At 68.4% G+C, this 56112-nt stretch carries 53 protein-coding genes and 1 pseudogene (1 of these 54 only partly in view); 25 read left to right on the top strand and 29 right to left on the bottom strand.

All coding sequences use genetic code 11. The features are described 5' to 3' along the window. The 3 genes from lhpH to NQV17_RS12890 all read right to left on the bottom strand — a co-directional run. On the bottom strand, nt 1–173 hold the start of the coding sequence (gene lhpH, locus NQV17_RS12900; protein ID WP_124484865.1) for a trans-3-hydroxy-L-proline dehydratase. The gene continues 835 nt to the left of window position 1, outside the view; 173 of the gene's 1008 nt are visible here — the first part of the coding sequence; it begins with the start codon at nt 171–173; the stop codon falls past the left edge of the window. A gap of 60 nt (nt 174–233) precedes the next feature. Further along, a complete protein-coding gene (locus NQV17_RS12895) occupies nt 234–1355 on the bottom strand; it encodes a branched-chain amino acid ABC transporter substrate-binding protein (protein ID WP_257772573.1) in 1122 nt (373 codons plus the stop codon). Nucleotides 1356–1476: 121 nt separating this feature from the next. Beyond that, nucleotides 1477–2214, bottom strand: coding sequence for a FadR/GntR family transcriptional regulator (locus NQV17_RS12890; protein ID WP_044843075.1), 738 nt, complete (start codon nt 2212–2214; stop codon nt 1477–1479). A 262-nt stretch (nt 2215–2476) separates the two neighbouring features. Here NQV17_RS12890 and lhpI point away from each other — a divergent pair, with 262 nt between their 5' ends. From lhpI to NQV17_RS12875, 3 genes are all read left to right on the top strand, one after another. Beyond that, nucleotides 2477–3412, top strand: coding sequence for a bifunctional Delta(1)-pyrroline-2-carboxylate/Delta(1)-piperideine-2-carboxylate reductase (gene lhpI / locus NQV17_RS12885; protein ID WP_257772572.1), 936 nt, complete (start codon nt 2477–2479; stop codon nt 3410–3412). A gap of 186 nt (nt 3413–3598) precedes the next feature. Next, the gene (locus NQV17_RS12880; RefSeq protein ID WP_257772571.1) at nt 3599–4006 is read left to right on the top strand and encodes a response regulator transcription factor; all 408 of its coding nucleotides are present in this window, start codon (nt 3599–3601) and stop codon (nt 4004–4006) included. Between the two features lie 17 nt (nt 4007–4023). Beyond that, nucleotides 4024–4803 carry a helix-turn-helix domain-containing protein gene (locus tag NQV17_RS12875; RefSeq protein WP_257772570.1) on the top strand — a complete coding sequence of 260 codons (780 nt, stop codon included), beginning with the start codon at nt 4024–4026 and terminating at the stop codon, nt 4801–4803. 20 nt (nt 4804–4823) lie between these two features. On the opposite strand, the gene NQV17_RS12870 is transcribed toward NQV17_RS12875, so the two are convergent. From NQV17_RS12870 to NQV17_RS12845, 6 genes are all read right to left on the bottom strand, one after another. Continuing rightward, entirely contained in the window at nt 4824–5177 is a 354-nt protein-coding gene (locus NQV17_RS12870; RefSeq protein ID WP_257772569.1) for a metal ABC transporter ATPase, read from the bottom strand. Between the two features lie 168 nt (nt 5178–5345). Continuing rightward, complete coding sequence (locus tag NQV17_RS12865) at nt 5346–5585, bottom strand: UDP-glucose 4-epimerase (protein WP_124519488.1); 240 nt, start codon at nt 5583–5585, stop codon at nt 5346–5348. 16 nt (nt 5586–5601) lie between these two features. Beyond that, a complete protein-coding gene (locus NQV17_RS12860; protein WP_257772568.1) occupies nt 5602–5892 on the bottom strand; it encodes a DUF1488 domain-containing protein in 291 nt (96 codons plus the stop codon). 103 nt (nt 5893–5995) lie between these two features. Then, nucleotides 5996–6394 (bottom strand): DUF488 domain-containing protein, encoded by a 399-nt coding sequence (locus tag NQV17_RS12855; protein ID WP_257772567.1) that lies wholly within the window; start codon nt 6392–6394, stop codon nt 5996–5998. Between the two features lie 130 nt (nt 6395–6524). Beyond that, nucleotides 6525–7727, bottom strand: a complete 1203-nt coding sequence (locus NQV17_RS12850) for an amino acid aminotransferase (protein WP_257772566.1) — start codon at nt 7725–7727, stop codon at nt 6525–6527. A gap of 43 nt (nt 7728–7770) precedes the next feature. After that, nucleotides 7771–9156, bottom strand: a complete 1386-nt coding sequence (locus tag NQV17_RS12845) for an amino acid permease (RefSeq protein WP_124484873.1) — start codon at nt 9154–9156, stop codon at nt 7771–7773. 319 nt (nt 9157–9475) lie between these two features. Here NQV17_RS12845 and NQV17_RS12840 point away from each other — a divergent pair, with 319 nt between their 5' ends. After that, nucleotides 9476–9949, top strand: a complete 474-nt coding sequence (locus NQV17_RS12840) for an Lrp/AsnC family transcriptional regulator (protein ID WP_044843065.1) — start codon at nt 9476–9478, stop codon at nt 9947–9949. A 48-nt stretch (nt 9950–9997) separates the two neighbouring features. Here the strand turns inward: NQV17_RS12840 and NQV17_RS12835 are convergent. Beyond that, nucleotides 9998–10854, bottom strand: a pseudogene (locus tag NQV17_RS12835) (EamA family transporter). A 397-nt stretch (nt 10855–11251) separates the two neighbouring features. Here NQV17_RS12835 and NQV17_RS12830 point away from each other — a divergent pair. Together NQV17_RS12830 and NQV17_RS12825 are read left to right on the top strand one after the other, a co-directional pair. Beyond that, on the top strand, nt 11252–12925 hold the full coding sequence (locus NQV17_RS12830; RefSeq protein WP_257772565.1) for a phospholipase C: 1674 nt from the start codon (nt 11252–11254) through the stop codon (nt 12923–12925). 111 nt (nt 12926–13036) lie between these two features. After that, the gene (locus NQV17_RS12825; protein WP_257772564.1) at nt 13037–14455 is read left to right on the top strand and encodes a cytochrome-c peroxidase; all 1419 of its coding nucleotides are present in this window, start codon (nt 13037–13039) and stop codon (nt 14453–14455) included. A gap of 23 nt (nt 14456–14478) precedes the next feature. Here the strand turns inward: NQV17_RS12825 and NQV17_RS12820 are convergent, their stop codons facing one another. The 5 genes from NQV17_RS12820 to NQV17_RS12800 form a co-directional block, all read right to left on the bottom strand. Further along, nucleotides 14479–15210, bottom strand: a complete 732-nt coding sequence (locus NQV17_RS12820; RefSeq protein WP_257772563.1) for a class I SAM-dependent methyltransferase — start codon at nt 15208–15210, stop codon at nt 14479–14481. Between the two features lie 80 nt (nt 15211–15290). Further along, nucleotides 15291–16601 carry an FAD-binding oxidoreductase gene (locus NQV17_RS12815; protein ID WP_257772562.1) on the bottom strand — a complete coding sequence of 437 codons (1311 nt, stop codon included), beginning with the start codon at nt 16599–16601 and terminating at the stop codon, nt 15291–15293. Beyond that, the gene (locus tag NQV17_RS12810; protein ID WP_257772561.1) at nt 16598–17353 is read right to left on the bottom strand and encodes an amino acid ABC transporter ATP-binding protein; all 756 of its coding nucleotides are present in this window, start codon (nt 17351–17353) and stop codon (nt 16598–16600) included. The genes NQV17_RS12815 and NQV17_RS12810 overlap by 4 nt, the downstream gene beginning before the upstream one ends. Beyond that, nucleotides 17350–18006, bottom strand: coding sequence for an amino acid ABC transporter permease (locus NQV17_RS12805; protein WP_257772560.1), 657 nt, complete (start codon nt 18004–18006; stop codon nt 17350–17352). Before NQV17_RS12805 ends, NQV17_RS12810 begins: the two co-directional genes overlap by 4 nt. A gap of 88 nt (nt 18007–18094) precedes the next feature. Further along, a complete protein-coding gene (locus tag NQV17_RS12800) occupies nt 18095–18871 on the bottom strand; it encodes an ABC transporter substrate-binding protein (protein ID WP_257772559.1) in 777 nt (258 codons plus the stop codon). A 160-nt stretch (nt 18872–19031) separates the two neighbouring features. On the opposite strand from NQV17_RS12800, the gene NQV17_RS12795 reads away from it, so the two are divergent. After that, nucleotides 19032–19823 (top strand): IclR family transcriptional regulator, encoded by a 792-nt coding sequence (locus NQV17_RS12795; RefSeq protein WP_257772558.1) that lies wholly within the window; start codon nt 19032–19034, stop codon nt 19821–19823. 54 nt (nt 19824–19877) lie between these two features. On the opposite strand, the gene NQV17_RS12790 is transcribed toward NQV17_RS12795, so the two are convergent. Further along, nucleotides 19878–20330, bottom strand: coding sequence for a type VI secretion system amidase immunity protein Tai4 (locus tag NQV17_RS12790; RefSeq protein WP_257772557.1), 453 nt, complete (start codon nt 20328–20330; stop codon nt 19878–19880). A gap of 378 nt (nt 20331–20708) precedes the next feature. Here NQV17_RS12790 and NQV17_RS12785 point away from each other — a divergent pair, with 378 nt between their 5' ends. The 4 genes from NQV17_RS12785 to NQV17_RS12770 all read left to right on the top strand — a co-directional run bounded on the left by NQV17_RS12785 (nt 20709) and on the right by NQV17_RS12770 (nt 24827). Then, complete coding sequence (locus NQV17_RS12785) at nt 20709–21419, top strand: GntR family transcriptional regulator (RefSeq protein WP_257772627.1); 711 nt, start codon at nt 20709–20711, stop codon at nt 21417–21419. Between the two features lie 73 nt (nt 21420–21492). Beyond that, complete coding sequence (locus NQV17_RS12780; protein WP_257772556.1) at nt 21493–22299, top strand: SDR family oxidoreductase; 807 nt, start codon at nt 21493–21495, stop codon at nt 22297–22299. A 35-nt stretch (nt 22300–22334) separates the two neighbouring features. After that, nucleotides 22335–23267: a 3-keto-5-aminohexanoate cleavage protein gene (locus NQV17_RS12775; RefSeq protein WP_257772555.1), complete on the top strand. Its 933-nt coding sequence runs from the start codon at nt 22335–22337 to the stop codon at nt 23265–23267. Nucleotides 23268–23498: 231 nt separating this feature from the next. Then, nucleotides 23499–24827 carry an MFS transporter gene (locus NQV17_RS12770; RefSeq protein WP_257772554.1) on the top strand — a complete coding sequence of 443 codons (1329 nt, stop codon included), beginning with the start codon at nt 23499–23501 and terminating at the stop codon, nt 24825–24827. A gap of 136 nt (nt 24828–24963) precedes the next feature. Here NQV17_RS12770 and NQV17_RS12765 read toward each other — a convergent pair whose 3' ends face one another. From NQV17_RS12765 to NQV17_RS12755, 3 genes are all read right to left on the bottom strand, one after another. After that, nucleotides 24964–26298 carry a chloride channel protein gene (locus NQV17_RS12765; RefSeq protein WP_257772553.1) on the bottom strand — a complete coding sequence of 445 codons (1335 nt, stop codon included), beginning with the start codon at nt 26296–26298 and terminating at the stop codon, nt 24964–24966. 188 nt (nt 26299–26486) lie between these two features. Beyond that, nucleotides 26487–27728 (bottom strand): cytosine deaminase, encoded by a 1242-nt coding sequence (gene codA / locus NQV17_RS12760; RefSeq protein ID WP_257772552.1) that lies wholly within the window; start codon nt 27726–27728, stop codon nt 26487–26489. 75 nt (nt 27729–27803) lie between these two features. Further along, the gene (locus tag NQV17_RS12755) at nt 27804–28268 is read right to left on the bottom strand and encodes a VOC family protein (protein ID WP_257772551.1); all 465 of its coding nucleotides are present in this window, start codon (nt 28266–28268) and stop codon (nt 27804–27806) included. 308 nt (nt 28269–28576) lie between these two features. Here NQV17_RS12755 and NQV17_RS12750 point away from each other — a divergent pair, with 308 nt between their 5' ends. Both NQV17_RS12750 and NQV17_RS12745 read left to right on the top strand, forming a co-directional pair. Further along, a complete protein-coding gene (locus NQV17_RS12750) occupies nt 28577–29728 on the top strand; it encodes a porin (RefSeq protein ID WP_044843051.1) in 1152 nt (383 codons plus the stop codon). A 223-nt stretch (nt 29729–29951) separates the two neighbouring features. After that, nucleotides 29952–30254, top strand: a complete 303-nt coding sequence (locus NQV17_RS12745) for a DUF4148 domain-containing protein (protein WP_124484885.1) — start codon at nt 29952–29954, stop codon at nt 30252–30254. Between the two features lie 149 nt (nt 30255–30403). On the opposite strand, the gene NQV17_RS12740 is transcribed toward NQV17_RS12745, so the two are convergent. Beyond that, complete coding sequence (locus tag NQV17_RS12740) at nt 30404–31351, bottom strand: LysR family transcriptional regulator (protein WP_124484886.1); 948 nt, start codon at nt 31349–31351, stop codon at nt 30404–30406. 191 nt (nt 31352–31542) lie between these two features. Between NQV17_RS12740 and NQV17_RS12735 the strand changes: the two genes are divergently transcribed. Beyond that, a complete protein-coding gene (locus NQV17_RS12735; protein WP_257772550.1) occupies nt 31543–33726 on the top strand; it encodes an FUSC family protein in 2184 nt (727 codons plus the stop codon). 158 nt (nt 33727–33884) lie between these two features. Continuing rightward, nucleotides 33885–34097, top strand: coding sequence for a hypothetical protein (locus tag NQV17_RS12730; protein WP_044843047.1), 213 nt, complete (start codon nt 33885–33887; stop codon nt 34095–34097). A gap of 147 nt (nt 34098–34244) precedes the next feature. Here the strand turns inward: NQV17_RS12730 and NQV17_RS12725 are convergent, their stop codons facing one another. Then, nucleotides 34245–35354 (bottom strand): P1 family peptidase, encoded by a 1110-nt coding sequence (locus NQV17_RS12725; RefSeq protein WP_257772549.1) that lies wholly within the window; start codon nt 35352–35354, stop codon nt 34245–34247. Nucleotides 35355–35398: 44 nt separating this feature from the next. Further along, nucleotides 35399–36805, bottom strand: a complete 1407-nt coding sequence (locus NQV17_RS12720) for an APC family permease (protein ID WP_257772548.1) — start codon at nt 36803–36805, stop codon at nt 35399–35401. Nucleotides 36806–36937: 132 nt separating this feature from the next. Between NQV17_RS12720 and NQV17_RS12715 the strand changes: the two genes are divergently transcribed. Next, a complete protein-coding gene (locus NQV17_RS12715; protein WP_257772547.1) occupies nt 36938–37738 on the top strand; it encodes a helix-turn-helix transcriptional regulator in 801 nt (266 codons plus the stop codon). A gap of 18 nt (nt 37739–37756) precedes the next feature. Here the strand turns inward: NQV17_RS12715 and NQV17_RS12710 are convergent, their stop codons facing one another. Further along, nucleotides 37757–39196: a cytochrome P450 gene (locus NQV17_RS12710; protein WP_308236079.1), complete on the bottom strand. Its 1440-nt coding sequence runs from the start codon at nt 39194–39196 to the stop codon at nt 37757–37759. A gap of 87 nt (nt 39197–39283) precedes the next feature. Here NQV17_RS12710 and NQV17_RS12705 point away from each other — a divergent pair, with 87 nt between their 5' ends. Further along, nucleotides 39284–40222 carry an AraC family transcriptional regulator gene (locus tag NQV17_RS12705; protein WP_257772546.1) on the top strand — a complete coding sequence of 313 codons (939 nt, stop codon included), beginning with the start codon at nt 39284–39286 and terminating at the stop codon, nt 40220–40222. A gap of 21 nt (nt 40223–40243) precedes the next feature. Here NQV17_RS12705 and NQV17_RS12700 read toward each other — a convergent pair whose 3' ends face one another. Continuing rightward, entirely contained in the window at nt 40244–40621 is a 378-nt protein-coding gene (locus tag NQV17_RS12700) for a nuclear transport factor 2 family protein (protein WP_257772545.1), read from the bottom strand. Between the two features lie 414 nt (nt 40622–41035). On the opposite strand from NQV17_RS12700, the gene NQV17_RS12695 reads away from it, so the two are divergent. The 3 genes from NQV17_RS12695 (at nt 41036) to NQV17_RS12685 (ending at nt 43728) form a co-directional block, all read left to right on the top strand. Next, nucleotides 41036–41920 (top strand): LysR substrate-binding domain-containing protein, encoded by an 885-nt coding sequence (locus NQV17_RS12695; RefSeq protein WP_257772544.1) that lies wholly within the window; start codon nt 41036–41038, stop codon nt 41918–41920. 173 nt (nt 41921–42093) lie between these two features. Beyond that, a complete protein-coding gene (locus NQV17_RS12690) occupies nt 42094–43026 on the top strand; it encodes an AEC family transporter (protein WP_257772543.1) in 933 nt (310 codons plus the stop codon). 327 nt (nt 43027–43353) lie between these two features. Beyond that, nucleotides 43354–43728, top strand: a complete 375-nt coding sequence (locus tag NQV17_RS12685) for a hypothetical protein (RefSeq protein WP_257772542.1) — start codon at nt 43354–43356, stop codon at nt 43726–43728. A gap of 161 nt (nt 43729–43889) precedes the next feature. Here NQV17_RS12685 and NQV17_RS12680 read toward each other — a convergent pair whose 3' ends face one another. Together NQV17_RS12680 and NQV17_RS12675 are read right to left on the bottom strand one after the other, a co-directional pair. Continuing rightward, the gene (locus NQV17_RS12680) at nt 43890–45407 is read right to left on the bottom strand and encodes a CoA-acylating methylmalonate-semialdehyde dehydrogenase (RefSeq protein WP_257772541.1); all 1518 of its coding nucleotides are present in this window, start codon (nt 45405–45407) and stop codon (nt 43890–43892) included. A 49-nt stretch (nt 45408–45456) separates the two neighbouring features. Beyond that, nucleotides 45457–46815, bottom strand: coding sequence for an aspartate aminotransferase family protein (locus tag NQV17_RS12675; protein ID WP_044843038.1), 1359 nt, complete (start codon nt 46813–46815; stop codon nt 45457–45459). A gap of 105 nt (nt 46816–46920) precedes the next feature. Between NQV17_RS12675 and NQV17_RS12670 the strand changes: the two genes are divergently transcribed. After that, on the top strand, nt 46921–47886 hold the full coding sequence (locus NQV17_RS12670) for a LysR family transcriptional regulator (RefSeq protein ID WP_257772540.1): 966 nt from the start codon (nt 46921–46923) through the stop codon (nt 47884–47886). A gap of 105 nt (nt 47887–47991) precedes the next feature. Next, a complete protein-coding gene (locus NQV17_RS12665; protein ID WP_257772539.1) occupies nt 47992–48483 on the top strand; it encodes a 2,4'-dihydroxyacetophenone dioxygenase family protein in 492 nt (163 codons plus the stop codon). Between the two features lie 113 nt (nt 48484–48596). On the opposite strand, the gene NQV17_RS12660 is transcribed toward NQV17_RS12665, so the two are convergent. Both NQV17_RS12660 and NQV17_RS12655 read right to left on the bottom strand, forming a co-directional pair. Beyond that, a complete protein-coding gene (locus NQV17_RS12660; protein ID WP_257772538.1) occupies nt 48597–49745 on the bottom strand; it encodes an epoxide hydrolase family protein in 1149 nt (382 codons plus the stop codon). A 76-nt stretch (nt 49746–49821) separates the two neighbouring features. After that, a complete protein-coding gene (locus tag NQV17_RS12655; protein WP_257772537.1) occupies nt 49822–50781 on the bottom strand; it encodes a GlxA family transcriptional regulator in 960 nt (319 codons plus the stop codon). Nucleotides 50782–50916: 135 nt separating this feature from the next. On the opposite strand from NQV17_RS12655, the gene NQV17_RS12650 reads away from it, so the two are divergent. The 3 genes from NQV17_RS12650 to NQV17_RS12640 all read left to right on the top strand — a co-directional run bounded on the left by NQV17_RS12650 (nt 50917) and on the right by NQV17_RS12640 (nt 54615). Next, nucleotides 50917–51717, top strand: a complete 801-nt coding sequence (locus NQV17_RS12650) for an SDR family oxidoreductase (protein WP_257772536.1) — start codon at nt 50917–50919, stop codon at nt 51715–51717. 11 nt (nt 51718–51728) lie between these two features. Further along, nucleotides 51729–52490 carry an SDR family oxidoreductase gene (locus NQV17_RS12645; protein WP_257772535.1) on the top strand — a complete coding sequence of 254 codons (762 nt, stop codon included), beginning with the start codon at nt 51729–51731 and terminating at the stop codon, nt 52488–52490. A gap of 346 nt (nt 52491–52836) precedes the next feature. Then, entirely contained in the window at nt 52837–54615 is a 1779-nt protein-coding gene (locus NQV17_RS12640) for a diguanylate cyclase (protein ID WP_374692707.1), read from the top strand. Between the two features lie 83 nt (nt 54616–54698). Here the strand turns inward: NQV17_RS12640 and NQV17_RS12635 are convergent, their stop codons facing one another. Next, nucleotides 54699–56054 (bottom strand): MFS transporter, encoded by a 1356-nt coding sequence (locus NQV17_RS12635; RefSeq protein WP_257772533.1) that lies wholly within the window; start codon nt 56052–56054, stop codon nt 54699–54701. Between the last annotated feature and the right edge of the window lie 58 nt (nt 56055–56112).

Raw genomic sequence — 56112 nt, 5'->3', positions numbered from 1 at the left:
CCGCGCGGCTCGAACATCAGCGCGCGGCGGATCTCGTCCGCGTTCTCCTTGAGCCATGCGCGGCGCTGGACGATCGTGTCGCCGGGCAGGCGCGGCAGCCCGCTCGTGACGATGCGGAACGCTTCGCCGCCGGTGTGGACTTCGACGGTGGAAAGGGATCGGGAAATTTTCATGAAGATCGAAAGCGTGAAGACGAACGACGGCGCACCGGCGCCGTCGTTCCGGTAGCGGTTTTACTTCGCGTACGGTTCGGGCAGCCCGTTGCGGATCACGTAGACGCTGGTCGGCGCGCCCTTCAGGTCGCCGCGTTCGTCGAACGAATAGGTGCCCGCGACGCCCGCATAGTTCGACTTCGCCAGCTGCGCGATCAGCTTCGCCTTGTCGGTGGTCGTGCCGGCCTTGACCATCGCGTCGGCGAGCAGCTTCATGCCGTCGTAGTAGTTGACGCCGTAGACCTGCGTATCCGTGTGATAGGTGTCGTGGTACTTCTTCAGGAATTCGCGGCCGGCCGGCGTCTTCTCGAGCGCGACGCCGCCCTGCGCGCAATAGACGATCGACGCGGCCTCGCCCGCGACCTTGCCCATGTCGGCCGAGCAGATGCCGTCGCCGCCGAGCAGCTTCGCGCGCAAGCCGCGCTGCTTCATCTGCTTCGCCATCGGCGCGCCCTGCGCCGCATAGCCGCCGAGGAAGATCACGTCGGGATTGCTGGCCTTGATCTTGGTGAGAATGCCGAGGAAATCGGTGGCCGACGAGTTCGTGTACTCCTGGTCGACGATCTTGATCCCGTTGGCCTTCGCGACGTTCATGAACTGCTCGGCGACGCCCTGCCCGTACGCGGTGCGATCGTCGATGACCGCGGCGGTTTTCGCGTTCAGCGTCTTCGCGGCGAAGGTCGCCATCGTGCCGCCGAGCTGTTCGTCGCTCGCGCCGATCCGGAAGATGTTCTTGAAGCCCTGCCGCGTGAGTGCCGGGTTCGACGCGACCGGCAACATCGGGACGCCTGCGTTGCTGTACACACGCGATGCCGGGATGGCGACGCCCGAGTTGTACGGCCCGAGCACCGCGACCACGCCCTTGTCGACCAGGTTCTGCGCGACCTGCACGCCCGCTTTCGGGTCGGCCTGGTCGTCGTCCGACACCAGCTTGAACGTGACCGTCTTGCCGGCCACCTTCACGCCCGCCTTGTTGAGCTCGTCGACGGCGAGGCGCGCGCCGTTTTCATTGTCCTTGCCGTTCGCGGCCTGCGGGCCGGTGAGCGGCGCCGAATGGCCGATCATCACGACTTCCTGCGCGTGCGCGGCGCTCAGCGCGCCGGCGGCAACAGCCACCGAGAGCGCGGTAACGAAGTGTCGCATGGTGTCTCCTGATTGGTTTTGTGTGAAACCAATGTAGGACACATGTGGTCACCATGCAAGCAATTTCAAAAAGTTTTTTGCGATTCTGGTCATTTTTTAGACCAGAGTGATGTGGCGCGCATTACTTCGGCGTGATGTCGCGACGCACGCGAAGAATGTGCTGCTCGACATAGAACGCGGCCGCATCGGCGTCGCCGGACACGATCGCCTCGTAGATCAGCCGGTGCTCGGACACGTAGAGCCGGATGCGGCCCGCGTCGTAGATGCCGTCGTCCTTCAGCCGCTTCCACAGCGGCTGGTCCATCGTCTTCGCGACTTCGTCCGCGATCTTCACGATCAGCGCGTCGCCGGTCATCAGCGCGAGCTGCCGGTGGAACAGCCGGTCGCTCTCGTTCCACAGCGCGCGCTGCTGCGGATCGTCGATGTCGGAGACGGTTTCCATCTGTGCGAGATAGCCTTCGGCGACAGGATCGGCGCGACCGTGCGCGGCCGCGAGGCGCGCGATCGCGGGCTCGAGGATGAGCCGCACGTCGAGCGTCGACGTCGGGCTGAAGTCGGCATCGGGCGCGCCTTGCGGGTCGCCGCGCTGCGCGAGTACGTCGAGCGGCGCCGGCACGACGTAGGTGCCCGAATTGCGCTTCGTGAACACCAGCCCTTCGTTCTGCAACGCGCCCAGCGCCTCGCGCACGGCCGGCCGGCCAACCTGGAACAGCGCCGCGAGCTCGCGCTCCGACGGCAGCCTCGAATCGGCCGCGTAGCGCCCCGCGCGAATCTCGTCGCGAATCCTTTCGGCGACCTGTTCGTAGATCTGCAGCGGCCGGAAACCGGCTTCGAGCGATTCGGGACGTGCGGACATCATCTGGGGCTCCTGCCCGGTCGGGTGGGGGGATCGGGAATGGGCGCACTATACCGGAGCGGTACCGGCGCCGGTGCGCGCGACGCCTATCTGGACGGATATTAGAACCAAAATCGGCCGTCCGCTGGCTTTTCCGGCTTGCCGGGTGGCCGGAAACTGGTATAGATTTGATCCAGACCGCCTGCCATCGCGACAGCCGGCCGCCTCCGTGGCGAGCGCGCGATGCGCCCGTCTCCCACGCCCACCGCCCCAACCGACCGACACGATGACCGCCCTCTCCCGGATTCCCTCTTTCGACGCCGCCGAAACGGCCGCGCTGCTCGACTACCCCGCGCTGCTCGCGACGCTCAGGCACACCGTCGCCGAATACGCGGCGGGCGAGATCGTCAGTCCCGAACGCCTGGTCGTGCCGCTGCAGGCCGGCGGCGTGATGCTGTCGATGCCGTCGAGCGCGCGCGACCTCGCGAGCCACAAGCTCGTAAACGTGTGCCCCGGCAACGGCGCGCGCGGGCTGCCGACGATCCTCGGGCAGGTGAGCGCATACGATGCGACGACCGGCGAGCTGCGCTTCGTGCTCGACGGCCCGACGGTCACCGGGCGCCGCACGGCGGCCGTTACCGCGCTGGGCATCCAGGCGCTGCATGGCGCCGCGCCGCGTGACATCCTGCTGATCGGCACCGGCAAGCAGGCGGCCAATCACGCGGACGCGCTCGCGGCGATCTTTCCGGACGCGCGCCTGCACGTGCGCGGCTCGCGCGCCGACAGCGCGGCCGCGTTCTGCGCCGCGCACCGCGCGCAGGCGCCGCAGCTCGCGCCGCTCGACGGCGATGCGATTCCCGATGCGATCGATGTCGTCGTCACGCTGACGACGAGCCGCACGCCCGTCTATCGCGAAGCGGCACGCGAAGGCCGCCTCGTGGTCGGGGTCGGCGCGTTCACCGCGGATGCCGCCGAGATCGACGCCGATACCGTGCGCCACAGCCGGCTCGTCGTCGACGATCCGGCCGGCGCACGCCACGAGGCCGGCGACCTGATCGTCGCGCAGGTCGACTGGCAGCAGGTCGCGTCGCTCGCCGACGTGCTGCGCGGCGCCTTCGCGCGCAGCGGCCCGCTGCTGTTCAAGACCGTCGGCTGCGCCGCATGGGATCTGGCCGCGTGCCGCACGGCACGCGACGCGCTGGCCGCGCGCCGGCACGGCTGATTCGACCGCGGCGGCGACCGGCACAACCTGCCGGTTGCACCACGCACGCCAGCCCGCGCGGCTCGGGCGTCGCCGCCGCCTTCCCGTACGCGTTGTAGGAATCGCCCTACAACACGTCGAAGCGGCCTACACAAACTTCCAGTTCGGCCGATTTCATTTTTGGCGGCGCAACACGATACTGCCGGCATGAATGCCAGCCTGTCACCCGCCGTCGCGCTCAGGGTGTTTCTCGTCGATCACGCCATCGCCGTCCGGCAACGGATCGCGCTGCTCGTCGGCGCGATCCGCGGCGTCGCGGTCGTCGGCGAAGCGGAAGACGGCCATGACGCGTGGATGCACATCCGCAGCAGCCACGCGGACGTCGTGATCGTCGACCTGCGGCTCGCGGACGGCAGCGGTCTCGACCTGATCGGGATGCTGTCGAAGGCCACGCCGCGCGTCGTCACGATCGTGCTGACGAACCACTCGGCGGCGGCATTCAGAGAGGCATGCGCGGCGGCCGGCGCCGATTATTTCTTCGACAAGACCGCCGAATTCGACGCCGCATGCCGCGTCATCGAATCCCTGGTGCACGCTCGCGCGCACCACCCCTGATCGAGCCGGAGTGACTCATGTCTACCGCCATTGCCTGCGCCACCGCCCCGCCCGTCGCGCCTCGGCCAACGACTCCGCTTCGTGCGGTCGCGCGCACCGACGCCGTCAAAACCCCGGCCGCGCGCTGCTCGGGCTGCGCGATGCGCTCGATGTGCCTGCCGCCCGACCTGACTGCGGACGAGTACGGCCGCCTCGACGCGATCATCTGCTCGACCCGGCAGGTTCGCCAGGGCGACGCGCTGTTCCGCATCGACGACCCGTTCCACAGCATCTATGCAGTCCGTGCGGGCTCGTTCAAGACGGTGATGATGCATCGCGACGGCCGCGAGCACGTGACCGGCTTCCAGATCGCCGGTGAAACGCTCGGCATGGACGGCATCGGCAGCGGCCAGCACTGCTGCGACGCGATCGCGCTCGAGGACAGCGTCGTGTGCATCATCCCGTTCGGCGCGCTCGAGGCGGCGTGCCGCGAGATGAAGCCGATGCAGCATTTCCTCTACCAGATGCTGAGCAGCGAGATCGTCCGTGAATCGAGCCAGATGCTGCTGCTCGGCACGATGTCGGCCGAGCAGCGCGTCGCGCAGTTCCTGCTGAACCTGTCGGCGCGCTTCGAGGCGCGCGGCTATTCGGCATCGGAATTCAACCTGCGGATGACGCGCGAGGAAATCGGCTGCTATCTCGGCATGAAGCTCGAGACCGTCAGCCGGATGTTCTCGCGGTTCCATCGGGATTCGCTCGTCGAAACGCGCGGCAAGCGCGTGCGGATCCTCGACGCGCAGGCGCTCGCGCAGGTCTGACGCCCGACGCGCGGCCGGCGTCATTGCGCGGCCGCGCCCGTCGTGGCCGCATGCAGCGCGACCGCTTCGGGTTCGCCGGCCTGCCAGGCGGACAGCGCCTGTTCGGCTTGCGCGAACACGCGCCGGATCGTCTCGTTCACGTCGTCGCCGCTGCTGCCCGGCAGCACCGCCGGCGCGCGATCATGCATGAGCAGTTCGAGGCGCACGTCGTAGGTCCGGCCACCGTCGCCGGTCGTGCGCGACTCGATCGCCAGCAGGCAATCGTCGAGCCGCGCGCGGAAGCGTTCGAGCCGCACCAGCTGCGCCCCCGCTTCGCCTTCGAGCGCGGCGGAACCCGCGAATCCGACGCAGACGATCTGCATGCCCACGCCCATGTCGTTCCTCCTGACGCGGTCGCCGCTCGTCGACCGGATTGCCTGCCCCATGTTTCCCTGCCCTGCCCGCCGTGGAATCCGTCCGCACGCATGTCGCACGGCGCGACGACCGATGCGGCGATCACTGCCGTGCAGCATTGCCTCCGCGCGCCGTCGGCGCGAGGCGGTTCACATGCTGAACGTCTGCGACGCCTTCATTTCGATCCACGTCATCCCGGCCCGCAACCCTTCGATCGCGGCCTCGTGCTCCGTGGGATACGCATGACTGTGCTCGAACGTGTGGTGAAAGCGCGCCGGCCCCGTGCCGTGCTCGACCGACACACGGCAGCGGAACTCGCCGGATTCGCACTGTCGCGTCTCGATCTCGACCGACCAGTCGCGTTCATGAATCGTGCCTTGCAGTGTCATGCGTCCTCCTGCGGAATCAGCCGTCCATCCGGAAGTGACCACTGTGCAGCAACACCGGCCGGCCGCCGATTTCGTCGAGCATTTGTCGTGCCTTCGCCTCGATCGCCGACCGGTGCGCATCGAACGCATCCAGCAAATCCCGTTCCAGCAGCGACGGCGCACCGAAATGGTCTTCCAGTGCTTCGGCCGTGATCGCGCACTGCACGAAGCGGCCGTCGACCAGCGCCGAAAACGCGACGACCAGATCGCGCGCGCAATATTCGGGCGGTTCGGGTGGAAAGGCTATCTGCATCTGTCCGCCTGTCATCGTCGGGGCAATTCATGACATGAGCATAGCGGCCCGCGGCACCGCACGCTTGACCCACGTCAACCGGTTCGCTGCGCCGCACGAAGCGACGTCCGGCGGGCGCTCAGCCCGCTTCCGCGTCGATCGACGCGCCGCGCTCCGCCAGCAGTTCGCGCAGCACGCTGCGATGGCAGCGGCGCTCGTCCTCGCAGTAACAGCCGATCGAGAACGCGCTCGTCGCCGACAGCGCGGCGAGCAGGTCCAGCACCTTCGGTGCGTCGCCGTGCGCCATTTCCGCGCGGAAGTGGCGCGTGAACGCACGCCATTCGGCGTCGGTTTCGGCAGCCTGCGCCTGCGCGACCAGCTCGGGGCTCGGCGACAGCGTCGGCAGCCATACATCATAGTAGTTGCGCGATGCGAATTCCGCCTTGGGTACCCCGCGCGGCGGCCGCCGCACCGTGCCGATCCTCGGGCCCTCGCCGGCCGCGCGCGGCGTGCCGAGCCGTACGATTCGAATTGCCATGCCGCTCCTTCGTCTTGCGTTCGATCCGCCATCGTACCGCCGCGCCGCCGCCGCGCAAGAAAAAACCGGCTGCCTCCGCAGGGAGACAGCCGGTTCATGCGATGCGATCGGGCGCCCGGGAGCGCGCCGGTCAGACGCCGCTCTTCAGCACCTTGCCGACCGCATCCGCGACGATGCCGACGTTCGAATCGTTCAGCCCCGCGACGCACATGCGGCCCGAACGCAGGATGTACACGCCGTGCACTTCGCGCAGCGCATCGACCTGCGATTCGGTCAGGCCCGTGTACGTGAACATCCCGCGCTGCTTCACGTAGCGCGTGAGCGCTTCGCCGCTGACGTAGTCGCGCAGGCCGTCGTGGATCGACTGGCGCATCCGCGCGATGCGGCGGCACATCGCGGCGAGCTCCTCTTCCCACTGCTTGCGCAGCGCGGGCGTGTTCAGCACGGTCGCGACGACCTTCGCGCCGTAGGTTTGCGGGTTGCTGTAGTTCGAGCGCACCGCGCCGGCCAGCTGGCCCAGCACGCGCTCGGCCGCGGCCGCATCCTCGCAGACGACGCTCAGGCCGCCCACGCGCTCGCCGTACAGCGAGAAGTTCTTCGAGAACGAGTTCGCGACGAGCGCCGGCACGCCGCGGCGGGCCAGTTCGCGCACGGCGAACGCGTCCGCGTCGAGGCCCGCGCCGAAGCCCTGGTACGCCATGTCGACGAACGGCAGCAGCCCGCGCGCCTCGATCACGTCGATCAGCTTCTCCCACTGGCCTTCGTCGAGATCGACGCCGGTCGGGTTATGGCAGCACGCGTGCAGCAATACGATGCTGCGCGCCGGCAGCGCGTCGATCGCCGCGAGCATCGCGTCGAACTTCAGGCCGCCCGTCGCTTCGTCGTAGTACGGGTACGTGTTCACCGTGAAGCCCGCGCGCTCGAAGATGAAGCGGTGGTTTTCCCAGCTCGGGTCGCTGAGCCACACCTGCGCGTCCGGGAAGTAGCGCTTCAGGAAATCGGCGCCCACTTTCAGCGCGCCCGAGCCGCCCAGCGTCTGCACGGTCGCGATGCGGCCGGCCGCACGCGCCGGATGATCGGCGCCGAACACCAGCGCCTGCACGGCGTCGCGATACGCGGCGAGGCCGACCATCGGCAGGTAAGGCTTCGGGCCGAGGTCGCGCTGCAGCGCGGTTTCGGCTTCGCGCACGGCCCCCATCACGGGAATCCGGCCTTCGGCATCGAAATAGATGCCGATGCTCAGGTTGACCTTCTGATCGCGCGGATCTTTCTGGAAGTTCTCGTTGAGCGTCAGGATCGGATCGCCCGGGTACGCGTCGATGTGTTCGAACATGGCTATGTCGGTCTCGTTTGGAAGAATGGTCGGGATGCCCGTGTCAGCGCGCGGACGCGCCGTCGCGCATCACATAGTCCGCATTCTTCTGACGGAAGCGATACCCGACCGCGAGCACCGCGAGCCATACGGGAATCAGGTACACCGACAGGCGGAGATCCGGCGTCAGGTACATCACGACGAGAATGCCGGCCATGAACGCCAGGCACAGGTAATTCGTGAAAGGATAGCCCAGACTGCGGAACGAAGTCTGCTCTCCGGCGATGCGCTTGGCCTGGCGGAACTTCAGGTGGATCAGCGTGATCATCGCCCAGTTGATGATCAGCGCCGACACGACGAGGCCCATCAGCACCTCGAACGCCTTGCCCGGCATGAAGTAGTTGACCAGCACGCACGCGCCGGTGGCGAGCGCCGACGCGCCGAGCGCGGCGAGCGGAATGCCGCGCTTGTTCACCGAGCACAGCACCTTCGGCGCGTTGCCCTGCTTCGCGAGGCCGAACAGCATCCGGCTGTTGCTGTACACGCCGCTGTTGTAGACCGACAGCGCGGCCGTCAGCACGACCACGTTCAGCACGTTCGCGACCAGGTTGCTGCTCAGCGCGTGGAAGATCAGCACGAACGGGCTGCCGCCGGTGACGACCTTTTCCCACGGATACAGCGACAGCAGCACGGCGAGCGCGCCGATGTAGAAAATCAGGATCCGGTAGATCACCTGGTTGGTCGCGCGCGGAATGCTGTGCTTCGGATCGTCGGCCTCGGCCGCGGTGATGCCGATCAGCTCCAGCCCGCCGAACGAGAACATGATCGCCGCCATCGACATCACGAGCCCCGACACGCCGTTCGGGAAGAAGCCGCCGTGCTGCCACAGGTTCGCGACGCTCGCTTCCGGCCCCGCATGGCCGCTCGCGAGCAGCCAGCCGCCGAAGCCGATCATCCCGACGATCGCGGCGACCTTGATGATCGAGAACCAGAATTCCGTCTCGCCGTACGACTTCACGCTCGCCAGGTTCAGCAGGTTGATCGCGACGAAGAACACCAGCGCCGACACCCAGGTCGGCACGCCGGGCCACCAGTACTGCACGTAGATCCCGACGGCCGACAGCTCGGCCATGCTGACGAGGATGTACAGCACCCAGTAGTTCCAGCCGGACAGGAAGCCGGTGAAGTGGCCGACGTACTTGTCGGCGAAGTAGCTGAACGAGCCGGCGACCGGCTCGTCGACCACCATCTCGCCGAGCTGGCGCATGATGAAGAACGCGACGACGCCGGCCACCGCGTAGCCGAGCAGCACGGACGGGCCGGCCATCTTGATCGTCTGCGCGATGCCGAGGAACAACCCCGTGCCGAGCGCGCCGCCGAGCGCGATCAGCTGGATGTGCCGGTTCTTCAGCCCCCGCTTCAGGCCGTCCTTCTCGTTTCCAGAAACCATGTCTTCTCCATTTTGCCCGCCTCCGCCGGAAGCGGTGCGGCGCGCCTCGGTGTGCCGGGCGCTGTTTTGCTGTGCCGGCGGCCGTTCGTGGAGCCGCCGGGTTGGGGACTGCAATCTTCGCGTGGCGACCCCCGATTCCTGTCGGCTGGCCCGCGACACCGGCCACCAACCATCGCTCTCTCCCGCCTTGCTGCAGGCGCACACGAAAATCCGGCGTCAGTTTAGCGTCGCGACAGCGAAATCGGGTTGCGTAACCGGCTCATGCAAACCCTACATTATGAGATAAGATTGCACGCGGGAGACAGATGAGGAAACAAAAATGCCTGAACCGGTTCTCGATCGCATCGATCGCCACTTGCTGTCGGTGCTGCAGGAGAACGGCCGCGCGTCGAACCTCGACCTGGCGAAGGCCGTCGGCCTGTCGCCCGCGCAGACGCTGCGACGCCATCGCCGGCTGGAGGAGATCGGCGCGATCCGCCGTTACGAAACCCGTCTGTGCCCCGACACGCTGGGGTTCGGCGTCACCGCGTTCGTGCACGTGACGATGGAGCGCGGGCATATCCGCGACCTCTCGAAGTTCCAGAAACTCGTGTCGGATCTCGCGCAGATCCAGGAGTGTTTCTCGGTGACGGGCGATATCGACTACGTGCTGAAGGTCGTCGCGCGCGACCTGAAGGGGCTGTCCACGTTCCTGCTCGAAACGCTGATGCGGATTCCCGGCGTGAGCGGCGTGCATTCGAGCGTGTGCCTCGACGAGATCAAGTGCACGAGTGCGATGCCGGTGGAAGGCTGATGCGGCGCCGCGCGACCGGCGGGGCGATGCCCGGTTCGGCAGCCGCGCTCAGCGCACCGCTTCGGACGCGCTGATCAGCAACGCCCCGCACGCAATCACCAGACACCCGCCGGCGCGACGCGGCGTCAGCCGCTCGCCGAGATAGACGCGCGCGATCAGCGCCGCGAACACCACGCTCGTTTCGCGCAGCGCCGATACCGGGCCCATCGGCGCACGATCCATCGCCCAGATCACGATCCCGTATGCGAGCGCCGCGCACACGCCGCCGCATGCGGCCTTCGCCGTTTCACCGACATCCTGCGCGAGCCGCAGCGGCCCCGCCCGCAGCCGGTAGTACGCGGCCATCAGCAAGCCGGTCAGCACGAAATCCACGCCGTATAGCCGACCGTGCTGCCGCTTTCCCGCACGCCGATCCCGTCGACCACGCTGTACGCGGCAATCGATACGCCGGTGGCGAACGCAGTCGGCAGCACCTGCGTCATCCGGTGCCGCGCGCCGCGGCCGCGCTCCAACCCGATCGCCATGATGCCGGCGCAGATCAGCACGAGCCCGCCTTGCGCGCCCGCGTTCAGGCGCTCGCCCGCGAACGCCGCCGCGCCCAGCGTGACGAGCAGCGGCGCGGTGCCGCGTGCGACCGGATACGCGACGCTCAGGTCGCCGTGCTCGTAAGCGCGCACCAGCAGCAGCGTATAGACGACGTGGAGCACCGCCGATGCGACGACGCAGGCCCAGCTCGCCGGCGTGATCGGCGCGGCGGCCGGCAGGAACAGCAGCGCGAACAGCCCGATCGCGATCTGCAGCACCGTGGCCGAGCGCAACCGGTCGCCGCTGCTGCGCACGAGCGCATTCCACGACGCATGCAGGAAGGCGGCGCACAGGACGGCAAACAGAACGGGAATCGGCACGTTGATTACTCGCGGACGGCCGGCAACGCGAAAACGTCGCCGCGGGCCAACCATCGTATGAATGCGTCACACGATTGTCAAAAAAGAACGCGGCCCGGCACCCCGCGAACCGGCCCGCCGCGCGCTGCCGCCCGCCCCGCGCGGCATGCGCGGCCGTGACCGTGCGCGCCGCCGAATGTGTCGCCCAGGTTGCATCCGCGTGGCCCCTTTCCGCTTTCTTTCGCGCCGCGTCGCGCCGTAATGGAATCGATACCGAGGCGCAACCGTCGCGAAACCGGTCCGCCCCCATATCTTCATACCGAACTGCTTCAATGCCGGTGCTTTATCGCGTTCCGCGCCGGACCGACACGGCGACGGGGCCGATCTTCACCGTCGAAAGCCTACCTGGAGTTTCCCGATGTTCCGTCAAGCCTTGCTCGTCACCGCCTGCGCAGCCGCGGCGCTTGCGCTGTTCGCCTGCGGCGGCAGCGACGATCCCACGTCGACGCCCGCCGTGTCGTCGCAGGACGCGCTGCAGACCGCCACGCCGATCAAGCACGTCGTCGTGATCTACGGCGAAAACGTGTCGTTCGACCACTACTTCGGTACCTACCCGAACGCGTCGAACCCGTCCGGCGAACCGGCCTTCAACGCGAAGCCCGGCACGCCGACGATCAACGGGCTGACGGGCACGCTGCTCACCGCGAACCCGAACTTCACGAACACGGCCAACGGCACCGACGCCGCGAACCCGTTCCGCCTCGACCGCACACAGGCCGCGACCGCCGACCAGAACCACGCGTACACGGCCGAGCAGCAGGCCGAGGACAACGGCCTCGCCGACCTGTTCCCGAAGTACACCGGCAAGGGTTCGTCCGGCGGCGCCGGCGCGTTCGGCACGAAGGGCCAGGTGATGGGCTACTTCGACGGCAACACGGTGACCGCGCTGTGGAACTACGCGCAGCGCTTCGCGATGAGCGACAACGCGTACACGACGGTCTACGGCCCGTCGACGCCGGGCGCGCTGAACGTCGTGTCGGGCCAGACCAACGGGATGCAGATCGTCAAGACGTCGAAGCAGCCGTCGACGCTCGCCGCCACCTCGTACTACATCAACGACGGCCAGGGCGGCTTCACGATGATCAACGACGTCGACCCGGGCTTCGACGTGTGCTCGAGCACGACCGACCAGGCGATGATGAGCGGCAAGAACATCGGCGACCTGCTGAACGGCGCGAAGATCACGTGGGGCGGCTTCATGGGCGGCTTCAACCTGTCGACGACCAACAGCAACGGCACGACCGGCTGCAGCCGCAGCACGGTCGCCACCGCCGTGAACGCGGCGACGACCGACTACATCCCGCACCACAACTGGTTCCAGTACTACGCGTCGACCGCGAACCCGCAGCACACGCGCCCGAGCGCGGTCGCGGCGATCGGCTCGAGCTTCGAAGCCGACGGCAAGACGGCCGAACCGGCGAACCACCAGTACGACACCGACGACTTCTTCGCGGCCGTGAAGGCCGGCAACTTCCCGTCGGTCAGCTTCCTGAAGGCGCCGGCCGCGCAGGATGCGCACGCCGGCTACTCGGATCCGCTCGACGAGCAGGCGTTCGTGACGAAGGTCGTCAACTTCCTGCAGCAGCAGCCCGACTGGCAGAACACGGCCGTGATCGTCACCTATGACGACTCGGACGGCTGGTACGACCACGCGTACACGGCACCGACCCGCGCGTCGTCCGACGCGGTCGACCAGGTGAACGGCAACGGCAAGTGCGGCTCGGGCGGCACCACCGGCGTGAACGGCGGCACGGTGAACGGCCGCTGCGGCCCGGGTGTGCGCATCCCGCTGGTCGTGATCTCGCCGTACGCGAAGCAGAACTACGTCGACCACACGTTGATCGACCAGGCGTCCGTCGTGCGCTTCATCGAGGACAACTGGCTCGGCGGCCAGCGCATCGGCGGCGGTTCGTTCGATGCGACGGCCGGCGACCTGCGCGGGCTGTTCGACTTCTCGTCGAAGCCGAACACGGCGCCGCTGTATCTCGATCCGGCGCAAGGCACGGTGCTGAGCGCGGCGCCGTCGATCTGACCGGCATCGCGTAACCGGTCGCAGCAGGCAACAGCAGGCCGGCGCATCGTGCGCCGGCCGTTTCCGTTTAACGCGCCGCTTTCACGCGGTGCCCGATTTTCCACCGACAGCATGACAGCTCGCCCCGCGTTCCCGTCTCCCGACGCATCCGGCGCCGCCGCGCCGCGTTCCCCTGCCCGCATGCTGCGCCGCGCGGCGTTCGCGCTCGGCGCGGCCGTGCTCGGTTACGGCGCGTTCGCGATCGCGTTTCCGGCCCGTACGCCGGCGGCGATCGGCGACGTCGTCGCCGGCTGGACGGGCGCGAATCCGCATCCGGTCGTGCTGCAGCGCCCGGCCGCGCAGCCGTTGTCGGCGGTCGCGCAGCTCGGGCGCGCGCTGTTCGCCGATCCGTCGCTGTCGGCATCCGGCAAGCAGTCGTGCGCGTCGTGCCATAGCCCCGATCATGCGTACGGGCCGCCGAACGGGCTCGACGTGCAGCCGGGCGGCCTCGCGATGACGCAGCAGGGCTACCGCCCGCCGCCGTCGCTGATGTACCTGTATCGCCAGCCCAACTTCAGCATCGGCCCCGATGCCGGCGAAAACGACGCCGCGCCGAGCGTCGCACAGCAGGCCGCGTCGGCCGCCGGCGTCGTCAAGGCGCAGAAGGTGGCCGGCACGTCGGCCGCGCCGCAACTCGTGCCGCAAGGCGGGATGTTCTGGGACGGCCGCGCCGATACGTTGCAGCAGCAAGCGTTCGGGCCGCTGCTGAATCCGGTCGAGATGGCCAATGCGAGCATCGACGACGTCGCGCGCAAGCTCGCGCAGTCGCCGCATCGCGCGCAGTTCGAGCAGCTGTTCGGGCCGCGCGTGTTCTCCACGCCGCAGCTCGCGGTGTCGGAGGCCATGTTCGCGATCGCGCGCTATCAGGTCGAGGATCCGTCGTTCCATCCGTACAACAGCAAGTACGATCGCTGGCTCGAAGGTCGCGCGCGCCTGACGCAGGCCGAGTTGCGCGGGCTGAGACTCTTCAACGATCCGGACAAGGCGAATTGCGCGGGCTGCCACCTGTCGAAGCCCGGCAAGGACGGCTTGCCGCCGATGTTTACCGACTACCAGTACGAGGCGCTCGGCGCGCCGCGCAACAAGGCGCTCGCGCAGAACCGCAACCCGGCGTTCTACGATCTCGGCGTGTGCGGGCCGTTCCGCGAGGACCTGAAGGACCAGACGCAGTACTGCGCGATGTTCCTCACGCCGACGCTGCGCAACGCGGCGACGCGCCACGTGTTCTTCCACAACGGCGTGTTCCATACGCTCGACCAGGTGATGGCGTTCTACAACGAGCGCAGCATCTCGCCGCAGAAGTTCTATCCGCGCGGCGCGGACGGCAAGGTCGACGTGTACGACGACATCCCGGCGAAGTACCGCGCGAACGTCGACGTGACGGACGCACCGTTCGATCGCAAGCCCGGCGACAAGCCCGCGATGAACGAGCAGGACATCAAGGATATCGAAGCGTTTCTCGGCACGCTGACCGACGAGCCGGCACGCTGACGGCTGGCCCGCCGCCCGTCTGGTCAGCGCTGCGCGCGGATGCAGAGGAACGCCGGCGCCAGCGACAGCTCCGCATGGAGCCGCTCCGACACGGCCTTCATCTCGGGCAGCGGCGTCGGTTCGACGAACCGGTCGAGCCGCCAGCCTGCGTCGGCGAGCGCGTTCAGGATGTCGGCAAGCGGCCGGCGCCACGCTTCGACATAGGGCTTCGGTTCGCCGAAACCCGACCAGTGGAAGCCGAAACGGCTCGTATCGAAGTACGTGGCGTCCCCGCGTGTGCGCTCGTCCATCCAGTCGCGCATCGGGTGCGCCATCGAGAACACGAGCGTCCCGCCGGGCCGTGCGACGCGTCTGAATTCACGCAGCGTCGGTGCGAGGTCGTGCACGTAGTCGAGCGCGAGCGAGCACAGCACCTTGTCGACCGACGCGTCGGGCAGCCACGCGAGCGGCGCCTCCAGGTCGCCCTCCACGACGTCGACCGTGAGGCCTGCGCAGCGCGTTTGCGCGAGCGCGACCATCTCGGGCGTGATGTCGAATGCGTGGACGGTCGCGCCGTGGCGCGCGAGATGCGCACTGCAGATGCCGGGCCCGCAGCCGGCGTCAAGCACCGTCAGGCCGTCGGCGTCGCCGAGCAGGGCCAGCGTCGCCGGACGCTCGTAGAGCGCGTTGTGCGCCTTGGTCGGCGCGATGTCCGCGTAGCGTTGCGCGAAGGTCGCGTAAGCGCGGCGGGCGGGAGGTTCGGTCGGGTCCGTCATGCGGCGTCCGTCGGTGGAAAGGCAGCAGGCCGATTCTGCCCGATCGAACGATGGATGGCGACCCGCCCCTCACGCCGGCGTCAGGACAGGCTGTCGAGCAGACGATACCAGGCGACCCCGGCCGCGATATAGAAGCGCTGCAGCCCGTGCAATGGAATCGGCCTGATCGGCGTGACCCGGAACGGCAGCGGCAGTTGCGCATCGCCCGACAGATGCGCGGCCAGATGTTTGCCGAGCGTCGTCGCCATCGCGATACCGCGGCCGTTGTAGCCGAGCGCGATCGTCACGCCCGGCGCGGGCTCGTGCACGTGCGGCAGGAAATCCGCGGTGATCGCGACGCGCCCCGCCCAGCGGTATTCGAACCGGACGCCCTTCAGTTGCGGATACAGCAGCGTCGTCGCGCGCTCGAGATGGCGCCAGTCGCCCGGCGCACGCGGTTCGGCGAACGGGCCGCGGCCGCCCATCAGCAGGCGCCCGGCGGCGTCACGGCGGAAGTACAGCAGCAGACGCCGCGCATCCGATGCGACCTCGCCGCCGGAGAGGATGTCGCGACCAAGCTCCGGCGCGAGCGGTTCCGTCGCGACGATGAAACTGTTCGCGGCGATCACCGACTGGCGCAAGCCGGGCCACAGCCCGTCCGTGTAGCCGTTGGTCGCGATCACGACGCGCTGGGCGGACAGCGTCGCGCCGCCCGACGTCGCGATCCGCCAGCGGCCGTCGACGCGCGTCAGCCCGACGGCGCGGGTCGAGCCATGCACGACGGCCCCGCTCGCCTGCGCGGCGCGCACCAGGCCGCGCGTATAGCTGAGCGGCTGCACGCTGCCCGCGCGGCGATCGATCCAGCCACCCGCATACGCATGCGTGCCGAGCCGTCGCGCGACGTCGTCGCGGCCGAGCACCTCGACCGGTGCACCGCGCGCGGCCCATTGCTGCGCCCGGCGTGCGACCGTGTCGAGCATCGCGGCGGTCGGCGCCGGCTGGATCCAGCCGTGGCGACGCGCATCGCAGTCGATCGCATGCCGCGCGATCAGGTCGAACACGGTGTCGGCCGCGCCGCCGACGATGCCGGCAAGCTGCTCGCCGGCCGCATCGCCGAACTGGCGCACCAGTTCGTCCGGGTCGTATTTCAGCCCGGGAATTACCTGCCCGCCGTTGCGGCCCGACGCACCCCAGCCCGGCTGCGCGCCGTCGATCACGCGAACGTTCACGCCGCGCTCGGCCAGGTGAAGTGCGGTCGACAGGCCCGTGAAGCCGGCGCCGACAATCGCCACGTCGCACGACACGGACGCGTCGAGCGCCGGCGTATCGGGTGCCGGCGCGGCGGTCGCCGCCCATAGCGAATCCGGCCACGGCGAGTCGGGCCATCCGGGTGCCGCGTTCGTTGCACTCATGTTCGATCCGGGTTGTCGGCGCCGTCCGACGCCAGCAGGCGGCGCAGGAATTCCTGCGTGCGGGGATGCGTCGGCTGCGTCAGCACGGCGCGCGCCGGCCCGCTTTCGCAAATGGTGCCGTCGTGCAGGAAGCACACGCGATCGGCCACCTCGCGTGCGAACGCCATCTCGTGCGTGACGACCACCATCGTCATCCCGTCGCGGGCGAGCCCGCGCATCACGCCGAGCACTTCGCCGACGAGTTCGGGGTCGAGCGCCGACGTCGGCTCGTCGAACAGGATCGCCTGCGGCTCCATCGCGAGCGCGCGTGCGATCGCGACGCGCTGCTGCTGGCCGCCCGACAGCTCCGACGGATACGCATTCATCCGGTGCGCGAGCCCGACCTTGTCGAGCAGCGCGCGGGCCTGCTCGCGCGCTTGCGCGGCCGGCCTGCGACGCACGTGCACCGGCCCTTCCATCACGTTCTCGAGCGCCGTGCGGTGCGCGAACAGGTTGAAGCGCTGGAACACCATGCCGACGCGCATCCGGAGCTCGTGGATGCGCGTCGAATGTGCGTCGACCTTCACGCCGTCGATCGTGATCGACCCTTCGTCGTAGGTCTCGAAACCGTTGATACAGCGCAGCACGGTCGACTTGCCGGAACCGGACGGCCCGATCAGGCACACGACTTCACCCTGCTGCACGTCGAGGCTCACGCCCTTCAGCACCGCGTGTTGCTGAAACCGCTTGTGTATCGATTCGATCCTGATCATGCGCCCCTCCTCAGTGCGAGCCGCTTGCCGAGCCGGTTCACGCCGAACATCAGCGGCAGGCCGAGCGCGAGATACAGCAGCGCAACGAGCGTGTAGACGCTCATGTTCTGGAACGTCGACGACGCGATCAGCTGGCCGGCACGCGTGATTTCCGCGACCGTGATCGTCGACGCGACCGATGAATCCTTCAGCAGCATCACGAGCGTATTGCCGTACGGCGGCAACGCGATGCGGAACGCCTGCGGCAGCACCACGCGCCGCATGATCATCGGGCCGCGCATGCCGATCGCGTGCGCGGCTTCGATCTGGCCGCGATCGATCGCCTCGATGCCCGCGCGGAAGTTCTCGGCCTGGTACGCCGAATACGCGATGCCAAGGCCGAGCACGCCGGCCTGGAACGCCGACAGTTGCACGCCGAGATCGGGCAGCACGAAGTACATGTAGAACAGCTGCACGATGATCGGCAGCCCGCGGATCACGTTGACGATCGTGCTGCCGGCCGTCGACACCGCCCGGTTGCGCGACACTTTCATCAGCGCGAGGATCAGTCCGAGCACCGAGCTGAGCACGAACGCGCATGCCGTGATCTCGACGGTGACCACCGCGCCCTTCAGCAGGATCGGCAGGAAATCGATCGCGTTCTGAAAAAACATGAGGTCTCCTATGCGACGCCCGAACGGCGCGCCGCGATGGATGCCCGCGACGCGCGGGCGATGCCGGACGGGAATCGGGCGCCGGTGCTCAGCTCATGTGCCACTTCTGCAGGATCTGCTGCAGCGTGCCGTCGCTCTTCATCTTGCGGATCGCGCCGTTGAGCTGTTCGAGCGTCGCGTTGTCGCCTTTGCGCACGATGAAGCAGACCTGCCCCTTCACCACGCTCTGGTATTCGGGCACGAGCCGCACCTGGCGATTGACGCCGTGCTCGATCTGGTACGCGACGATCGGCTGGTCGGCGAAGCCGGCCTTGATGCGCCCGAGTGCGACGTCGCGCATGATGTCGGCGATCGAATCGTAGGTCCGGACTTCCTGGAAGATGCCCTTCTTGTTGAGCGCATCGACGAACGCGGTGCCGACCTGCGCGCCGACCACCTGCCCCTTGAAATCGTCCATCGACGTATAGCGGCCCGGGTCGTCGGCCTTCACGATCAGGCCTTCGCCGAACGAGTAGACGGTGTCGGAGAAATCGACGACCTGCTGGCGCGCCGGCGTCTTGAGCATCGCGGCCGAGATGATGTCGATCTTCTGCGTGGTGAGCGACGGGATCAGCGCCGAGAACACGGTCTGCTGCACGTCGACGCGAAACCCGGCCGACTTCCCGGCCGCGGTGATCGCGTCGACCATCATCCCCTGGATCGAATTGCTCTTGACGTCGAGAAACGTGAACGGCACGCCGGTGGCCGTCGCGCCGACCTTCAGCGTGGGCTCGGCCGCAACGGCGCTCGCCGAAGCCGTGGAGAGTGCGATACAGGTGGCGAAACCGGCGGCCAGTGCGCCGAACCGCTTGATGAACGAAACCATGACGTCTCCTTCTCGATTAACCCGGTGCGTCGGCCGGCCGCGGATCGACACTGCGACGATGACCCGATCTTAAAACGAATCAAAAATATCGCGAAAAGATTTTTGCGTATCGATATGCGATACGATAGGATGTGATATCGAATCGCTCCCGCCCCTCGCCATGGAAACGTCACCCGATCAATCAAACGATCTGCTGTTCAATCAGTCGCTGGAAAAAGGGCTCAACGTGCTGCGCGCGTTCAGCGCGAAGCGGCGCACGATGACGCTGGCGGAAGTGGCCGACGCGGCAGGGATCACGAAAAGCTCCGCGCAGCGGATGGTCTATACGCTTGAGCAGCTCGGCTACATCCGCAAGCATCCGGTCACGCGGCGTTTCCAGCTCACGCCGCACGTGATGCGGATCGGCTTCAACTATCTCGCGGCCGATACGTTGATCGACGTCGCGAATCCGTTCCTGTCCGAGCTCACGAACCTGACCGGCGAGACCACCAATCTCACCGAGCCGGACGACGACGAAATGGTGTACGTCGCGCGTTTCGTATCGACGAAGTTCGTGCCGATCCACATGCCGATCGGCAGCCGTATCCCGATGTACTGCACCGGCAGCGGCCGTGCATTCCTGAGCGCGTTGCCGCCGGAAGAAGCGCGTGTGCGGCTCGACGGCATGGTGCGTACGCCGCATACGCCGCGTACGGTCACGGCGCTCGACGAGCTCGTCGCATTGCTCGACGGTGCACGGCGCGAAGGCTACGCGACCAACCAGGAAGAACTGTTCATCGGGGACATGTCGATTGCCGCGCCCGTGCTCGGCAGCCAGGGGCAGCCGGTCGCGGCCGTGCACGTGGTCGCGCCGACGAGCCGCTGGACGTTCGACGATGCGCGCCGCAAGCTCGCGCCGGCGGTGATCGACTGCGCGCGCGGAATCAGCAATTCGATCCGGACGCTTGAATAGCGTCGGCGAAACGGCATCGGGCGCGCCGTTGCATTGCGCAACGGCGTCTTATCGCTACTGCGGCTTCGGCGAATGCTCGGTCCGATAGGTGCTGTTCGGGCGTAATACGAGCTGCTTCGCGGCGGCGTCCAGTTCCTTGCCGTGATACAGATCGATGCACTTCAGGAAGTCGAATTTCACGTCCCCGACTTCCGATTCGACGACCGGATTCCGATAGTCGCGGGCCAGATACTTCGCGACCAGCGCGTGAATGACATCCGGCGCACGTTCCATGTCGTAGTAGGTCCAGTCGCGCAACGCGCTGGTACTGCTGCCGATGTCCTTGCTCACGCCGGGTTCCTGCTTGTACGCGGTAGCGAGGCACTCCGAGAGCGCCATGTCCTTGAAATTCTGGAGATAAGTCCGTGAACCGGACTCTGGGGAGGCCGGTGCGGCGTTTTTCGCCACACCCATCTCCGGTTGAAGCGCGATGCACACCAACGCGGCAGCGACCCAGGCTCCCCTCATGACAGACTCCAAAAATTGGCGCGATCGGTACGATACCGCGCGCCCGGTTCGTTGAAGTAACAATGATCGTGACACGTCCGCCCGTTGAACAGCGGGGCGGGGCGTAGCCTTGCGCATTGAGGCCGCATGCTCCCCCTCGGTCACCCCCTGTCCGTGCCGCGAGAATCGGGGAAAAGTATTGCCGACTGTCTCCGCCCAGGATGGAAAGATTCCGATGGGAAGTGCGACCTGATGAGCATCGGCCTGCCAGACTCTTCGCCCACCCGCCCCCTCGTTTTCCCCGATCCCGTTCAGCTTGACTCGGCTCCCCCGATCGTCAAAACTTCACACATCGCAAGTGTGATCACAGATCGCAGATCAAACCCAGGAGAACCCGCCTTGGCGCCCCGTATCGTCCCGCCCGCACTGAAAGCCATCGAATCTGAAACGATGGCCGACAAGGTCTACCAGCAATTGCGCGAAGCGCTGATGAGCGGCCGCTTCGCGCCGGGTCAGGCGCTGAGCCTGCGCAGCGTCGCCGAGGCCGTCGGCTCGTCGACGATGCCGGTGCGCGCAGCGCTCACGCGGCTGCGCGCCGAACGCGCGCTGGTCGACGGCCCTAACCGCGCGCTCGTCGTGCCGCCGATGACGCTCGACATGCTCGACGAACTGCGCGACGTGCGGATCGCACTCGAAGGCTGCATCGCCGAGCGCGCGTGCGCACGGATGACCGCCGCGCAGATCGCTGCCGTGCGCAAGACCTGCGAGACGATGCAGGCGCACGTCGAGGCCGGCCGCTCGCGCGCCTACCTGCAAAGCAATTTCGCGTTTCACAGCGCCATCTACGCGCACGGTGCCAGTGAAAGCACGCTTGCGATCGTCGAGAACCTGTGGATGCGCGTCGGTCCGTTCCTCAACATGGTCGCGCTCGACATTCCGCACATGCGGCGCTCGATGGATGCACACCGCGCGATCGTCGATGCCCTCGAACGGCGCGACGGCGCCGGTGTGCGCGCCGGCATCGCGCTCGACATCGGCGGCGCCGCGCATGATCTCGCCGAGACGCTGCGAGCCGAACAGACACCGCGGACCGTGAACGCGAAACCGTAGCGGCCGCTCGCCGCGACCGGACGAATCGCGAGCGACCGCAATCCGACTACACCAACGATGGAGACAACCCGGCATGACAGCTTCCGACCTGCTGAAACCCTATGACGGCCTGCGTGTCCTCGTGACGGGCGGCGCATCGGGCATCGGCCTCGAAATCGCCGACGCGTTCGTCGAATGCGGCGCGCGCGTGCACGTGTGCGACGCGTCGCAAGCCGCGATCGCGGCGCTCGCCGACCGGCCGCCGCGCGCCGCAACCGGCGCGATCAGTGCGACGCTTGCCGACGTATCCGATCCCGCCGCGGTCGATCGCGTATTCGCGGACGTCGCAACGACGCTCGGCGGCCTCGACGTGCTGGTCAACAACGCGGGCATCGCCGGCCCGACCGGCGGCATCGACGAAATCGACCCTGTGCAGTGGGAGCAGACCGTCGCGATCAACCTGAACGCGCAATTCCAGTTCGCCCGCCGCGCGGTGCCGCTGCTGCGCGACTCGAAACACGGCGGCGCGATCATCGCGCTGTCATCGGTCGCCGGCCGGCTCGGTTACGCGTTTCGTACGCCCTACGCGGCCACGAAATGGGCGGTGGTCGGCCTCGTGAAAAGCCTCGCGATCGAACTCGGGCCGCTCGGCATCCGCGTGAACGCGATCCAGCCCGGCATCGTGCGCGGCCCGCGGATGCGCCGCGTGATCGAGGCGCGCGCGCAGCAGCTCGGCATCGGCTACGACGAGATGGAGAAGCGCTATCTCGAGAAGATCTCGCTGCGGCGCATGACCGATCCGGCCGAGATCGCCGCGACCGCGCTGTTCCTGTGCTCGCCGGGCGGGCACGGCATTACCGGGCAGGCGATCTCCGTCTGCGGCAATGTCGAAGTGCTCTGACGCCTCCCGCATCGTTCATCGAAAGGAATCCATCCGTGGCAAACGCTCGCAAAGTCATCATCACGTGTGCGCCGACCGGCGCGATCCATACGCCGTCGATGTCGCCGTACCTGCCCGTCACGCCGCATCAGATCGAGACGGCCGCCGTCGCGGCTGCGCAGGCCGGCGCGGCGATCCTGCATCTGCACGCGCGCAATCCGTCGGACGGCAAACCGACGCAGGACCCGGCCGTGTTCGCGGAATTCCTGCCGCGCATCAAAGCGCAGACCGACGCGGTGATCAACCTCACGTCGGGCGGCAGCCCGCACATGACGGTCGACGAACGGTTGCAACCCGCGCTGCATTTCCAGCCCGAGGTCGCCTCGTTGAACATGGGCTCGATGAACTTCGGGTTGTACCCGATGCTCGAGCGCTTCCGCGAACTGAAGCATCCGTGGGAGCGTGAACATCTCGAGAAAAGCCGCGATCTCGTGTTCAAGAACACGTTCGCCGACATCGAGACGATCCTCACGCGCTGCGGCGCGAACGGCACGCGATTCGAATTCGAGTGCTACGACATCTCGCACCTGTACAACCTCGCGCACTTCGTCGACCGCGGGCTCGCGAAGCCGCCGTTCTTCGTGCAGAGCGTGTTCGGACTGCTCGGCGGGATCGGCGCGCACCCGGAAGACCTGATGCACATGCGCCGCACGGCCGACCGCCTGTTCGGCAGCGATTACGTGTGGTCGATACTCGGCGCCGGGCGCAACCAGATTCCGCTCGCGACGATCGGTGCCGCGCAAGGCGCGAATGTGCGCGTCGGGCTCGAGGATTCGCTGTGGATCGCGCCCGGCAAGCTCGCCGAATCGAGCGCCGCGCAGGTATTGAAGATGCGGCAGGTGCTCGAAGGCCTGTCGCTGGAGATCGCGACGCCGGCCGAGGCGCGCGCGATGCTCAAGCTCAAGGGCGGCGACGCGGTCAAGTTCTGATCGCCGGGTTGCGCCCGACACCACGCAACACCAGGACCCGCAAGCGCAGAGACAAGGCGCCGGCCCGAGCCGGCCGGTGCCAGGATGCCTTCCATCGCCCCGCTCCCGTCGAGCGCCGCCGGCGCGGCTCCGTCGTCTGCCCCTCCGCTGCGCGCGACGCAGCGGCCTCAGCCGAACGCGGCACGCCGTGCTTGCCGTGTGCGCCCGTTCGCCATTATCGGAGTCGTCCGCATGTCCACTCATCACGCCCAGGCCCTGCCTTCCGCCGCCGGCGACGCAAGTGCGTCGCTGAACCGGCTGCTGTTTCGCAAACTGATGCCGCTGCTGATCGCCGCCTACGTAATCAGCTTCCTCGACCGCACCAACATCGCATTCGCAAAACACTCGATGGGTGTCGATCTCGGCATTTCATCGGCCGCCTACGGACTCGGCGCGGGCCTGTTCTTTCTCACCTACGCGCTGTTCGAAATCCCGAGCAACCTGATCATGCACCGGGTGGGCGCGCGCTTCTGGATCACGCGAATCATGATCACGTGGGGTGCGTTGTCGATCGCGATGGCGTTCGTCGCCGGCCCGACGTCGTTTTACGTGATGCGCCTGCTGCTCGGCGCCGCCGAAGCCGGGCTGTTTCCGGGCGTGATGCTGTACCTCACGTACTGGTTCGGTCGCGAGGAACGTGCGCGGGCGACCGGCTATTTCCTCCTCGGCGTGTGCATCGCGAACATCGTCGGTGGTCCGCTGGCCGGCGCGCTGATCGAACTCGATGGAACGCTCGGCTTCCACGGCTGGCAATGGCTGTTCGTCGTCGAGGGAATTCCGGCCGTCCTGCTCGCCTTCGTCGTGTGGACACGCCTGCCGGACCGCCCGAGCAGCGCGCCGTGGCTGTCCCCCGAAACCGGCCGCGCGCTCGAACGCACGCTGGCGGCGGAACAGGATGCAGGCGTTGCCACCCACGGCGGCCACGCGTTCGGTGCCGCGCTGCGCGATCCGCAGATCTGGCTCGCGATCTTCGTGTACTTCTGCCACCAGTTGACGATCTACACGGTGATTTTCTTCCTGCCGGGCATCATCGGCGCATCCGGACGCTTTTCGCCGTTCGCGGTGGGATTGCTGACCGCGTTGCCTTGGCTCGCTGCCGCCCTCGGCGCCGCCACACTGCCGCGCTTCGCGCGCGAGTCGCATCATTCGCGCCGGATACTGTGCGCCGGGCTCATCGTAATGGCCGCGGGAATGGTAGGTGCCGCGCATGCGTCGCCCGTGGCCGGTCTCGCTTGCGTGTGCGTCGCCGCGTCGATGTTCTTCGTCGTGCAGTCGATCGTGTTCACGTTTCCCGCGTCGCGACTCGCCGGCAGTGCGCTGGCCGGCGGTCTCGGCCTCGTGAATACGTGCGGGCTGCTCGGCGGCTTCGTCGGCCCGACCGTCGTCGGCGCGATCGAACAGGCGACCGGCAATGCGAAGAACGGGCTGACGCTGCTGGCGGCAGCGCTCGTCGTCGCAGCGTTCGCGAGCCTCGCGTTGCGCCACGGACACGAACGCACCGACGCACGATCGCGCGATTGAGGACCGGCGAGATCTTGCACAGAACCGGCAGACGCGCTTCGGCGTGATCCGGTCGCGATACGGGCTGGAAACCGGCAAGAGAACGGGAAAAAGCGATGACAGGCAGCCCGGGCGCCGCGGCCTGCGCCGAGGAGGGCTACCGGGTCGCCGTCACCGGCGTGGCGACGGTTGCGGCCGCACCCATCCGCCGCTCCGCCAGCTGCTGCGCGAACCGGTATGCGACCAGCGAGCCCGCCACGGCCAGCAGCATCGGCACCAGGCTGTCGTGATTCGCGCGCGTGAATTCGAGCAACAGCACGACGGCCGTGATCGGCATCTGCATCGACGCGGCGAGGAACGCGGTCGCGCCGACCAGCGCGCATCCGCCGATCGACGCGCCCGGCCACGCGAGGCTCCACAGCCCGCCGAGCACGATCCCGAGCAGCGCGCCGTTCGCGAGACCGGGCGTCAGCAGCCCGCCCTCCGCCCCCGCGCGCAGGCTTCCCGCCTCGATCGCCACCTTCAGCACGAGCAGCGTCGCCGCGAGCCCGATCGTCAGCGTGCCGTCGAAGCCCATCGAAGCCGGCCCCTTGCCGTTGCCGAGCAGTTGCGGAAAGCGCATCGCGAGCACACCGATCACCGCGAAGTTGACCAGCGCGAGCACCGGCAGCAGCCGGCCCTTCGGCGCATCGGCCCGCGCGCGGGTCGTGAGCCGCACGAAGCCGTACGCGGCGAAACCGAACAGCGGCCCGCAGACGATCGACCACGCGACGAGCGGCGTGCTCAGCACGAACGCAGGCACCGTGTACTGGTGTTCGTTGCCGAGCCCGATCCATGCGACGGCCGCCGCGATCGCCGACGTGACGACGGCGACCACCAGCGCGCGCAGTTCGAACGTGCCGAGCAGCACTTCGAGCACGAACACCGCACCGCCGAGCGGCACGTTGTAGACGGCCGCGAGCCCTGCACCCGCACCGCACGCGACCATCAGCCGGCAGTCGGCGGGCGTCAACCCCGCGCGGTGCGCGAGCTGCCCGGCCAGCAGCGAGCCGATCTCGCGCGGCGCGACTTCGCGGCCGAGCGGCGAACCGAGCGCGACTGTGACGATCTGCAGCAGCGCGTGCACCGTCGTGCTGACGAACGGCATCTGCGGATCGGCGGCACGCACCGCACGGCGGATGCTGACGAGCGGCCGGCCATAGCGGTACAGCGCCCACCAGCCGCCGCCCGCGACGAGCCCGCAGACGACGAGTACCGCGAGCCGGCGCTGCGGGTCGGCCTGGCTCACGCCGGTAAGGAAGCTCTCGGTGCCGACCACGTGCGCGAGGCTGTAGTCGTACGCGACGTGCTGGATCGCGTGCAGCAGCAGCGCGAGCAGCATCCCGCCGACGCCAGCGCCGATGCCGGTCAGGATCGTGACGGCAGCCATCCGCGCGAACGAACTGGCGGACGGCGAGGAAGACACGGGAGCAGACGGGAGATCGAGGCGCATGAGGTCGGCGGACGATGATCGACAAGACGGCGCGCACCATGCACGCCGCCGTCAGGACCGCATCGTAGGCGTCGATCTCTCATGAGACAAACGTATTTTTCTGATCAACTCATGCATTCAGCGCATACAAGAAAGACGGCAGTTCCCGACGGGGCGTGCCGCCGTCCGCCGCCGTCGCCGCATCCGCGTCACTCCGGATACGTGACGCGCTCCGGCTCGCGCCGCATGATCACCTTCCCGTGGCGCACCGACAGCGTGGCCTTCACCTGCCGGCGCACGGCTTCATAGTCGCTGTCGGCATCGAGCACGACCAGGTTCGCCGGCCGCCCGACCGCGATCCCGTAGCCGTCGCCGAGATGCATCGTCGTCGCGCTGTGATCGGTCACGAAGTCGAGACAGCGCTGCAGGTCCTGGTAGCCCATCATGTGGCAGATGTGCAGGCCGGCGTCGAGCACGCGCAGGATGTTGCCGTTGCCGAGCGGATACCAGGGATCCTTGATCGAATCCTGTCCGAAGCACACGTTCAGGCCCGCGCGATCGAGTTCCGCGACGCGCGTGAGCCCGCGCCGCTTCGGAAACGTGTCGAAGCGCCCCTGCAGATGGATGCTCTCGGTCGGGCACGACACGAAGTTCAGGCCCGCGCGCTTCAGCAGCCGGAACAGCTTCGAGCAATACGCGTTGTCGTACGAGCCCATCGCAGTCGTGTGGCTCGCGGTCACGCGCGCGCCCATGCCGCGCACGCGCGCCTCTTCCGCGAGGACTTCCAGAAAGCGCGAATGCGGATCGTCGGTCTCGTCGCAGTGCACGTCGACGAGGCAGCCGGTGCGCTCGGCCAGCTCCATCAGGAAGCGGATCGAGCTGACGCCCTGCTCGCGCGTGTTCTCGAAATGCGGGATCCCGCCGACGACGTCCGCGCCGAGTTCGATCGCCTGCGCCATCAGCGCGCGGCCGCCGTCGAACGACTCGATGCCTTCCTGCGGAAACGCGACGATCTGCAGGTCGATCAGCCCGCGCGCCTCGTCCTTCACTTCGAGCATCGCCTTCAGCGCGGCCAGCGTCGGATCGGTGACGTCGACGTGGGTGCGCACGTGCTGGATGCCGTGATCGCGCAGCATGCCGATCGCCGCATGCGCGCGCGTCTTCGTGTCCTCGTGCGTGATCGTCGCCTTGCGCTCGGACCAGCGCTCGATGCCCTCGAACAACGTGCCGCTCATGTTCCAGGCCGGCTCGCCGGCCGTGAGCACGGCATCGAGATGGATATGCGGTTCGACGAGCGGCGGAATTGCGAGACGGCCGCCCGCATCGACATCGCCGGCGCCGACCGATGTGACCGGCGCGGCCTGCGCGTCGATCCGCGCGATCCGGTCGCCGTCGATGCCGATCGTGAACAGCCCGTCGCGGCCGCGCAGGCGTGCATTGAAGAGGTTCATGGTGGGTCTAGGCGTCATGCGGCGTCAGCGCGCCGCGTGGTGGGGAAAAACCGGCTCCTGCGATGCGTGCCGCGCTTATTTGAAATCCTCGATCGTCAGGCCGGTCGCCGCGCTCATCTCGTCGTTCGTCACGTCGCGCACGTGCTTGCCGAACGTCCACACGTGCCGGCCGGGATCGCGCGCGCGATACATGCGATCGCCGTAGAACTGGTCGGCCGGCGCCTGCAGGATCTCCGCGCCGGCCGCACGTGCGCGTTCGCAGTGCGCGTCGATGTCGGCGTCGTCGGGAAGATGCACGTGGACGTGCTGCGTGTTCCGGTCGCCCGTGTCCTGCGGCGACGCGATGAAGTCGGCCCACGCGCCGCCGATCATGACGAGGCCGTCGCCGAATCTCATTTCGGCATGCGCGATGTCGCCTTCCGGCGTGGTGACGACCAGCGCGCACTCGAAGCCGAATGCGCGTTCGAGCCATGCGAGCGCGGCTTTCGGGTCGCGGTAGCACAGCGCGGCACTCAAGGAAGGACGGCGCGGCGTGGTCATCGGGGGCTCCGGATCTCGGCAATGGTCTGCCCATTCTCCACGCGCGCGGCGCGGCGATCAACTCCCGCGCCGGCGACGCGCCTGTTGTCAATGCGCGACACGGCATGTGCGGTCGCTCGACCGCTCGCGTCGCGCCGTCGGCGAAAACGCACGCCGTCCGGCCTCCGGACCGATTTGTGAACGCCGTGTGACGCACTCTTGCGCAGCTCGCAACGGTGTACTCGCGCGCCTGCGGCCGGAATCGCGCGACCCCGCCCCTACACTTGCGCCGAACTTTGGTCACCCGTCCCACACGCAGGAGCTGTTACATGCACAAAACGAACAAAACCCTGATTGCCGCCGCATCCGCGGCCGCACTCTTCGCCCCGCTCGCGCACGCCCAGAGCTCGGTCACGCTGTACGGCCTGATCGACGCCGGCATCGCTTACACCAACAACGCCGGCGGCGCATCGCTGTGGCGCATGACCTCCGGCACGGTCAACGGCAGCCGCTTCGGCCTGCGCGGCACGGAAGATCTCGGCGGCGGCCTGAAGGCGCTGTTCGTCCTGGAGAACGGCTTCAACGTGAACAACGGCGCGCTCGGGCAGGACGGCAAGCTGTTCGGCCGCCACGCGTATGTCGGCCTGACCAGCAGCGGCTACGGCACGCTGACGCTCGGCCGCCAGTACGACACGATGGTCGACTTCGTCGCGCCGCTGTCCGCGACGGCCGGCGACTTCGGCGATACCGGCTTCGCGCATCCGTTCGACAACGACAACCTGAACCACTCGGTGCGCATCAACAACGCGGTGAAGTACACGAGCGACACGATCGCGGGCTTCAAGGTCGGCGCGCTGTACGGCTTCTCGAACTCCACGAACTTCGCCGGCAATCGCGCGTACAGCGTCGCGGCAAGCTACACGAACGGCCCGCTGAAGCTGGCCGGCGCGTACCTGCAGATGAACGGCACGAAGGGCTCGACGAGCGCGAGCCCGGGCGCGACCGACGTGGCCGAAGCGAAGAGCGTGAGCCAGGGCGGCTGGTCGGTGGGCGCGGACCGCATGCGCTCGTACGGCGGCGGTGTCAGCTACGTGTTCGGTCCGGCGACGGTCGGCTTCGTCTATACGCGCTCGCAGTACGACAACTCGGGCTCGTTCGGTTCCACCGGCCAGGTCGCGTTCAACAACTACGACGTGAACGTGCGCTATGCGGTGACGCCGGCCGTCAGCCTCGGCGCGGCCTACGTGTACACGGACGCCAGCGTGTCGAACCCGGACAGCAAGCACGGCACCGATCCGAAGTGGCACCAGGTCGACCTGCAGGCCGTGTACAAGCTGTCGCGCCGCACCGACCTGTACGCGGAAGCGATGTACCAGCACGCGTCGGGCCGCGGCTACCAGGCCTTCATCAACACGTCGGGCGGCGCCTCGAGCACCGCGAACCAGATCGTCGGCACGATCGGCATGCGCACGCGGTTCTGAGTTCCGCGCCGCGTGAGCGCCCGTCGCCCGTCAGCCGGGACCGTGTCCTGGCTGACGGGTTCGCGCGCTGTGAGCGACCTGCACCAATGTTGTTCCATCTGGAAAGCTGCCTGCCCGGAATCGGGGTTTTTGTGCGCGCGTGTGCTGCATAGACTGGCATCGACGGTCCGGATCGCGCGTCGATCACCGGACCGGCCTCACCCCCCGTCTACTGGAGAACATCGTGAAATCGCTCGTCGTTACCGCCGCCGCTGCCGTCCTGCTTGCCGCACCGGCCCTGTCGTTCGCTCAGTCCGCCAAGGCGCCCGTCACGCGCGCCCAGGTGCTGCAGGAGCTCTACGACCTCGAATCGGTCGGCTACAACCCGTCGCTCGGCGACGCCGGCAACTATCCGGACGACATCATGGCCGCGCAGGAACGCCTGGCAGCAAAACGGCTCGCCGAGCACAAGGCCGCGCAACGCGCATATGGCCCGGCCGGTGCGGGCGCAACGGAATCGGGCGTGGCGGCAAAGCCCGCGCTGTGAAGACACGCAGCAACGCCGCACCCGCGTGACATGTGTTCCGCGGGCGCGGCGGAAATCGCGCGAACCGGTCCGTCACGATGGATGCGGCCGGACAGCGTGCCGTCCGGCACGCGGCCATCTCGTCCTGGATTCGCGCTCGGGCTGCCCGATCAGGCAGCCTGCGGCTCGCGGTCGATCGCGTTCAGCATCTCGACGTCGCGGGCGATCATCCCCGGCACCTGCGCACGCAGCATCTCGACCCAGGTGCGCACCTTCGCGTCGATGAAGCGGCGTGACGGATACAGCGCATACACGTTCATCTTCTGCAGGATATGACCGGGCAGCACGCGCACGAGCGTGCCGTCCTGCAGCGCGTCGATCGCCGCATACAGCGGCAGCATGCCGATCCCGATACCGTCGCGGATCGCGAGCGCGAGCGACTCGGCCGTATTGGTCTGCACCGGCCCGGTGACATGGATCTGCTCGATGCCGTCGGCGCCTTCGAGCACCCATTCGTGGGTCGGGAACGCCGGCGTGCAAAGTGTCAGGCACGCGTGCGCGCCGAGATCCTGCGGGCGGGCCGGGGCGCCGTGGCGCTTCACGTACTCGGGCGACGCGCACAGGATGCTGAAGGTCGAGCCGAGCAGGTGCGACACGAGCTCCGAATCGGGCAGCGACGATGCGGTCACGACCGCCATGTCGCTCGTGCCGTCGAACAGGTCGGGCATGCGCTGCGACAGCGACAGCTCGATCGACACGTCCGGATATTGCGTGTGGTAGCGCGTGAGCGCGGGCATCACGTAGTGATGGCCGACGCTCGCGAAGCTGTGCATGCGCAGCACGCCGGCCGGCCGTTCGTGCGCGCAGCTCGCCTCCTCCTCGGCGCGATCGACGTCGGCAAGAATCTGGCGGCAGCGCCGCAGATAGCTTTCGCCGGCCGACGTCAGCGCAAGGCGGCGCGTCGAGCGATTCATCAGACGGGTGCGCAGGCGCGCCTCGAGTTCCGACACCGCGCGCGACATCGCACCCGTCGTCGAATTCAGCGATTGCGCGGCCGCGGTGAAACTGCCCGTCTCGACGACGCGCGTAAACACCCGCATGTTTTGTAGGGTATCCATTCCTGTGAGCCACCTGTAGCGGAGCCGCTATTTTCCTCCAGCGGGTGCGACAGATTGTTACGCGGCCTGCAACTATCGTTTCCCCGTAGCTGCGTTAATGCCCACGCGCCGCACTCCTACAATCGGCGCCTCACCAGTCGAACGGACCCGTCCGGACGCGCCGCGGCACCGCACGCGCCCCGCTTTTTTTCATGAAGCCACAACCTGCGATCGAGCCACCTTCCATCGAACCGGCCCGATGGAGAACCTGGCTCGATCCGCTCGGCGGCGCCGCGCGCGACTGGGCCGCGACCGACGGGCTGATCTGGCTGCACCTCGCCAAGACCGTGCTCGCCGCGCTGCTCGCGATGGGGATCGCGATGCGGCTCGAGATGTCGCAGCCGCGCACGGCGATGACGACCGTGTTCGTGCTGATGCAGCCGCTGTCGGGGATGGTGTTCGCGAAGAGCTTCTACCGCATGCTCGGCACGGCGGCCGGCCTCGTCGCCGCGCTCGCGCTCGGCGGGCTGTTCGCGCAGCAGCCGGAGCTGTACATGGCCGGCATCACGCTGTGGGTCGGCGGCTGCATCGCGCTCGCGGTGCGCAACCGCCATTTCCGCTGGTACGGGTTCGTGCTCGCCGGCTACACCGCAGCGCTGATCGGCCTGCCCGCGGTGATGACGCCGCAGACGCTGTTCCAGTCCGCGCTCACGCGCGCCGCGGAAGTCGCGCTCGGCATCGCATGCTCCGGCGCGGTCAGCGCGCTGATCCTGCCGCTCAGTTCCGCGAAAGCGCTGATGCGCTCGCTGAGCGCGCGTCATGTGAAGTTCGCGGCGTTCGCGGCCGGCGCGCTGTCGGGCGACCTCGCGCGCGGCGACTTCGAGCGGCGCTTCGCCGATTTCGTCGACGAGATCGTCGGGTTCGAGGCCAACCGCGCGTTCGCGTCGTTCGAGGATCCGCATATTCGCGCGCGCAGCCGCCGGCTCGCGCGGCTCAACAGCGAGTTCATGAATGCGTGCACGCGCCTGCATGCGTTGCACCAGCTCGTCAAACGCCTGCGCGCGAACCGGTCGGACGCGGTGCTCGACGCACTCGCGCCGCACATCGATGCGCTCGCGCAACGGATCACCGCATTGCGCGACGAGCGGCAGCGCGGCATCGCGTCGACCACCGGCGCACTGCTCGAACTGCGCCGCTTTCACGCCGCGTTGCCGAAGGCCGCGCGCGCATCGCGCCGCGCGATCGAGGATCACGCGGCCGGCGGCCTGCTCGACTTCGATACCGCGATCGAGCTGATGTATCGCTTCATCGGCGAGTACCTCGGCTACGCCGACACCAACGCATCGCTCGACCGCGACGATCACGCGTTCGAACGCTCGGTCACGCACTACGCGGTGAAGACCAACTCGTTCTTCGTCGGCTTCGCGTTCCTGCGCACGCTCGTCGCCGTCGGCGCGATGAGCGCGTTCTGGCTCGCGTCCGAATGGCCGAGCGGCTCGCTCGCCGTGATCGCCACCGCGATCGCGTGCGCGCTCAGCTCGACGTCGCCGCGCGCACCGAAGTTCGTCGCGCAGATGGGCGTCGGCGCGGCGTTCGCGACGGCCGTCGGCTACGTGTTCCTCTGCTACGTCTATCCGAACATCGACGGTTTTCCGCTGCTGTGCGCGGCACTCGCGCCGGTGCTCGGCCTCGGCGCGTTTCTCGCGATGCGCCCGGGCCTGTCCGGCTACGGGATCGGCTTCGCGGTGTTCTTCTGCCTGCTCGCGGGCCCCGACAACGCGATCGCGTATACGCCCGAGGTGCTGATCAACAACGGCTTCGCCGTCGTCGTCGCGATGCTGGCGTGCTCGATCGTGTTCGCCGTCGTGTTTCCGACCCACATGCCGTGGCTCACGTCGCGGATCGCGCACGACCTGCGCCGCCAGGTCACGCTCGCGTGCGAAGGCGCACGCGACGGGCTCGCCGCGCGCTTCCAGTCCAGCACGCACGACCTGATGGCGCAGCTGCGCACGCTGCTCGTCAAGCGCACGCGGCAGCATCGCGACGCGCTGCGCTGGATGCTGTCGACGCTCGAAGTCGGCCATGCGGTGATCGACCTGCGCGACGAGCTGCACGGGTTCTGCGAATCGAAACCGCCGCAGACGCTGCGCTGGACCGCCTCGGTCGACGCGGTGCTGCACGAGCTGCCGCGCTTCTTCGACGATCCGACGCCGGGCCATCACGCGCGCACGCTCAAATCGGTGAACCTGTCGATCCGCGCCGCGCAGCACACGCTGCACGCGTGGTACGCGGTGCCCGACGAACGCCACCGCATGCAGCGCATCGTCGGCTGCCTGCACTTCATCCGCAGCGCGCTGCTGGACAAGGATGCGCCGTTCAACCGTCATCGTCATTGAGCGCCGATGACGGTCGTCGGGAGATCGATGCGTACGCAACGTCACCGTTGTTCCGATTGGAAATAAGCTCTGCACCCGCGGTGATTAATTTCCAGGCAGTGCGAGCCTATAGTTTCCTCACTGCCAGCGAGACTGGCACTGACCCAGGAGAAACCGAAATGAAGCCGCTGCACCTCGCCCTCGTTGCCCTGTCGCTCACCGCCGCCGTCGCGCACGCCCAGAGCGCGCCGGCCGACGTCGCGCAACAACCGGCGAACCGCGCCGAAGCCGTCCAGGCCTCGGGCCGCGTCGATCGTGCGCAATCGAAGCAGGAAGATCCGAACGCATGCGTGGGCCCCGTCAGCTTCTGCAACGTCTACTTCGGCAGCTGAGCATGACGCCGCGTCGTCACGGCCGGGCTCGCCGCGCGCACATCGCACGTATCGCACGTATCGCCTGCGCGCGTGCACGACGAGCCGGCCGATCGCCGCAACGACCCTGCCCGCCACGCCGCTTCGATTGAAGCGGCGCATGCCGTTTCAGGCGCCGCGCCCCGGCCGCCACCCCACTTCGCGCAACGCATCCAGCAAGCGCGCCTGCCCCAGCCCTTCGACCCGCGCGCCCCGCGACTCGACGTCGCTCCCCGCGACCAGCGCATTCACGATCGCTTCCTCCACCGCTTCCGCCGCGGCGACGAACAGTGCGGAGATGTGGTCGTTGTTCACCATCTTCACGGCCGTCGTCGGCGCGCCCTTGCTGCCGTAGTTCGCGGCGGGCAAACCGTCGTTCCCCGTTGCGAACGCAAGGAAAATGTCGCCGCTCGAATCCTCGGTGCCGCCGCCCACGCGTGCCAGCCCGACGCTCGCACGCTGCGCGAGGCGCGTGCATTGATGCGGCAGCAGCGGCGCGTCGGTCGCGATCGTGACGACGATCGAACCCATCCCGGCCTCGCCCTGCCCGTCGGGCGCGCGAAACGGCGAAGGCACGTGCCGCAGCACGTCGCCGACCGGATAACCGGCCACGCGCAGCATCTCGCGCACGCCGTAGTTCGCCTGCACGAGCGCGCCGACGGTCCAGCCGCCCGCGTCGGCCGTCACCACCCGCGACGCGGTGCCGATGCCGCCCTTGAACTCGTGGCAGATCATGCCGGTGCCGCCGCCCACGCCGCCTTCGGCGACCGGCCCCGACTGCGCGGCGGCCAGCGCGCGCAGCACGTGCTCGGCGCGCACGTGCTGCCCCCAGATGTCGTTGAGCAGGCCGTCGTAGGTTTCCATCACGACCGGCATGCACCAGTACACGCGCCCGGCCGCCGCCTCGCGTTCGTTCGCGACCAGCGCATCGCGCACCGCGCCGACGCTGTGCGTGTTCGTATAGGCGATCGGCGTCGTCAGCAGGCCGGCTTCGCGGATCCATTCGAGCCCGGTCGCGTCGCCGTTGCCGTTCAGCACATGGACGCCCGCGAAGCACGGCGAATCGTGCGCGGCGCCCGCGCGTGGCTCGATGACAGTCACGCCGGTGCGGATCGATGCATCGCCGTGCTCGACGTTCAGCGTGCAATGTCCGACCCGCACGCCCGGTACGTCCGTGATCGCGTTGAAGCGGCCCGGCGTGCCGAGTCCGATGCGGATGCCGAGATCCCTCGTGCGCATGATGCAATTCCTCCAGTCTTTCAATGGTTCGGTGTGCGAGTGGTTCAGAGCGAGCGGAACGCATCGCTGTGGCGCGCCCAGACCGCATACATCGCGAGCGCGGCCACCAGCAGCGCGCCGATGATGATCAGGTCGGTCGGCTTGGTCGCGGTCGCCAGCGTCGTGTAGAGCGTGTACGCGGCACCCGCGACCGCGACGAGCGGCGTCACGGGCCACAGCGGCATCCGGTAATGATGCTCGACGTCGCGGCGCACGAGCCGGCTCGCGAGCGCGGCCAGCCCGACGACCAGGTAGATCAGCAGCAGCAGGTCGACCGTGAACGCGGTCAGCTCGTCGAGGCTCGACACGAACACCAGCCCCGACGACGGCACGGCGAGCGCGAGCGTCGCGAGCCACGGCGATTCGAAGCGCGGATGGATCGTCGAGAACGCGCGGTTGCAGGTGCGCGACCAGAGCGCATGGCGGCCGCTGCTGTACAGCAGGCGCCCCATCGTGATCACGATCGCGATGATCGCGTTGAATACCGACAGGAAGATCCCGCCGCTGACCGCGCGCGACACCGCCGGGTTGCTCAGCGAGCGCACGACATAGCCGATCGGGTCGGCGCTCTTCGTCAGTTCCGTCAGCGACGGCGCGCCGAGCACGATCGCGGTGAGCGGAATCAGTTCGACGACGAGGATCACCAGCAGCGAATAGATCACCGCCTTCGCGACGTTGCGGTTGCCGCCGCGCAGGTCTTCCGCGAGATAGGCGGCGGAGCCGAAGCCGTTGTAGCAGAAGATCGCCGTGCCGATCGCGGGCACGATCGCCGCGAGCGTGGCCGGCATCAGCGCATTGCCGCTCGCGACCACCGGCGCGACCAGTGCGTCCGCGCCGCGATGCGGCGAGCCGAAGCCGAGCCCCGCAATCAGCATCAGCACGCCGATCTCGACGACGAGAAACGCGCCGGTGATCCACGCGTTCGTCTTGATGTTCAGCATGCCGAGCACGTAGCTGAGCAACACGATCGTCAACGCGACCGACTGGTTGCTGAAGTGCGTGCCGAGCGCGTTGTTCAGGTAAGGCGCGGCACCGCTCGCGAGCACCGCGGGAATGAACACGCTGACGGACAGCACCGTGATGAAGGTCAGGTAGCCGGGCAGCGTGCCGAACACGCGTTTGGCCATCACGTATTCACCGCCCGCGCTGCGGTGCGCGGCGCTGAGCTCCGCGTAGCAGAGCGCGAACGCGAGCGCGAGCACGCCGCCGAGCAGGAACGACAGCACCGCGCCGCTGCCGGCCTGCTGGATCGCGAACGGCGCGATCACGAAGATCGAGCTGGCGGGCGTCACGCCCGACACGGTGATCATCACCGCGTCGCGCACGCTGAGCGTCTGCGACAACGCGCGCGGCGCGCCTTCCGTGGCAGGCGTCGCTTGCAGCGTGCCCGTCGATTCCGACATCATCGCCATTTCGTTCTCCTGTTGCTTCTGTCCTGCGCTTTTTTGAACACCCATACTCGGGCCCGATTGATTGCGTGGCAGTCTAGGAAGCCAATTTCAGGACCGCTATTCCCCCTTCGTGTTACACCCTTCGGTGGTGATATGGATCGACTCTTCTCCGAAATCGCGATGCACCAGGCGCTCGGCCGCGCGATCGATCATCTCGGCCAGCCGCGCTTCTGGCGTTTCCTGGTGCTGCTGCTCAACGAAATGGTGCCGTTCGACAACGCGCTCGCGACCGCGATCGGCCGCGACGGCGTGCCGCTCGTCCTCGACGAATACGACACGGGCGGCACCGACAGCGCATCGCCCGTGCCGCTTTACCTCAACGGGTTATATCTGCTCGATCCGTTCCTGCAGGCCGCGCACGACGGGCTCGCCGACGGCTGCTACCGGCTCGAGGAGGTCGCGCCCGACCTGTTCCGGCAGAGCGAGTATTTCCTGAACTACTTCCGCCACGCGGTCGGCGACGATGAAATCCAGATCCTGCTGCGGCCGAACCCCGACCTGCTGCTGTCGTTGTCGCTCGGCGCGGCCGCGCGCTTCGACGTCGAACCGCTCGGCAAGCTGACGGCCGCGATGCCCTGGGTGCTCGCGACGATCCGGCAGCACTGGCGGCTGGTGGGCGACGCCGCGCGCGTGACACCCGACGGCGATCTCGGCGCGCGCGTCGAGCAGGCGCTCGCGCGCTTCGGCGCGGGCGTGCTGACCGATCGCGAGATGTCGATCGCGCGAATGGTGCTGCGCGGCAATTCGTCGAAGGCGATCGCCGAGCGGCTGGCGATTTCACCGGAAACGGTGAAGGTGCATCGGCGGCATCTTTACGCGAAGCTCGGGATCTCGTCGCAGCCGGAGCTGTTTTCGCGGTTCATCCAGGCGCTTGGGGAGGATGCGGCGGGGTAAGCGCGACACGCCGCCGCGTTACGACAATGCGACGTCCGCCGCCAGCCCGGTCGGCGCGATCGCCACGTGCAGGGCGCACTCGGGTCGCAACGTCACGTTCAGCGCCGCGCGCGGCGCCGCCATGCCGGGCGGCACGGACAATTCATGGCGCTGCAGGATCATCGCCGCCACCACCGTCATCTCCGTCATCGCCAGATGCTGCCCGAGGCACACACGCGGCCCCGTGCCGAACGGCAGGTACGCGCCGCGCGGAATCGCCGGCGCGTCGTCGGCGAAGCGCTCGGGCCGGAAGGCCCGCGGTTCCGGAAACCATCGTGCATCGTGATGCATCAGCTGAATCGGCAGCATGAACAGCGTCCGCGCGGGAAACCGCCATGCGCCCAGCGCGACCGGCCGCAATGCGCGACGGCTGATCAGGATCGGTGCCGCCGGGTACAGGCGCATCGTTTCCTCGAGCGTCTGCGTCAGGTAGCGCAATGCGGGGCGCGTGTCGGCGGTCGGCGCACGGCCGCCCAGCACGCGCACGACCTCGTCGCGCGCGGCGGCCTGCGCGGCCGGATTCGCGGCCATGTTCCACGCCCACCAGGTCAGCGTGGCCGCGGCCGTCTCGTGGCCGGCCAGGAATGCCGTCATGCACTCGTCGTGCACGGCCCGCAGCGGCCATGCGTGCCCGTCGGCACGGTGCAGCCGCAACAGGCGCGACAGCAGGTCGTCCGGCCAGCCGTGCTCGGGCATGTCGAGACGCGCACGCAGTTGCCGGTCGATCAGTCCGTTTAGCACCGCCAGCGCCCGCGCCTTGCCGCGCTTCCACGGCATCCAGTCCGGCGCGCTGGCCGGCTGGTAGAACTCCGCGTTCGCCGCCGCGCCGACCGTGCGCACGGCCTCTTCGGCAACGCGCGCGTGTGCGCCGATCGCATCCGAGAACATCGTGCGCATGATCACGTCCATCGCCAGCGACGTCAGCGCGCTCTCGACCGGCCAGTGTGCGTCGCACGCGGGCCACTGCGCGAGCGCACGGCCGGCCGTCGCGGCGATCGACGGCACGAACGCCTGCACCGGTTTCGGCGCGAAGTTCGCCTGCAGCGCGTGGCGCTTGTCGCGCCATGCGTCGCCCTCGGCGACCAGCACGCTGTGCCCGTGAACCCGCGAGAACACGCGGATGCCGCGTTCCCAGCGCACGAACGCATCGTGATGCGTGACCAGCAGTTCACGCACGAGCGCGGGATCGGTCACGACCACCGCATGTTCGGGCCACATGCGCAGGTGCACGACGTCGCCATGCGCACGCTGCCAGCCGGCGAGCGCGCCGGTCAGGTCGCGCGACATCGCGCGCAGCAGCGGCCAACCCGTCAGGCCGGCACGCGGCCCCGGCGGCCATACGCCGGGCGGGTGAAGCACGGGCGACGCATCAGCGGCGTCCGCATGAAACGGGCATCGGGAAGAGGATCGTGGGTTCATGCTCCGGATTGTCCGGATCGACACGCTGCCGGTCTTGAACGCAAACGACATCGACACGTGCGGCGCCGGTCCCTATACTCCGGCATCATGCCCTCCGGTCCGTCTCCGAATCCGTCGCCGTGTCCCGATCCGCACGCGCGTGCGCCGCGCGTGCGGTGCGACGGCCGATCGCCGCCCACGCGGCTGTATCCGCCACCGGCCGCGCTGCGAGGCGCGGTCGTCGCGATCATCTGCCGCGACACGCGCGGCTTCGCGTTGAGCGACGCGCAGCGGCTCACGCATTTCCCCGCGTCGCCGATCGTCTGCCTGTCGTGGTATCGCGGCTTCGACGTCGGGCTCGTCCGGCCCACGGGCGACGGCCCCGTATGGCGGCCGTTCGGTGCATCGGCGACGCTGTCGGGCAGCCAGTCGATGCCGGTCGCGAGCTGGGCGCCGACGGGCGGACAAGGCGGCATCGTCTGCCTGCATGCCGATGCTGCGCGCGCGCTGTTCGGCGTCGCGCTGCCGACGATCCACGACACCTTCGTCGACGCACATGCATGCCTCGACGACAGCTGGCGGCCGCTGCTCGATGCGCTCGCCGGTGCCGAGCACGACGACGACGCGCTGGCCGCGCTCGACCGACACCTCGCGCCGCGCTGGCATGCGCTGCGCGGCAGCGTGTCGCCGCTGTGGTCGCTGCGCGATGCCGGGCGCAGCTGGGTCGGGCGGCTCGCGTCGATCGCGCGCGAATGGCGGCACACCCACAGCCCGCGCCAGGTGGAACGGCGCATCAAGGCGTACAGCGGGCGCTCGTTGCGCGACTGGCAAATGCTGGTGCGCACCGAAGGCGTGTTCTTCGCCGCGCGCGACCGGCAGGACGCCGGACAACCGGTCGACTGGGCCGCGCTCGCGCTGGACGAAGGGTTCGCCGACCAGGCGCACCTGAGCCGCGCGACGCGGCGCATCACGGGCTTCTCGCCAACCGAGTTCGTGCGGCGCTTCGCCGAGGACGAATCGTTCTGGATGTACCGGCTCTGGGTGTGACCTGCCGCTGCACGTCGCGCGTCAACCGCCCGATTCGACGAACCCGCCATCGGGCGCCTGATGCGGCACGTACCAGCCGAAATACACCTCGGCCTCGACGATCCGGCCGTCGCGGACCCGCAACCGCTCCGCATTCCGGAACCGCCGGCCGGCGGTCGTCGCGGCTTCGTACACGACGAACACGTATTCGCCGTGCACGGCGACGTCGACGAACTCGAAACCGGCGAGCATCGCGCTGTTCGGCCAGCAGCGCGCGAGATACGCGTCGCGATCGAGCCGGTTGTCGAGCGGGCTCGTGAAATGGAAGTCCGGCGCGATCAGCGCTTCGATCGCGTCGCGGTCCTTGTCGACATACGCGCGATAGCTGGCGCGCGCAACCTCACCGGGGTCCTCTGGCATCGTCGTTACCTCCGCAAAGAGTCGGGGCGACGCGACGGCACGCGTCGCCCCGACGCATCGATGAAACGCAGCCGGGCGGCACGCGCGAGCGCGGCTCATCCTGCGTCCACAGATGAGCGCGCCCGCCCGGCTCGATGCCATTCACGAAAACCCGCACCGGCCGGTCCGCTCGCGACGCACCGCGCGTTCTGCCGCATTCAGCCGCATTCAGCCGCAGGCAGCCGATGCCGCCGCTGCCGCGGTTGCCCGTTTTCGCACGCGCGGGCATGATGTCCGGCAGCGTGCCGGCCGCACCCGTCCGCTTCGGCGGCCGTCGGCGGCGTCGGCGGCGCAATCGGCACGTCGCCCCTGCACCGCCTCCGGCATCATCGAGCAATCCGCGTGCCGGTCCCGGCCGCCCCTCTCACCGAGCCCATGTCACTACGCGCATTCAGAACCCTGGTCGCGATCGCCCGATACCACACCTTCGCGCGCGCCGGCGAAGCGATCGGGCTCACGCAGTCCGCCGTGAGCCTGCAGGTCAAGACGCTCGAAAGCGAATACGACGTCCGGTTGTTCGACCGTTCGCGCCGCCAGCCGGTACTCACCGAAGCCGGCAAGATCCTCGTCGCGCAGGCCGAGCAGGTGCTCGCGATGGTCGACCGGATTCCCGATGCGCTCAGCGACGAGAAGAAGCTCGTCGGCCGTCTGCGGATCGGCGCAATCCATACCGCGCTGTCCGGCCCGCTGCCCGATGCGCTGCTCGCGCTGCGCGATGCGCACCCGTCGTTGCGCGTGCACGTATCGGCCGGCATGTCGGCCGAACTGGCGAACCGCGTCGCGGCCGGCGAACTCGACGCGGCGATCACGACGCGCCCGGTGCGCCCGCATCCGGCGGAACTGACGTGGACCACGCTGTACGAAGACCGCTTCTGGCTGCTCGCGCCGCCGCACTACGCGGAGCGCGACGCGGGCACGCTGCTCGAGGCGCTGCCGTTCATCCGCTTCGACGCGCAGGCGTGGGCCGGCCGGATGATCGCCGCCGAGCTGCGCCGCATCGGCGTGCGCGTGCGCGAGGAGATGGTGCTCGACAGCGCGGAGACGATCGCGCGGATGGTGGCGCGCGGGCTCGGCGCGGCGATCGTCGCGCTCCCCGACGCGACGCTCGCGCGGCTGCCGCCCGTCACGCGCTTGCCGTTCGGCCAGCCGCAGATGGGCCGCGCGGTCGTGCTGCTCGAACACCAGTCGCGTCCGGCCGAGCGTTTCGCACGTGCGCTGGCCGCCGAAGTCAGCGCATCATCGATGAGAATTTCTCATTGAACACCCGATAATTCACCATTATTCCTGCTGCTTGCGCGTGTTAACTTGGCGGCATCGTCACTCTTTCGATTGCGTGCCGCCATGTTGCCCGCCGGATGGATTCCCGCTTCGTTCCGCTGCACCGCCCGCCGGCCGTCCCGCCCGCGTCGCCCATCTCGCCTGAAGGCGCGTCGATGATCGGCCCGATCGTGCTCGCGCTCGCGCCGGTCGCGCTGCTGGTCGCGCTCGGCCACGGCCTGCGGCGCACGGGCTTCATCGCCGATGCGTTCTGGCCGCACGCCGAGCGGCTTTGCTATTACGTGCTGCTGCCCGCGCTGTTCGCGCACGGTCTCGCGACTGCGCGGCTGCAAGCGCTGCCCGTCTTGCCGCTCGCGGCGGCGCTGGTCGGCTCGACCGTGCTCGTCGCGGCGCTGCTTCTGCTGGTCCGCCGGTTCGTGCAGGTCGACGGCGCCGGGTTCACGTCGGTGTTCCAGGGCGCGGTGCGCTTCAACAACTATGTCGGCACCGCCCTCGCCGCCGGACTGTTCGGCGCGCACGGCATCGCGCTCGCGGCCGTGTGCGTCGCGGCGATCGTGCCGACCGTGAACCTGATGTGCGTGCTGGTGTTCGCGCGCTACGGCGACACGCGGCTCGGCGCGTGGGCGCTCGTGCGCCAGATCCTGTCGAATCCGCTCGTCGTCGGGTGCGCGCTGGGGATCGCGATGCAGGCCGCCGGCCTCGCGTTTCCGGCCGCCGTCGAACCGGCCATGCGCGCGCTGGGCGCCGCATCGATGCCGCTCGGCCTGCTGTGCGTGGGCGCGGCACTGAAGTTCGACGCGGCGCGCGGATGGATGCAGCCGATGTGCATCGCGTCGGCGTTCAAGTTCATGGCGATGCCGCTCGCCACGCTCGCGGCCGGCCGCCTGTTCGGGCTCGGCGATGCCGCGCTGACCATCGCGCTGCTGTTCCAGGCGCTGCCGACTTCGTCCTCGTCGTACATCATGGCGCGCCAGCTCGGCGGCGACGCGCCGCTGATGGCCGGCATCACCGCGTTCCAGACGATCGCCGCCGCGCTCGCGATGCCGGCCGTGCTGACGGCGCTCGCGTCGGCGCCGGTGTTTCGCTGACGGCGTGGCACCGTTGCCGAATGCAACGAGCCAGCACATGCGGCGCCACTTCGCGCCGCTGCGGGGACGGATGTCGAATACCGCTGCACGCGCAACCCCCGCGACGTTGCGCGACGCCTACGCGCCGCCGATGCGCCCCCGGTTCTTCTCGCAGCCTCGCGAAAAACCGCCTATGGTGAATGAAGCGGGTCCGTTCCGCCGTCATTCGACTTCGCGTCGCTCGCACCGGCGGCCACGGCGCCGCGTTCCGGCACCATTCCCCGCGCTCGCGCGCACGCCCGGCCGTGCGCGCGAGCGCGCCGCCCACCGGACTACAAGGAGGTAATCATGAAAGCCGTGCTGCTCGTCAGCTCCGTTCTGCTCGCCATGGCGTCCGTTTCGGCCTTGGCGCAAGGCTCGATCACCAAGGTCGAAAACGGCGCGCTCGTCGCCGCGAACGGAATGACCGTCTACACCTTCGACCAGGACAAGCCCAACGCCGGCACCAGCGCATGCAAGGGCCAATGCGAGTCCTTCTGGCCGCCGTACAAGGCCAGCGCGACCGACGTCCCGGTCGGCCCCTATACGATCGTCAAGCGCGACGACGGCAGCCCGCAATGGGCCTACAAGGGCAAGCCGCTGTACTTCTTCGCGAAGGACATGAAACAGGGCGACCGCAACGGCGACAACTTCAAGAACATGTGGCACGTGGTCGCGCCGTAAGCGTTCTTTCCCCGTCTTCAGCGTCGGCACGACCGCCGTACATGTAAAAAGGCCCGCCCCGATCGTCGACCGGGGCGGGCTCGTGCGTCCTTGCGCGGGCCGCGTGGCGACACACGCCGAGCGGCGCGCGTCGCGTTGCGGCCGGATCGCGCGTCAGTGCGTCAGCGGTTCGACGGGAAGCTGAACACCGTCCCTTCGCGCACGCCGGCCGACGGCCAGCGCTGCGTGATCGTCTTGCGCTTCGTATAGAACCGCACCGCATCCGGGCCGTACGCGTGGAGATCACCGAACAGCGAGCGCTTCCAGCCGCCGAACGAGTGGTACGCGACCGGCACCGGCAGCGGCACGTTGATGCCCACCATGCCGATCTGGATGTTGTCGCTGAAGTAGCGCGCCGCTTCGCCGTCACGCGTGAACAGGCACGTGCCGTTGCCGTATTCGTGCGCGTCGATCAGCGCCATCGCCTCGTCGAGCGACTTCAGGCGGATCACGCCGAGCACCGGCCCGAAGATCTCGTGCTGATAGATCGGCATGCCGGGCTTCACGTTGTCGAACAGGCACGGGCCGAGGTAGTAGCCGCCGTCGTGGCCGTCGACCTTCACGCCGCGGCCGTCGACGACGAGCGTCGCGCCGGCCGCCACGCCCGCCTCGACGAAGCCCGTCACCTTCTCGAAATGCTGCTGCGTGACGAGCGGCCCCATGTCGACGCCGGCCCCGTTGCCCGGGCCGACCTTCATCTTCGCGATCTCGGCCTGCAGGCCTTCGACTACCTTGTCGCCGGTTTCCTCGCCGATCGCGACGACCAGCGGAATCGCCATGCAGCGCTCGCCGCACGAGCCGTACGCGGCGCCCATCAGCGCGTTCACCGCGTTGCCGATGTCGGCGTCGGGCATCACGACCGCGAAGTTCTTCGCGCCGCCGAGCGCCTGCACGCGCTTGCCGTGCGCGCAGCCGGTCGAGTAGATGTATTCGGCGATCGGCGTCGAGCCGACGAAGCTCACCGCCTTCACGCGCGGGTCGGTCAGGAGCGTGTCGACGGCTTCCTTGTCGCCGTTCACGACGTTCAGCACGCCCGGCGGCAGGCCGGCCTCGAGCGCGAGCTCGGCCATGCGCAGCGTCGACGACGGCGTGCGCTCGGACGGCTTCAGCACGAACGTGTTGCCGCACGCGACGGCCATCGGCCACATCCACAGCGGCACCATCACCGGGAAGTTGAACGGCGTGATGCCGGCGGCCACGCCGAGCGCCTGGAATTCGCTCCACGAATCGATCGCGGGGCCGACGTTCTTGCTGTGCTCGCCCTTCAGCAGCTCGGGCACGTAGGACGCGTATTCGACGTTCTCGATCCCGCGCTGCAGTTCGCCCATCGCGTCGGCGAGCACCTTGCCGTGCTCGGCGGTAATCAGCGCGCACAGTTCGTCCGCATGCTCCTCGAGCAGCGTCTTGAAGCGGCTCATCACGCGCGCGCGCTTCAGCGGCGGCGTATTGCGCCATGCCGGGAACGCGGCCTGCGCGGACGCGATCGCGGCTTCGACGGTCAGCTTGTCGGCGAGCGCAACGCTCTTGTGCGATTCGCCGGTGGCCGGGTCGAACACCGGCTGGACGCGGCTGCCGCCGTCGACGCGCTTGCCGTCGATCAGGTGGCCGAGGGTGGAGGTCACATTGCTGTCGTGTTTCATCGTTCAGGCTCTTTCGTGAATTCGGTTGTCGCGGGAAACGGGCCGCGGCTCAGTCCACTTCGTTCAGCGCGTCGGACAGCGCGTTCACGAGGTTGTCGATCTCGCGCTTCTCTGCGATGAACGGCGGCGCGAGCTGGATCGTGTCGCCGCCGTAACGCACGTAGAAGCCCTTCGCCCAGCAGCGCATCGCGATCTCGTACGGGCGCCGTGCCGGCTCGCCCGGCAGCGCCGCGATCGTCAGGCCGGCCGCGAGCCCGTAGTTGCGGATGTCGGTGATATGGCGCTGGCCCTTCAGCCCGTGCACGGCCGCCTCGAAATGCGGCGCGAGATCGCGCACGCGGGCCACCGCGTCTTCCTTCACGAGCAGGTCGAGCGCCGCGACGCCGGCCGCGCACGCGACCGGGTGCGCCGAATACGTGTAGCCGTGCGGGAACTCGAGCATGTACTCGGGGCCGCCCGCGGCCATGAACGTGTCGTAGATTTCCTTCGTCGCGATCACGCCGCCGAGCGGCTGCACGCCGTTCGTCACCTGTTTCGCGAAGTTCATGATGTCCGGCACCACGCCGAACGCGTCGGCGCCCGTCATCGCGCCGGCCCGGCCGAAGCCCGTGATGACTTCGTCGAAGATCAGCAGGATGTCGTGCGCGGTACAGATGTCGCGCAGGCGCTTCAGATAGCCCTTCGGCGGGATCACCACGCCCGCCGAGCCGGAGAACGGCTCGACGATCACGGCCGCGATGTTCGACGCGTCGTGCAGCGTGATCAGGTCGAGCAGGCGGTCGGCCAGGTCGGCGCCGTTTTCCGGCATCCCGCGCGAGAACCGGTTTTCCGCGAGCTGCGTGTGCGGCAGGAAATCGGCGTCGATCCCCTGGCCGAACAGCTTGCGGTTCGCGCCGATCCCGCCGACCGAGATGCCGCCGAAGTTGACGCCGTGATAGCCCTTCTCGCGGCCGATCAGGCGCGTCTTCGTGCCCTTGCCCTTGGCGCGCCAGTACGCGCGGGCCATTTTCAGCGACGTGTCGGCCGCTTCCGAGCCCGAGCCGGTGAAGAACACGTAGTCGAGGCCGGCCGGCGTCAGGTCCTTGATCTTGTTCGCGAGCTCGAACGACTTCGGATGACCGAACTGGAACGCCGGCGCGTAGTCGAGCTGCGCGACCTGGCGGCTCACGGCTTCCGTGATTTCCGTGCGGCCGTGACCGAGGCCCGTGCACCACAGGCCCGACAGGCCGTCGAAGATCTTGCGGCCTTCGCCATCCGTGTAATACGCGTCCTTCGCCGACACGATCATGCGCGGATCGGACTTGAACTGGCGGTTCGCCGTGAACGGCATCCAGTGGGCGTCGAGCCACGCGGCGTCGGTGCGGAGGTTCGTCTCTTCCTGCTGCTTGGCGATGGTCGTATCGGTCATGTCGGTCGGCGCGGCGCGCCCCTCCTTCTTGTGTTGATGTTGCGCATTGTCGGGACGCCAATTAGTCTCTTCAATATCGCAATATCAATGTTCACTTGCTCATCTATGCAAGCAAAGAAACCGAAGAGCCGCGCGCTGCTCGGGCAGCTCAGCGACATGGATCTGCGGCTGCTGCGGGTCTTCAAGGGCGTCGTGCAGTGCGGCGGGATGGCGGCGGCCGAACTCGAGCTGAATATCGGCATCTCGACGATCAGCCGGCACGTGAAGGATCTGGAAACGCGCCTCGGCCTCGTGCTGTGCCGGCGCGGCCGCGCCGGCTTCACGCTGACCGCCGAGGGGCAGACCGTCTACGAGGAAACCCTGCGCCTGCTCGCGTCGATGGAGGCATTTCGCAGCAGGATCGACGGCATTCACGACAAAATGGGCGGAGAACTGCACGTCGCCGTATTCGACAAGACCGCCACCAACCCGCAGGCGCGGCTCGGCGACGCGATCCGCCAGTTCGCGGACGAGGCGCCCGACGTCGCGCTGAACCTGCATGTCGCGTCGATCAACGAGGTCGAGCGCGGGATCATCGACGGCAGCTATCAGGTCGGGATCATCCCCGCGCACCGCAGCTCGGGCAGCCTCGTGTATTCGGAACTGTTCGACGAGCGGATGCTGCTGTACTGCGGCCGCCAGCACCCGCTGTTCGACGCGCCGCACGGCAAGCTCACATGGACGACGATCCGCAACCATGCGTTCGCCGGGCTCGGCTTCCATTCGCCGAACATGGAACTGAGCCATCGCGCGAAGCTCACGCGCAGCGCGACGGCGTCGGACCAGGAATCGATCGCGACGCTGATCCTGTCCGGCCGCTATCTCGGCTTCCTGCCCGACCATTACGCGGAGAGCTTCGAAAACAAGGGGCTGATGCAGCCGATCGCGCCGCACCGTTTCAACTACCGGTGCCGGTTCGTGAGCCTGCTGCGGCGCTCGCCGCGGCCGTCGCGGGCGGCGCTGCTGTTCCAGTCTTGCCTGGAAGCCGCGCATGCGGCGCCGCGACCGGGCGACGACAGCGCCGCCGCGTAGCCCGGTTCGGGCTTCGCCCGCGCTGGCGTCCGGCCGCGACCGTGGCAGCCGCCCGCTCCCGCTCTGCGATAATGCGCACTTCCCCGTTTCCGCTCTCCCTCCGCCATGACGCAGCCGTCCGCCCCGCTCTCCACCGACCTGCCGCCGATTTCGTGCCTGCCCGGCGACGCGCTGCCGTGGCTGCCGATGAGCGCCGACCTGCCGGGACTCGCGATCAAGTATCTGCATATCAATGCGGCGGAAGACACGCTGACCGCGCTGCTGAAGATGCCGGCCGGCGGCACGCTGCCGCGCCATCGCCACGACGGCGAGGTGTTCGTCCATACGCTGCAGGGTGCGTGGCGCTACCGCGAGTACACGTGGATCGCGCAGGCCGGCTCGACGGTGCTCGAACCGGCCGGGTCGGTGCACACGCCGGAAACGCTCGGCGCGCCCGGCGACGACGTGATCACGCTCAACGTGATGCGCGGCGACCTGGTGCTGCTCGACGACGACGGCCGCGAGACCGCGCGCGAGAATTGCCGCGTCGCGCTGCTGCGCCAGCGCAAGCATGCGCGTACGGTGCCGCACGATGCTGCGCCGTTTGTAACGCGGTAAGTCATGCGATAAGACAGGCGGGATCGTCGCGTCACGATCCGCACGGTGCCGGCACTCGCCAGCGCGCTGATGGCCGCCGGCGTACTTCGCCAGCGACGCCGCGTTCCGGTGCCTTACCGAAAACGCCGGAAAAATCGGCGAATATCGCTGGCCAGCAGGTCCGGTTCTTCCATCGCGGCAAAATGCCCGCCGCTCGGCATGTCGGCCCACTGCACGACGTCGAACACCCGTTCGAGCCAGCTGCGCGGCGGGCGGCTGATTTCCTTCGGAAAGCGCGCGAACGCGACGGGCACCGCCACGCGTTCCCCGGCCGCGAAGCGCATCGGCTGCAGCCGGTTTTCCCAATACATCTGCATTGCCGAGCCGATGCTGCCGGTAAACCAGTAGAGCGAGATGCCGGTCAGCAGCGTGTCGTGCGAAAACCGCCGCGCGACGTCGCCGTCGCAATCGCTCCACGCGCGGAATTTCTCGGCGATCCACGCGGCCAGCCCGGCCGGCGAATCGTTGAGCGCGACGGCCAGCGTCTGCGGCTTCGTCATGTGCACATGCGCGTATCCGCCCTCCAGCGCGGCCCACTCTCCGCGCTGCGTCACGAAGGCCCGTTCGTCCTCGGTGAGCGGCGAAGCCGCGTCGGCCGGAGGCTCGTAGCTGCCGGGCAGGTAGTTCAGATGAATGCCGTCCACCACGCCGGGATGTCGCGCGCCGAGCGCAATCGACACGCCTGCGCCGAGATCGCCGCCTTGCGCGCCGAAGCGGCGATATCCGAGCCCGGACATCAACGCCGCCCAACTGTCGGCGACCTGAAATGCCGACATGCCGGGCGCCGCGGGCGCGGGCGAGAACGCGAAGCCCGGAAGCGACGGCGCGACGACGTCGAACGCGTCGTGCGGATCGCCGCCGAACGCGGCCGGATCGCACAGGCGATCGATCAGCGCGTCGAACTCGAATACGGAGCCCGGCCAGCCGTGCGTGATGACGAGCGGATACGGCTTCGGCCCCGCCCCGCGCCGATGGATGAAATGCACGCGTTGCCCGCCTGCGTCCGCGACGAACTGCGGCAGCCTGTTCAGCGCGCGCTCCGCCGCACGCCAGTCGAAGCGCTCGGCCCAGTACGCGACCAGTTCGCGCAGCCACGCGCCATCCACACCCTGCTGCCACGGGTCGGCGGGCGTCAGCAGCGGTGCGCGCATGTCGCGCAGGCGCCGACGCAGGTCGTCGAGCGCGCGATCGGGAATCGCAATGTTGAACGGGGCGGCGTGCATGGTGTCTCCTCGCGAGGAATGCGGGAGATTCTGCGCGATTTCCCGGACCCGCGCTGGCGGCTCGCGCCCGCGAACGTCAGGCCGATTCGCGCTCGTCCACCCGCGCGTCGCGTCGCACCGCCTGCGGCGGCACGCCGAAACCGCGCACGAACGCGTCGCGCAGGTGGCGCCGGTCGCGAAAACCGTTCTCCTTCGCGATCACGTCGAGCGAGTGCCGGCTCTGCTCGATCATCAGCCGCGCGGCCTCGAGCCGCAGCCGCTCGATCGCCTTCGCCGGCGACTGCCCCGTTTCCAGCGTGAACACGCGGCTGAACTGGCGCGGACTCAGGTGGACGGCGTCGGCCAGTTCCTCGACGGTCAGCGCGCGGCCGAGGTTCTGCCGCGCATAGTTGAGCGCGTTCTGGATCCGGTCCGATTTCGGCGCGAGATCCAGCATTTCCGAATGCTGCGACTGCCCGCCCGAGCGGCGCTGGTGCATCACGAGCTTGCGCGCGACCGAGCGCGCGGCGTCCGCGCCGAGATCCTTCTCCACCATCGCGAGCGTCAGGTCGAGGCCGGCCGTCATTCCGGCCGACGTCCAGATCGGGCCGTCGACGATGTAGATCCGGTCCTCCTCGACACGAATGTCCGGAAAGTGCTTCTGCATCTCGCGGCCGTACGCCCAGTGCGTCGTCGCGCGGCGCTGCGCGAGCAGCCCGGCCTCGGCGAGCACGAACGCGCCCGTGCAGATGCCGGCGACCCGCCGCGCGCGCGCGTTCGCGCGCCGCAGGAACGCGACGACGCCGGCCGGCGCCAGCGATGCGAGCGGATCGTTGACGCCCGCGACGATCCACGTATCGACGTCGACCCGGCCGCTGAGCGCGCGCGTCGCGACCGACAACCCGAGCGACGAGCGCACGTCGCCACCCTCGACGGAATAGTTGTCCATCACGTAGAACGGTTCGCCCGCGGCCAGGTTCGCGTACTCGAACACCGACTGCGTGGCGAGCGCCATGATCTGGAAGCCGTCGCTGATCAGAAAGCCGATGCGGTGCATGCGTGTCTCCGGTGGCGGGCGGCACGATCGGCACCCGATGTCCTGAATCATACCCATCTACGTCATTTGTGTCGCGGCGATTCGAGGCCAGAATGCCTTCATGCACTCACCCTTTCCTCGACACGGAGCGACATCATGACTGAAGCACATCGCGGTACCGCCGTCATCACCGGCGCATCGTCCGGCATCGGCGCGATCTATGCGGACCGCCTCGCGCGCCGCGGCTACGACCTGATCCTGGTCGCGCGCAACCGCGACCGGCTGGCCGCGCTCGCCGAACGCATCACGAACGACACGCAGCGCAGCGTCGAGATCGTCGGCGCCGACCTCAACGACCGCGCGGGGCTCGCCGCCGTCGAAGCGAAGCTGAAACAGGACGCTAGCATCACGCTGCTCGTCAACAACGCGGGCGTCGGCACGCACACGCCGCTGCTCGACAGCGACGTCGACGCGATGACGCGGCTGATCGACCTGAACGTGACCGCGCTCACGCGCCTGACCTATGCGGCCGTGCCCGGCTTCGTCGCGCGCGGCCGCGGTGCCGTGATCAACATCTCGTCGATCGTCGCGCTGTCGCCGGAAACGCTCAATGGCGTCTACGGCGGCAGCAAGGCATTCGTGCTCGCGTTCAGCCAGTCGCTGCATCACGAACTCGCGGACCACGGCGTGCAGGTGCAGGCCGTGCTGCCCGGCGCGACGGCCACCGAGTTCTGGCAGACCGGCGGCCTGCCGCTCGAACACCTGCCGAAGGAGATCGTGATGTCGGCGTCCGACCTGGTCGACGCGGCGCTGGTCGGCTTCGACCGCCGCGAACTCGTGACGATTCCGTCGCTGCACGCGGCTGACGAATGGGATGCGTTCGAGGCCGCGCGCCGCACGATGGCGCCGCACCTGTCGACCGATTCGCCGGCGCCGCGCTATGCGGCCGCCCGCTGAGGCGCATCGTCATGAAACTCGACGGCAACACCATCCTCATCACCGGCGGCACGTCCGGGATCGGCCGTGCGCTGGCGATCGCGCTCGACGACCTGGGCAACAAGGTCGTCGTCGCCGGCCGGCGCACGAAGCTGCTCGACGAGATCGCGCGGCAGTATCCGAACATCGACACGATCGAACTCGACGTCGGCGATGCGGCGCAGATCCGCGCGGTCGCGGCGCGGCTGATCGACCGCTACCCGGCGCTGAACGTCGTGATCAACAACGCGGGCATCATGCCGTTCGACGATGCGGCCGGGCCGCTCGACGACGAACAGGCCGTGCGCCTCGTCGAGACGAACCTGCTCGGCCCGGTGCGCGTCAGCGCGGCGTTCGTCGAACACCTGAAGCGACAGCCGGACGCGACGATCATCAACAACAGCTCGGTGCTCGCGTACGTGCCGCTCGCGTCGACCGCGCTGTATTCGGCGACGAAGGCCGCGATCCATTCGTACACGCTGTCGCAGCGTTTCATGCTGCGCGACACGAGCGTGCGCGTGCTGGAAATCGCGCCGCCGTGGGTCGACACCGATCTCGTGCACAAGAGCGGCGATCCGCGCGCGATGCCGGTCGATGCGTTCGTCGCCGAGACGCTGGCACTGCTCGAGACCGCCACCACCGAAGTCGTCGTCGAAGCGGCGAAGCCGTTGCGCGACAATGCCGGGCCGAACGAGCACGCGTTCGTCGACGAGTTCAACCGCTTCGTTGTCGACAACCCGATTCCCGTCGCGTGACGTCGCGCGGCGCAATCCTGCGCACGCATTGATCTGCCGAAAGGCGCCGGCTTCCGCACGATCGGACTGCGAAGCCGGCGCTTGCCGGTTTGCCCGCGCATTCATTCAGGATGCCTGAAGCGGCCCTTCTCTGCGCTGCTTCTCTGCGCTGCTTCTCTGCGCTGCTTCTCTGCGCCCCTTCTCCACGCCCCGAACTCGCCGCCCACCCACCCGGTTTCGCCCTTGCTTGCCACGCATTCCTCGCGACGCTAAGCTCTACGATCCCAGCCCCCGAAGCAGCGCCCTCCGGCATTCGTCCGATCATCGGCGCAATCGACCGTCGCGGATTTCGACCATGCGGTTCCGTATGTTCACCACCGGGACCGGCGACACGCCCGGCTCCTGTCGCGCTCCCGCCGACGCTCGACCGGCGCTTGCGCCGTTGCCCGAACTCGACACCGTGTGCCGTCTCGCCCGCACGCATTTCGGCACGGCCGGTGCGTTCATCGCGTCCGCCGAAGCCGGCGCGCAGCGCGTGGCGGCGTCCGACGGCACGCTGCCCGCCACGCTTCCTGCCATGCATTTCCCGCCGCGTGCCGCGCCCGTTCCGGCGGCCGGCCGACGCTTCATCACGCCCGCCGCGGGCGACCTCCCGAATGACGCGCCGCACGTCGTCGCGGCCTGCGAGTTGCTCGCGCCCGACGGCAGCGCGCTGGGCGCGCTATGCGTCGCCGGCAGCACCGGCCTGACGCTCGACGCCGCGCAGCGCGCTTTCCTGCACGACCTGGCGACACTGGCGGAACGCGCGATCGGCCGCGCGAGCGCGCAAACCGCGCTGCGCGAACGGCTCGGCGTCGTCGAGGAACACAGCGCGCTGACCACGCTGGCGCTGAACGAAAGCGGCACCGGCGTGTGGGATCGCAACGTGGAAACCGGCGAGATCCATTACTCGGCGGCCTGGAAGGCGCTGCTCGGATATGCGCCCGATGAACTGACGAGCCGGATCGAGGATGCATACGAACGGCTGCACCCGGACGACGTCGCCGACGTGAAAGCCGCGATGCTCGCGCACTTCGAAAGCCGGACCGACAGCTATGCGGTCGAACACCGCATCCGCTGCAAGAACGGCACGTACAAATGGATCTGCAGCCGCGGCAAGGTCATCGCCCGCGACAGCCACGGGCGCGCGCTGCGCATGGTCGGCACGACCACGGACATCACCGCGCTGCGCGAACTCGCCGGCCGGTTGAGCGACTCCGTCACGCTCGTGACGAGCCTGACCGACCAGGTGCCGGGCCTCGTGTTCCAGCTGCGGCAGACCGCCGACGGCCGCCGGTTCTTTTCGTACGCGAGCGCGGGCGCACGCGACATCTACGAACTGACGCCCGAGCAGATCGCCCGCGACGCGGATGCGGTCGAAACGCGGATTCATCCTGCCGACCTGGTCGCCTACCGTCAGTCGCTGCGGGTGTCGGCGGAGCGCCTGGCGCCGTGGCGGCTCGAATACCGCGTGCTGCTGCCGGATCAGGGAATGCGCTGGCGCGAAGGCGACGCGCGCCCGCAACGCACGCCGGACGGCGGCACGGTCTGGCACGGCTTCATCACGGATGCGACCGAACGCAAGCACATCGAGACCGAACTGCACCGGATGGCGACGACCGATCACCTGACCCAGCTGTCGAACCGCCACGCGTTCATGCGGCAGAGCGAAGCCGCGTTGCGCGACGTGCGCGCGACCGGCCAGGACGCCGCGGTGCTGATGCTCGACCTCGATCACTTCAAGGCGCTGAACGACCGCTGGGGCCATCCGCTCGGCGATCGCGCGCTCCGGCATTTCGCGCGGCTGCTGCTCGCGGAGATCGGGACGGACGGCATCGTCGGGCGCATCGGTGGCGAGGAATTCGCGATCGTGCTGCCGCACACCGGGATCGACGCGGCGTGCGCGCTCGCACTGCGCGTGCAGCAGCGCGTGGCCGATTCGCGGCTCGTGCATGAGGATCAGCCGCTCGTGCTGACCGTCAGCATCGGCATCGACGCGATGCGGACGTCCGACTTCGGCGCGTACCAGGCACTGTCGCGGGCCGACAAGGCGCTATATGTCGCGAAGGAGCGCGGCCGCAACCGGATCGAGGTGTATCGGGCCTAGCGCGTGTTCCCGCCGACAACGGGCTCGCGCCGGTCCTGGCCGCCCACCCCGTCGTACGCGCGCCGCGTCGACGCATCACGCGATCAACGCGACACGGGCGCCGCGTCGCGCGAGGTCGCGCGCACACCGAGCAGCATCGCGACCGCGCACGCGGCCAGCAATCCCGCGATCATCAGCATCGCCGCATCCATGCTGCCGGTACGGGTGCGGATCACCCCGACGATCCACGGCGTGATCATCCCGCTCGATACGCCGATGCTGCTGATCAGCGCGATCCCGCCCGCCGCGCCGGCGCCCGAGAAATACGCGGACGGCACGGCCCAGAACACCGGATGCGCGGCGAAGATCAGCATCGCCGCGATCGACAGCAGCGCCATCATCGCGACGATGCTCGGCAAGTGCAGCGTCAGCAACGCGAGCGCCACCGCGCCGCCGAATGCGCACGCGGCGAAGTGCCGGCGACGCTCGCGCTTGCGGTCGGAGCGCCGCGCGATCGCGATCAGGCCGGCCGCGCCGATCGCGTTCGGCACGATCGACAGCAGGCTGATGTGCACGACGTCGTGAATGCCGAATTCGCGAATCATCAGCGGCATCCAGAACAGCAGCATCAACAGCGCCGTCGTCAGCGAAAAATAGATGAATGCGAACAGCCAGGTGCGCGGCGCGGCGAGCACCTGCCGCAGCGACGACGCTGCATGCGCGGGCGCCTCCGCCCGGTCGGCGGCCAGGTCGGCCGCGAGCCGCTGGCGGTCGTCGTCGGACAGCCAGCGCGCCTGATCGGGGCGGTCGCACAGCCAGAACCACGCGATCACGCCGAGCAGGATCGCGGGCGCGCCCTCGATCGCGAACATCCACTGCCAGCCGTGGAGCCCGAGCACACCCGACATCGCCCGCATCAGCCAGCCCGACAGCAGCCCGCCGACCATCCCGGCCACCGCGACGCCCGCATAGAAGATCGACAGCACCGACGCGCGCCGGCGCGCCGGATACCAGTAGGTCAGGTAGAACACGACGCCCGGGAAGAAGCCGGCCTCGAACAGCCCGAGCAGGAAGCGCAGCACGTAGAAGTGCTTCGCGCTGTCGACGGTGATCATCGCGACCGACACCGCGCCCCACAGGACCATGATCCGCGCGAACGTGCGGCGCGCGCCGAAGCGGCGCAGCAGCGCGTTGCTCGGCACCTCGAACAGCACGTAGCCGACGAAGAACAGCACCGCGCCGAGGCTGTACATCGCATCGGTCAGGCCGAGATCCTGTCGCATCTGCAGCTGCGCGAAGCCGATGTTGCTGCGGTCGAGGATCGACACGATGTAGCAGATGAACAGGAACGGCACGATCCGCGCGCCGATACGGCGGTACAGCGCGTCGTGGTCCGACGCCGGCGCACGGGAACCGGACGCAATCGCCTGCGCGGCGTCCGCTTGAAGAGGGGCTGACATCGATCGTCTCCTCGATGGATGCGGATACGGTGCGGACAGGAAATTCAGCGCCGGTCGC

The sequence above is a fragment of the Burkholderia sp. SCN-KJ genome, from assembly GCF_024656005.1.
In the GTDB taxonomy this organism is placed as follows: domain Bacteria; phylum Pseudomonadota; class Gammaproteobacteria; order Burkholderiales; family Burkholderiaceae; genus Burkholderia.
Note: the sequence above shows the minus strand (reverse complement) of the source record. Positions and strands in the feature narration are given on the sequence as shown.

What these genes read in the sequence shown, in the direction of transcription:
- NQV17_RS12895 (WP_257772573.1), bottom strand. Translation starts at nt 1,355, where the DNA reads ATGCGACACTTCGTTACCGCGCTCTCGGTGGCTGTTGCCGCCGGCGCG.
- NQV17_RS12890 (WP_044843075.1), bottom strand. Translation starts at nt 2,214, where the DNA reads ATGATGTCCGCACGTCCCGAATCGCTCGAAGCCGGTTTCCGGCCGCTG.
- lhpI (WP_257772572.1), top strand. Translation starts at nt 2,477, where the DNA reads ATGACCGCCCTCTCCCGGATTCCCTCTTTCGACGCCGCCGAAACGGCC.
- NQV17_RS12880 (WP_257772571.1), top strand. Translation starts at nt 3,599, where the DNA reads ATGAATGCCAGCCTGTCACCCGCCGTCGCGCTCAGGGTGTTTCTCGTC.
- NQV17_RS12875 (WP_257772570.1), top strand. Translation starts at nt 4,024, where the DNA reads ATGTCTACCGCCATTGCCTGCGCCACCGCCCCGCCCGTCGCGCCTCGG.
- NQV17_RS12870 (WP_257772569.1), bottom strand. Translation starts at nt 5,177, where the DNA reads ATGGGCGTGGGCATGCAGATCGTCTGCGTCGGATTCGCGGGTTCCGCC.
- NQV17_RS12865 (WP_124519488.1), bottom strand. Translation starts at nt 5,585, where the DNA reads ATGACACTGCAAGGCACGATTCATGAACGCGACTGGTCGGTCGAGATC.
- NQV17_RS12860 (WP_257772568.1), bottom strand. Translation starts at nt 5,892, where the DNA reads ATGACAGGCGGACAGATGCAGATAGCCTTTCCACCCGAACCGCCCGAA.
- NQV17_RS12855 (WP_257772567.1), bottom strand. Translation starts at nt 6,394, where the DNA reads ATGGCAATTCGAATCGTACGGCTCGGCACGCCGCGCGCGGCCGGCGAG.
- NQV17_RS12850 (WP_257772566.1), bottom strand. Translation starts at nt 7,727, where the DNA reads ATGTTCGAACACATCGACGCGTACCCGGGCGATCCGATCCTGACGCTC.
- NQV17_RS12845 (WP_124484873.1), bottom strand. Translation starts at nt 9,156, where the DNA reads ATGGTTTCTGGAAACGAGAAGGACGGCCTGAAGCGGGGGCTGAAGAAC.
- NQV17_RS12840 (WP_044843065.1), top strand. Translation starts at nt 9,476, where the DNA reads ATGCCTGAACCGGTTCTCGATCGCATCGATCGCCACTTGCTGTCGGTG.
- NQV17_RS12830 (WP_257772565.1), top strand. Translation starts at nt 11,252, where the DNA reads ATGTTCCGTCAAGCCTTGCTCGTCACCGCCTGCGCAGCCGCGGCGCTT.
- NQV17_RS12825 (WP_257772564.1), top strand. Translation starts at nt 13,037, where the DNA reads ATGACAGCTCGCCCCGCGTTCCCGTCTCCCGACGCATCCGGCGCCGCC.
- NQV17_RS12820 (WP_257772563.1), bottom strand. Translation starts at nt 15,210, where the DNA reads ATGACGGACCCGACCGAACCTCCCGCCCGCCGCGCTTACGCGACCTTC.
- NQV17_RS12815 (WP_257772562.1), bottom strand. Translation starts at nt 16,601, where the DNA reads ATGAGTGCAACGAACGCGGCACCCGGATGGCCCGACTCGCCGTGGCCG.
- NQV17_RS12810 (WP_257772561.1), bottom strand. Translation starts at nt 17,353, where the DNA reads ATGATCAGGATCGAATCGATACACAAGCGGTTTCAGCAACACGCGGTG.
- NQV17_RS12805 (WP_257772560.1), bottom strand. Translation starts at nt 18,006, where the DNA reads ATGTTTTTTCAGAACGCGATCGATTTCCTGCCGATCCTGCTGAAGGGC.
- NQV17_RS12800 (WP_257772559.1), bottom strand. Translation starts at nt 18,871, where the DNA reads ATGGTTTCGTTCATCAAGCGGTTCGGCGCACTGGCCGCCGGTTTCGCC.
- NQV17_RS12795 (WP_257772558.1), top strand. Translation starts at nt 19,032, where the DNA reads ATGGAAACGTCACCCGATCAATCAAACGATCTGCTGTTCAATCAGTCG.
- NQV17_RS12790 (WP_257772557.1), bottom strand. Translation starts at nt 20,330, where the DNA reads ATGAGGGGAGCCTGGGTCGCTGCCGCGTTGGTGTGCATCGCGCTTCAA.
- NQV17_RS12780 (WP_257772556.1), top strand. Translation starts at nt 21,493, where the DNA reads ATGACAGCTTCCGACCTGCTGAAACCCTATGACGGCCTGCGTGTCCTC.
- NQV17_RS12770 (WP_257772554.1), top strand. Translation starts at nt 23,499, where the DNA reads ATGTCCACTCATCACGCCCAGGCCCTGCCTTCCGCCGCCGGCGACGCA.
- NQV17_RS12765 (WP_257772553.1), bottom strand. Translation starts at nt 26,298, where the DNA reads ATGCGCCTCGATCTCCCGTCTGCTCCCGTGTCTTCCTCGCCGTCCGCC.
- codA (WP_257772552.1), bottom strand. Translation starts at nt 27,728, where the DNA reads ATGAACCTCTTCAATGCACGCCTGCGCGGCCGCGACGGGCTGTTCACG.
- NQV17_RS12755 (WP_257772551.1), bottom strand. Translation starts at nt 28,268, where the DNA reads ATGACCACGCCGCGCCGTCCTTCCTTGAGTGCCGCGCTGTGCTACCGC.
- NQV17_RS12750 (WP_044843051.1), top strand. Translation starts at nt 28,577, where the DNA reads ATGCACAAAACGAACAAAACCCTGATTGCCGCCGCATCCGCGGCCGCA.
- NQV17_RS12740 (WP_124484886.1), bottom strand. Translation starts at nt 31,351, where the DNA reads ATGGATACCCTACAAAACATGCGGGTGTTTACGCGCGTCGTCGAGACG.
- NQV17_RS12735 (WP_257772550.1), top strand. Translation starts at nt 31,543, where the DNA reads ATGAAGCCACAACCTGCGATCGAGCCACCTTCCATCGAACCGGCCCGA.
- NQV17_RS12730 (WP_044843047.1), top strand. Translation starts at nt 33,885, where the DNA reads ATGAAGCCGCTGCACCTCGCCCTCGTTGCCCTGTCGCTCACCGCCGCC.
- NQV17_RS12725 (WP_257772549.1), bottom strand. Translation starts at nt 35,354, where the DNA reads ATGCGCACGAGGGATCTCGGCATCCGCATCGGACTCGGCACGCCGGGC.
- NQV17_RS12720 (WP_257772548.1), bottom strand. Translation starts at nt 36,805, where the DNA reads ATGGCGATGATGTCGGAATCGACGGGCACGCTGCAAGCGACGCCTGCC.
- NQV17_RS12715 (WP_257772547.1), top strand. Translation starts at nt 36,938, where the DNA reads ATGGATCGACTCTTCTCCGAAATCGCGATGCACCAGGCGCTCGGCCGC.
- NQV17_RS12710 (WP_308236079.1), bottom strand. Translation starts at nt 39,196, where the DNA reads ATGAACCCACGATCCTCTTCCCGATGCCCGTTTCATGCGGACGCCGCT.
- NQV17_RS12705 (WP_257772546.1), top strand. Translation starts at nt 39,284, where the DNA reads ATGCCCTCCGGTCCGTCTCCGAATCCGTCGCCGTGTCCCGATCCGCAC.
- NQV17_RS12700 (WP_257772545.1), bottom strand. Translation starts at nt 40,621, where the DNA reads ATGCCAGAGGACCCCGGTGAGGTTGCGCGCGCCAGCTATCGCGCGTAT.
- NQV17_RS12695 (WP_257772544.1), top strand. Translation starts at nt 41,036, where the DNA reads ATGTCACTACGCGCATTCAGAACCCTGGTCGCGATCGCCCGATACCAC.
- NQV17_RS12690 (WP_257772543.1), top strand. Translation starts at nt 42,094, where the DNA reads ATGATCGGCCCGATCGTGCTCGCGCTCGCGCCGGTCGCGCTGCTGGTC.
- NQV17_RS12685 (WP_257772542.1), top strand. Translation starts at nt 43,354, where the DNA reads ATGAAAGCCGTGCTGCTCGTCAGCTCCGTTCTGCTCGCCATGGCGTCC.
- NQV17_RS12680 (WP_257772541.1), bottom strand. Translation starts at nt 45,407, where the DNA reads ATGAAACACGACAGCAATGTGACCTCCACCCTCGGCCACCTGATCGAC.
- NQV17_RS12675 (WP_044843038.1), bottom strand. Translation starts at nt 46,815, where the DNA reads ATGACCGATACGACCATCGCCAAGCAGCAGGAAGAGACGAACCTCCGC.
- NQV17_RS12670 (WP_257772540.1), top strand. Translation starts at nt 46,921, where the DNA reads ATGCAAGCAAAGAAACCGAAGAGCCGCGCGCTGCTCGGGCAGCTCAGC.
- NQV17_RS12665 (WP_257772539.1), top strand. Translation starts at nt 47,992, where the DNA reads ATGACGCAGCCGTCCGCCCCGCTCTCCACCGACCTGCCGCCGATTTCG.
- NQV17_RS12660 (WP_257772538.1), bottom strand. Translation starts at nt 49,745, where the DNA reads ATGCACGCCGCCCCGTTCAACATTGCGATTCCCGATCGCGCGCTCGAC.
- NQV17_RS12655 (WP_257772537.1), bottom strand. Translation starts at nt 50,781, where the DNA reads ATGCACCGCATCGGCTTTCTGATCAGCGACGGCTTCCAGATCATGGCG.
- NQV17_RS12650 (WP_257772536.1), top strand. Translation starts at nt 50,917, where the DNA reads ATGACTGAAGCACATCGCGGTACCGCCGTCATCACCGGCGCATCGTCC.
- NQV17_RS12645 (WP_257772535.1), top strand. Translation starts at nt 51,729, where the DNA reads ATGAAACTCGACGGCAACACCATCCTCATCACCGGCGGCACGTCCGGG.
- NQV17_RS12640 (WP_374692707.1), top strand. Translation starts at nt 52,837, where the DNA reads ATGTTCACCACCGGGACCGGCGACACGCCCGGCTCCTGTCGCGCTCCC.
- NQV17_RS12635 (WP_257772533.1), bottom strand. Translation starts at nt 56,054, where the DNA reads ATGTCAGCCCCTCTTCAAGCGGACGCCGCGCAGGCGATTGCGTCCGGT.